We start from the raw sequence: 55,500 nt of genomic DNA, 5'->3' as shown, positions 1-55,500 counted from the left end.
CCTGGCCCGGACTCGACGAGAACCGCTCGTCGAGATGGCCGTGCCGGATGATCTCCCGGCGGACACGGGTGAGTTCGCCGTCGAAGTGGAGCGAGCGGTCGAGCATCTCGTTGAAGACCGTGTGCAGCTCGGCCGTCACGCCGCTGCCGGTCACCGCGACCTTGGTGAAGTCCCCGTCCCGCGCGGCGCGCATCGCGGCGAGCAGGACGCGCAGTTCGGAGGCCGTGTCCGGGGGCAGCTCAGAGGGCCGGTCCGGGGGCACGTCAGGGACGGTTTCCACGGCCGCTGCCGTGATCACGTCCGGTGGGGGTATCGGGGCCGGAATCCGACCGAATCCGAGCGCGGGCATAGCACTGTTCTCACTCATAACGGCCCACTTCAGTAACTCGGTGCTTATGGGCATGGCCAGTCTGTCACTCTGTCCGTGTCGCCTGAGGCGTATTCGACCGAACTGCTCAGGAGCCGAAACGTGGGGTCCATTCCGATGCAACGGGAGACCACTCTCCGTGCGTCCACCCAGCCGGAGCACCGTCCCGGCCCGCCCGCGGTGGTGCGTACGACGCTGCCCGGAAGTCCGATGGCGCCCGCCGCCGCACGCCGGTTCGTGCGCGCCGCGCTCGCCGACTGGACCGACCTCGCGGTTCCCGCGGCGGCGGGCATCACCGACCGCCTCGCGGACGACTCCGTGCTCCTGGTCAGCGAACTCGTCACCAACGCCGTGGTGCACGCGGGCACCACCGTCGAGCTGCTGTGCCGGCTCGACGAGGCGGGCCTCGGCGAGAGCGCCGACGCGCTCGTCATCGAGGTCTCCGACCACCACCCCGCCCGCGCGGTCCGCAGCGAACCCGTCCCGCAGTCGCCGGGCACCCCCGAGTACGGCCGCGGATTACAACTGGTCGCCACCCTCTCCGAGTCCTGGGGCATCACCTACCGCACCGGCACCAAGACCGTTTGGGCCCGACTGCCCGTCGAGGGCGTCCAGGCCGTCCAGGAGATCGAGTCGTACGCCGGTGAACAGGCGCTCCAGCGCGGGCTGAGAGCCGCCGAGATCCTCGCGCCGCTGCCGAAGCGGATCACCCACGACACGGAGTGGGTCAACCGCGGGGCGCTCACCTTCCTCGCCGAGGCCTCCGACCTGCTCGCCGGGCAGTTCGACGAGGAGCTGGTGGCGGCGCTCGCCGGGCAGCTCCTGGTGCCGCGCCTCGCCGACTGGTGCGCGGTCTGGCTCGACGACGAGGTGGAGGCCGCGGGGCGCGGCACGGGCTCCTCGGTCGCCGGGACCCGGCTCGCCCGCGTCTGGCACACCAGCGAGCAGCGCATAGAGGAACTGCGCCGCACCCTGGAGAAGGACCCGCCCCGGCTGCCCGACTCCGCCGGTACCGGCGCGGTCCCCGTCCTGTGGCCCGGCGACGCGCTGCCCGGCGAGGAGGCGGGCACGGCCCTGGCGTACCGCCTCACGGCGGGCGGGGGCGGGCTCGGCACGCTGGTCATCGGACGGGCGGGTACCGTGCGCTTCGCCGACGAGGTCACCGGCCTCATCGAGGACTTCAGCCGCCGGGTCGCGCTGGCCGTCAGCGCGGCCCGGCGCTATCAGCGGCAGGCCACCATCAGCCAGGTCCTGCAGCGGGGCCTGCTGCCCGGCTCGGTGGCCGAGATTCCCGGCGTCCAGAGCGGTGTCGTCTACGAACCGCGGGACAAGGGCGGCCCCGGCGGCGACTTCTACGACGTGTTCCAGGCCGGCAAGGGCCGCTGGTGCTTCGCGCTCGGCGACGTCCAGGGCAAGGGCGTCGAGGCGGCCGTCGTGATCGGCCTGGCCAGACCCTGGCTGCGGCTCCTGGCCCGCGAGGGCTACCAGGTCGCGGAGGTCCTGGACCGCCTCAACCAGCTCCTCCTCGACGACGCGACGGAGGCGGCGGACGCGGCGGCGGCGGTCGTCGCGGTCGCGGGCGGCCAGGGAATGCCGCCCGACGGGGCCACGACCCGCTTCCTCTCCCTCCTCTACGGCGAGCTGGTCCCCGTCGAGGGCGGCGTCCGCTGCACGATCGCGAGCGCGGGCCATCCGCTGCCGCTGCTGCTCTCCCCGGACGGGGCCGTCAGCGCGGCGGCCACGCCCCAGCTGCTCCTCGGGGTCGTCGACGACGCGACGTACACGAGCGAGACGTTCGAACTCCGGACGGGCGACACTCTGCTCTGCGTCACGGACGGGGTGACCGAGCGCCGCTCGGGGCGCCTCATGTTCGACGACGAGGACGGCCTTGCGGCGGCGCTCGCGGGGTGCGCGGGCCTTGACGCGGGGCTGGTGGCGGAGCGGATCAAACGCCTTGTGCACGAGTTCTCGGAGCGGCCGCCGGACGATGATCTGGCGGTGTTGGTGTTGCAGGCGCGGTGATCTCGTCGAGGGGCCGAGGGGGCCGTGTGTGCGGGGCGGTTCTGGTCTGTGCGGCTGGGGGTTCGGGGGTTATCCCCCGGGGGGATGCAGTCTCGGAGCGGCCGCCGGACGATGATCTGGCGGTGCTGGTGTTGCAGGCGCGGTGATCTCGTCGAGGGGCCGAGGGGGCCGTGTGTGTGGGGCGGTTCTGGTCTGTGCGGCTGGGGGTTCGGGGGTTGTCCCCCGGGGGGATGCAGTCTCGGAGCGGCCGCCGGACGATGATCTGGCGGTGTTGGTGCTGCAGGCGCGGTAGCGGGGCCGGGGTTCGCTCCGGGTGCGGGACAATCGAAGGTATGCCTTCCGCACTGCCCGATGGTGAGCCCATGCCCGAGGACGGCGCGCTGCCCGCGTCCGCCCTGGACGGGGCGGCCTCGCGTCCCCTCGGCTTCTACCTGCACGTCCCGTACTGCGCCACGCGCTGCGGATACTGCGACTTCAACACGTACACGGCGACCGAGCTGCGCGGCTCGGGCGGCGTGCTGGCCTCCCGTGACAACTACGCGGACACCTTGATCGACGAGGTGCGGCTTGCCCGGAAGGTGCTGGGCGACGATCCGCGTCCGGTGCGGACCGTGTTCGTCGGGGGCGGTACGCCGACGCTGCTGGCGGCGTCCGATCTCGTCCGGATGCTGGCCGCCGTGCGGGACGAGTTCGGGCTCGCGGACGACGCGGAGATCACGACGGAGGCGAACCCGGAGTCGGTCGACCCGGCGTATCTGGCGGAACTGCGGGCCGGCGGCTTCAACCGGATCTCCTTCGGGATGCAGAGCGCCAAGCAGCACGTACTGAAGATCCTCGACCGTACGCATACACCGGGGCGGCCCGAGGCGTGCGTGGCGGAGGCGCGGGCGGCCGGGTTCGACCATGTGAACCTCGACCTCATCTACGGCACTCCGGGTGAGACGGACGACGACTGGCGGGCCTCGCTCGACGCGGCGATCGGCGCCGGGCCCGACCATGTCAGTGCGTACGCCCTGATCGTCGAGGAAGGCACGCAGCTGGCGCGGCGGATTCGGCGCGGGGAGGTGCCGATGACGGACGACGACGTGCACGCGGATCGGTACCTGATCGCCGACGAGGTGCTTGGGGGCGCGGGCTACTCCTGGTACGAGGTGTCCAACTGGGCCACCTCCGAGGCGGGGCGGTGTCTGCACAACGAGCTGTACTGGCGCGGGGCCGACTGGTGGGGGGCGGGGCCCGGTGCCCACAGCCATGTCGGCGGCGTGCGGTGGTGGAACGTGAAGCATCCGGGGGCGTATGCGGGGGCGCTGGCCGCCGGACGCTCGCCCGGGGCCGGCCGGGAGCGGCTGTCCTCCGAGGACCGCCGAGTGGAACGCATCCTGCTCGAGCTGCGGCTGCTCTCGGGCTGCCCGCTGTCCCTGCTGCGGCCTGCGGGGCGCGAGGCCGCGGGGCGAGCGCTGGCGGACGGCTTGCTGGAGCCGGCTCCGTTCGCGGAGGGACGGGCGGTTCTCACGCTGCGGGGGCGGTTGCTGGCGGATGGGGTTGTGCGGGATCTGGTGGACTGAGGGGGCTGAGGGGACTGGGGGGACTGAGGGGGGACTGAGGGGACTGAGGTTCGGGCGGTCTTCCCTTCCCCAACCCCGCCCCTTCCCGAACTTTCCGACTCCGTCGGGCTCGTGGCTCGCTCGATCACCGGCTCCGCCGAGTTCGTCCTCAAACGCCGGACGGGCTGAAGATGCCACCGCGGGGCGGGTGGGCAAGCGCCGGGTGTCGGGCGGGTGGGCGGGAAGGGTTTCGCCGCGGAGCGGCGGGGGTGCTTCAGGTGCCGGGGGCAGGTGGTGCCGTCACGAAGTCGATCAGTTCTTCCACGCGGCCCAGGAGTTCCGGTTCCAGGTCCCGGTAGCTGTGGACCGAGGACAGGATTCGCTGCCAGGCGGCGCCCGTGTTCGGCGGCCAGCCCAGTGCTTCGCAGACGCCCGTCTTCCAGTCCTGGCCCCGAGGTACGCGGGGCCAGGACGTGATGCCCACCGAAGCCGGCTTCACCGCCTCCCACACGTCGATGTACGGGTGGCCGACGACCAGCGCGTGCGCGCTGCTCACCGATGCCGCGATGCGGGACTCCTTGGAGCCGGGGACCAGATGGTCCACCAGGATGCCGAGCCGCGCGTCAGCGCCGGGGGCGAACTCCGCCACGATCGAGGGAAGGTCGTCGATGCCCTCCAGATACTCGACCACGACGCCCTCGATGCGCAGGTCGTCGCCCCACACCCGCTCGACCAGCTCCGCGTCGTGCCGGCCCTCCACATAGATGCGCCCCGCGCGGGCGACCCGGGCCCGCGCCCCCGGCACGGCCACGGACCCGGAGGCGGTACGGGCCGCAGGACGTACCGGAGCGGCGGCGGAAGGACGTACCAGAGTGACCGTTCGGCCCTCCAGGGAGAAGCCGCCCGGCGTCATCGGGAAGACGCGGTGCTTGCCGAAGCGGTCCTCCAGGGTCACCGTCAACCCCTCCGCCGTCTTCTCGCAGCGGATCACCGCCCCGCAGAACCCGGTGCTCAGCTCCTCCACCACGAGATCCGCCTCCGCGGCGACCTCCGGCACGGGCTTCGGCTTCTTCCACGGAGGGGTGAGATCGGGGGAGTACTGGCGCATTCGGATGACGATAGGAAGAGACCGGTCCCCGCCGCCTACGACACGCCGAAGCGTGTCGCCAGCGAGTCGCGTTGCGCACGGACAAACTCCGCATTCACCACAGCTCCGTGCCCGGGGACGTACACCGCGTCCTCCCCGCCCAGGTCAAGCAGCCGGTCCAGCGCCGCCGGCCACCGGGACGGAACCGCGTCCGAGCCCGCCTGCGGTTCGCCCGACTCCTCGACCAGATCCCCGCAGAAGACGATCTCGGGCGAGGACTCCGTGCCCGGCACCAGCACCGCCAGATCGTGGCCCGTGTGGCCGGGCCCGACATTCGCGAGCAGCACCTGCACCCCGCCGCCCAGGTCCAGCGTCCACTCCCCGCACACCAGGTGATGCGGGTGGACCAGCAGATCGGCCGCCTCCGCCGCGGCATCCCGCGGGACCCCGTGCCGTACGGCGGAGTCGCGCAGCTCGTCACGGCCCTTCGCGAGGAGTGTGTCCAGGCCCACCGCTCCGTACAGCTCCACCCCCGCGAACGCCGCCGCCCCGAGCACATGGTCGAAGTGCGGATGCGTCAGGGCGAGATGGGTGACCCGGCGGTCACCGCCCAGGATCCGGCGCGCCTGCGTCCGCAGCTCGGCACCTTCCCGCAGCGTCGCCCCCGCCTCGATCATCAGCGCCGATTCGCCGCCGACGACCAGTCCCGCCGTACAGTCCCAGACCGGCAGGCGTCGCCGCCCGACATGCGGCGCGAGCCGCTCCCAACCCGCCTCGTCCCAAGCCAGCGCCACGTCCATGTTCCCGACGCTAGCCCTCGCGGGACCGCTTGGCAGCCGCTGCCCCGGACGTGTGCCGAAGCACGAGGTCCGGCCCTTGCCGGGGCCGTACCCGTCGGCCGTACACTGGGCGCGGCGAGAACTGGCACTCGCCTGAGGGGAGTGCCAGGCAGGGGCTCGGGGCAGACACGTGTCAGGGCGAAACGGTGGAGGTGTGCGCGGATGCTCAGTGAACGCAGGCTCGAAGTGCTGCGCGCCATCGTCCACGACTACGTGGGGACGGAGGAGCCCGTCGGCTCCAAGGCCCTCACCGAGCGGCACAGTCTGGGCGTCTCCCCGGCGACCGTCCGCAACGACATGGCCGCGCTGGAGGAGGAAGGGTTCATCGCCCAGCCTCATACGAGCGCGGGGCGCATCCCCACGGACAAGGGGTACCGCCTCTTCGTCGACAAGCTGGCCGGCGTCAAGCCGATGGCGGCCCCCGAGCGCCGGGCCATCCAGAACTTCCTCGACGGTGCCGTCGACCTCGATGACGTCGTCGCTCGTACGGTGCGACTGCTCGCGCAGCTGACCCGTCAGGTCGCCGTCGTGCAGTACCCGTCCCTGACCCGCTCGACGGTCCGGCACGTGGAGCTGCTCTCGCTGGCCCCGGCCCGTCTGATGCTCGTACTGATCACGGACACCGGCCGGGTCGAGCAGCGCATGATCGACTGTCCCGCCCCGTTCGGCGAGACCTCGCTCGCCGACCTGCGGGCGCGGCTCAACAGCCGGGTCGCGGGCCGCCGCTTCGCGGACGTCCCGCAGCTGGTCCAGGACCTGACGGACTCCTTCGACGCGGAGGACCGGGGCACGGTGGCCACGGTGCTCTCGACGCTCCTGGAAACCCTCGTCGAGGAGACCGAGGAGCGGCTGATGATCGGCGGGACGGCCAATCTCACCCGCTTCGGACATGACTTTCCCCTCACCATCCGGCCGGTCCTCGAGGCTCTTGAGGAGCAGGTCGTGCTCCTCAAGTTGCTTGGCGAGGCCACGGATTCGGGCATGACCGTACGGATCGGTCATGAGAACGCCCATGAGGGACTCAGCTCCACGTCCGTGGTCTCGGTCGGCTACGGTTCGGGCAGCGAGGCAGTAGCCAAACTCGGCGTGGTCGGACCGACCCGCATGGACTATCCGGGAACGATGGGAGCAGTACGCGCAGTGGCACGTTACGTCGGACAGATCCTGGCGGAGTCGTAAGTGGCCACGGACTACTACGCCGTACTCGGCGTGCGCCGCGACGCTTCCCAGGACGAGATCAAGAAGGCCTTCCGGAGGCTGGCCCGTGAGCTTCACCCGGACGTGAATCCGGATCCGAAGACTCAGGAGCGCTTCAAGGAGATCAACGCCGCGTACGAGGTGTTGTCGGACCCGCAGAAGAAGCAGGTCTACGACCTCGGCGGCGACCCCCTGTCCCAGGCGGGCGGCGGAGGCGCGGGTGGCTTCGGCCAGGGCGGCTTCGGCAACTTCTCGGACATCATGGACGCGTTCTTCGGTACGGCGTCGCAGCGCGGACCGCGCTCGCGCACCCGCCGTGGCCAGGACGCCATGATCCGTCTGGAGATCGACCTCGACGAGGCCGCCTTCGGGACCACCAAGGACATTCAGGTCGACACCGCTGTGGTGTGTACGACCTGTAGCGGGGAAGGTGCCGCGCCCGGTACCTCCGCCCAGACGTGTGACATGTGCCGCGGTCGCGGTGAGGTGTCCCAGGTCACGCGGTCCTTCCTCGGCCAGGTCATGACCTCGCGGCCCTGCCCGCAGTGTCAGGGCTTCGGGACCGTGGTGCCCACGCCGTGCCCCGAGTGCGCCGGTGACGGCCGCATCCGGTCGCGGCGGACGCTGACCGTGAAGATCCCCGCCGGTGTCGACAACGGCACGCGGATCCAGCTCGCGGGCGAGGGCGAGGTCGGCCCCGGCGGCGGTCCCGCCGGTGACCTGTACGTGGAGATCCACGAGCTGCCGCACTCCGTCTTCCAGCGGCGCGGCGACGATCTGCACTGCACGGTGACGATCCCGATGACGGCGGCGGCGCTGGGCACGAAGGTGCCGCTGGAGACCCTTGACGGCCTGGAGGAGATCGACATCCGGCCCGGTACGCAGTCGGGGCAGTCCGTCCCGCTGCACGGGCGCGGCGTCACGCATCTGCGGGGCGGCGGTCGCGGTGATCTGATCGTCCACGTCGAGGTCCTCACACCGACCAAGCTCGATCCCGAGCAGGAGCGGGTGCTGCGGGAGCTGGCGCAGATGCGGGGCGAGGAGCGGCCCACCGGGCAGTTCCAGCCTGGGCAGCAGGGGCTGTTCTCGCGCCTTAAGGACGCGTTCAACGGGCGGTAGGAAGCCGGATAACGGGTGGGTGGGCGGGAAAGGCAGTTCCCGCCCACCGACCTAGCGGAAGGCGCGATTCGGCCCCCCGGCCGGCACATGGCACGATGCGCGTATGTCCTCCGCGCTGACCGATCTCTGCCACTATCCGATCGTGCAGGCCCCGATGGCCGGCGGTGCTTCCTGCCCGCAGCTCGCCGCCGCCGTCTCCGAGGCCGGAGGGCTCGGTTTTCTCGCCGCCGGGTACAAAACCGCCGACGGGATGTACCAGGAGATCAAACAGCTGCGGGGTCTGACCGGCCGCCCCTTCGGCGTGAACCTCTTCATGCCGCAGCCCGAGTACGCGGACGCCGCCGCCGTCGAGGTGTACCGCAACCAGCTCGCGGGCGAGGCCAGCTGGTACGAGACACAGCTCGGCGACCCGGACAGCGGCCGCGACGACGGCTTCGACGCGAAGCTCGCCATCCTGATCGACGACCCCGTACCGGTCGTCTCCTTCACCTTCGGCTGTCCCACCCGCGACGTCTTCGACGCCTTCGCGCGGGTCGGCACGCTGACCGTCGCCACCGTCACCACCCCCGAAGAGGCCCAGACCGCCCAGTGGTCCGGCGCCGACGCCGTCTGCGTGCAGGGCATCGAGGCGGGCGGCCACCAGGGCACGCACCGCGACAACCCCGAGACGGACGGCTCCGGGCTCGGCCTGCTCTCGCTGATCGCGCAGGTCCGCGAGACCGTGCAGATCCCCGTCGTCGCGGCCGGCGGCCTGATGCGCGGCGCGCAGATCGCCGCGGTGCTCGCGGCGGGCGCGGACGCGGCGCAGCTCGGCACGGCGTTCCTGGTCTGCCCCGAGTCGGGCGCGAACGTGCTGCACAAGCAGGCCATGACGAACCCGCTGTTCACCCGCACCGAGCTGACCCGCGCGTTCTCCGGGCGGCCCGCGCGGGGCCTGGTCAACCGCTTCATGCGCGAGCACGGTCCGTACGCCCCCGCCGCCTACCCCCAGGTCCACCACCTCACCAGCGGCCTGCGCAAGGCCGCGGCGAAGGCCGGTGACGCGCAGGGCATGGCGCTGTGGGCGGGGCAGGGCCACCGGATGGCGCGGGAGCTGCCCGCCGGTCAGCTGGTGGAGGTGCTCGCGGCCGAACTGACCGAGGCGAAGGCCGTGCTGGCGTCCGGCGGCCGGACCGACGGCGCGGCGGAGGGCCAGTCGTGACCGCCCCCGTCTTCGTCGTCGGGCACTTCGACGCGGGCGGCGACGGCCGCTACGTACTCGATGGTCCCGAAGGGCGGCACGCCGTCTCCGTGAAGCGGCTGAACCCCGGCGAGGAACTCGTCCTCACCGACGGCGCCGGACGCTGGGCGCCCTGCGTGGTCCTCGACACAGAGGGCAAGGACCGGCTGGTCGTGCGCATGGACGACGTACGCGAAGAGGCCCCCGAACAGCCCCGGATCACCGTCGTGCAGGCGCTGCCCAAGGGCGACCGGGGTGAACTCGCCGTCGAGACCATGACGGAGACCGGCGTCGACGCGATCGTGCCCTGGGCGGCGTCCCGTTGCATCACCCAGTGGAAGGGCGAGCGCGGGCTCAAGGCGCTCGGCAAATGGCGGGCCACGGCGCGTGAGGCGGGCAAGCAGTCCCGCAGGACCCGCTTCCCCGAAGTCGCGGACGCGGCGTCGACCAAGCAGGTCGCGGCGCTCCTCGCGGAGGCGGATCTGGCCGCCGTCCTGCACGAGGAGGGCAGCGCGCCACTGGCCACGGCGGAGCTTCCGGCCACCGGTCGCATCGTCCTGGTGGTCGGCCCCGAGGGCGGTGTATCGCCGGACGAACTCGCGGCCTTCGCCGCCGCGGGCGCCAAGCCGTACCGTCTGGGCCGCAGCGTGCTGCGCACGTCGACCGCGGGGACGGCGGCGACCGCACTGCTCCTGGGGCGCACCGGCCGCTGGTCCTGAACCCCGGCCCGCGCGGCCCCGGAGTGGACGCAAAGCGGTCTTCCGTCAGGCCGCGTCCGGTGGCACTCTGCCGCCTATGGGGGCATTGAGGCAGTTACGTGAGCGTGCGGTGGACGTGGGCGGGCGGCGTCGGCGGGTGATGCTCGCCGTCGGGGTCGCGGGGGCCGCCGTGTTCGGGGCCGCCGCCTGTGAACCCGTGGACGGGGGCATGAACACCGCGGCCGTCGCGATCACCACCGACGAGATGGCCACCAAGGAGCTGGAGCGGCAGAACCTCGACGTGCTGTGGATCAGCTGCACCGCCCGCTTCGAGGACCGGGTCACCCCGTCCAGCGGCGATCCGGACAACAATGTCGACGTCACCGTCGACTGCCAGGGCCAGGCCAAGAACGGCAAGGGGTCCGACGACACCGCCACCATCACCGTCAAGGGCACGGTGTGGGACGTCGTCGACGGGCGCTGCGTACGCGGCAACCTCACCGCCAAGGTCGACGGCGAGGAGTGGTTCCGGGTCGACGTGCTCGGCGACTGCGCCGGGGGCGACGACGGGAACGGGGACGGGGACGACGGGGGTAACGGTGGTCACGACGGGGGCAACGGCGGTCACGACGGGGACCAGCCGGCCCAGCCGCCCGCGCCCACCATCACCGTGACCGTCACCCCGGACCCGCCGCCCGCGACGCCGGACCCGACCTGCTCCTGCTTCAAGGGCAAGTGAACAGGGGCAAGTGATCCCGGCGGCAAGTGATCCCGGCGTCAAGTGATCCAAAACCCTGACCGGGTTCGCCGCGGCTGCTTAGGCTGGCCGTGTGACACTGACTGGGCACCCTGCGTATCTCCGGTTTCCGCATCTGCGCGGCGAGTTGGTCGCCTTCACCGCTGAGGACGACGTCTGGGTCGCGCCCTTCGACGGCGGCCGGGCATGGCGCGTCAGCGCCGACAACATGCCCGTGAACCACCCCCGCATCTCTCCGGACGGCACGACCGTCGCCTGGACCTCCACCCGTGACGGCGCCCCCGAGGTGCATGTCGCCCCGGTCGACGGCGGCTCCTCCAAACGCCTGACCTACTGGGGGAGTTCGCGTACGTCGGTGCGCGGCTGGACCCCGGACGGACACGTCCTCGCCGTCAGCACGCACGGCCAGGCCTCCCTGCGCCGCAGCTGGGCGCGGGCCGTGCCGCTGGACGGCGGGCCCGCCGACACCCTGCCGTACGGACTCGTGGGCGACGTCGCGCACGGCCCGCAGGACGGCCAAGTCCTGCTGCTCTCCGCCCCGATGGGCCGAGAGGCCGCCTGGTGGAAGCGGTACCGGGGCGGCACCGCGGGCAAGCTGTGGATCCGGCGCGGGGGCGAGAGCGACGAAGACCGCTTCGTACGCGTCCACGAAGAACTCGACGGGAACATCGAGTATCCGCTGTGGGTGGGCGAACGCATCGCCTTCCTCTCCGACCACGAAGGCGTCGGCGCCCTCTACTCCTCGCTGCCCGACGGGAGCGACCTGCGGCGGCACACCGGCGTGGACGGCTTCTACGCCCGGCACGCGGCGACCGACGGCACCCGTGTCGTCTACACCAGCGCCGGTCAACTCTGGCTCCTGGACGACCTGGTGGACGCCGAGCCGCGCCGCGTCGACATCCGCCTCGGCGGCCAGCGCACCGACCTCCAGCCCTACCCCGTCAGCGCGGCCCGCTGGTTCGGCTCCGCCGCACCCGACCACACCGGACGCGGCAGTGCCGTCTCCGTGCGCGGCGGCGTGCACTGGGTCACCCACCGCGAGGGCCCCGCCCGCGCACTCGCCGTCGAGCACGGCGTGCGCGCCCGGCTTCCGCGCACCTTCCGCGTCGACGGCGAGGAACACGTCGTGTGGGTGACGGACGCGGAGGGCGACGACGCGCTCCAGTTCGCGCCCGCCACCGGACTCGCGCCCGGCGCGACGCCGCGCCGGATCGCCGCCGGGCAGCTCGGCCGAGTGCTCTGGCTCGCCATGGCACCGGACGGCAGCAGGGCCGCCGTGGCCTCGCACGACGGGCGGGTGCTGCTCGTCGAGCGGGAGAGCGGCGAGGTGCGCGAGGTCGACCGGGGCGAGCACGGCGACGCCACCGGCCTGGTCTTCTCGCCGGACTCCGGCTGGCTCGCCTGGTCGCATCCGGGGCCCAGTCCGCTGCGCCAGCTGAAGCTGGCCAACACGGCCGATCTGTCGGTGTCCGAGGCCACCCCGCTGCGGTTCCGCGACTACGCGCCCGCGTTCACCCTGGACGGCAAGCACCTCGCCTTCCTGTCCGCGCGCGCCTTCGACCCCGTCTACGACGAGCACGTCTTCGACCTGGCCTTCGTCGGCGGCTCGCGCCCGCACCTCATCACCCTCGCGGCGACCACACCCTCCCCCTTCGGGCCGCAGCGCCACGGGCGTCCCTTCGAGGCGCCGGACAAGGACGAGACGCCGGACAGCGAGGGCGCGCCCGTCACCCGCATCGACCTCGACGGACTCGCCGACCGGATCGTGCCGTTCCCCGTCGAGGCCGCCCGCTACTCCACGCTGCGGGCCGCCAAGGACGGCGTCCTGTGGCTGCGGCACCCCGTGCGCGGCGTCCTCGGCGCCTCCCGCGCCACCCCGTCCGACCCCGACCCGCAGACCGAACTCGAACGCTACGACCTCGTCCAGCAGCGCATCGAGGAACTCGCCTCCGACGCCGACCACTTCGCCGTCAGCGGCGACGGCAAGCGGGTGCTGCTCTGGGTCGACGGCAAGCTGAAGGTCGTACCGAGCGACCGCCGTGCCTCCGGCGACGAGAACTCCGACTCGAACATCACCGTCGACCTCTCCCGCGTACGGCAGACCGTCGACCCCGCCGCCGAATGGCGCCAGATGTACGACGAGGCCGGGCGGCTGATGCGGGACAACTTCTGGCGGCCCGACCTCGGCGGCGTCGACTGGGGCGCGGTGCTCGACCGCTACCGCCCGGTCCTCGACCGCGTCGCCACCCACGACGACCTCGTCGACCTCCTGTGGGAAGTGGCCGGCGAGCTGGGCACGTCGCACGCGTACGTGATGGGAGGGGGCGGCGGCTGGGGGAGTTCCGCCGCGCGGCAGGGGCTGCTCGGCGCGGATGTCTCGCGGGGCGCGGACGGGGCGTGGCGGATCGACCGGATCCTGCCCTCGGAGACGTCCGATCCGGCCGCCCGTTCGCCGCTCGCCGCGCCGGGCGTCGCCGTCCGCGCGGGCGACGCGCTGCTCGCCGTCGCGGGGCGCCCCGTCGACCCGGTGACCGGGCCGGGCCCGCTCCTTGTCGGTACGGCGGGCAAGCCCGTCGAGCTGACGGTGTCGCCCGCGGGCGGCGGCGACCCCCGGCACGCGGTGGTGATCCCCGTCGACGACGAGGAGCCGCTGCGGTACCACGCCTGGGTCGTGGACCGTCGTGCGTACGTCCATGAGCGCTCGGGCGGGCGGCTCGGCTATCTCCATGTGCCGGACATGCAGGCCCCCGGCTGGGCGCAGATCCACCGGGACCTGCGGGTGGAGGTCGCGCGCGAGGGGCTCGTCGTCGACGTCCGGGAGAACCGGGGCGGTCATACGTCGCAGCTGGTCGTGGAGAAGCTCGCCCGGAAGATCGTGGGCTGGGACCTGCCGCGCGGGACCCGCCCGTACAGCTATCCGGCGGACGCGCCGCGCGGCCCCGTCGTCGCCGTCGCCAACGAGTTCTCCGGCTCGGACGGCGACATCGTGAACGCGGCGATCAAGGCCCTGGGGATCGGCCCCGTGGTGGGCACCCGTACCTGGGGCGGCGTCATCGGCATCGACAGCCGCTACCGCCTGGTGGACGGCACGCTGGTGACGCAGCCGAAGTACGCGTTCTGGCTGGAGGGATACGGCTGGGGCGTCGAGAACTACGGCGTGGACCCGGACGTGGAGGTGGTGACGACCCCGGAGGACTACGCGCAGGCCCGGGACCCCCAACTGGACGAGGCAATCCGCTTGGCCCTGGAGGCGCTGGAGAGCACCCCGCCGAAGAGCCCTCCGGAACTGCCGTCCCTCTGAGGGAGGGGCCGAGCGCGGGCGCGGCCCGGATAGCATGCGGGGACAGTTGAGACACAGTGGACCGGAGGCGCCCCATGGCGGGAGAACCGCAGGCAGACTGCCTGTTCTGCAAGATCGTCGCGGGTGAGGTGCCCGCGACCGTCGTCAGGGAGACGGAGACGACCGTAGCCTTCCGGGACATCAACCCGCAGGCTCCCACGCACATCCTGGTCATCCCCAAGGTGCACTACCCGGACGCCGCCTCCCTCGCCGCGGCGGAGCCCGCCGTCGCCGCCGACATCCTCCGCGAGGCCGGCGAGGTCGCCGCAGAGGAGAAGGCGGAGAGCTACCGCACCGTCTTCAACACCGGCTCCGGAGCGGGCCAGACCGTCTTCCACGCGCACGCCCACGTCCTCGGCGGACGCGGCCTGCAGTGGCCTCCGGGATAACCCGCCTTGTCCGTACGCGAATTGGTGGTCCTCGGCACCGCGAGCCAGGTCCCCACCCGGCACCGCAACCACAACGGGTACGTCCTGCTCTGGGACGGTCAGGGGATCCTCTTCGACCCCGGCGAGGGCACGCAGCGGCAGATGCTGCGTGCCGGGGTCGCCGCGCACGACCTGCACCGCATCTGCGTCACGCATTTCCACGGGGACCACTCGCTGGGCCTGCCCGGCGTCATCCAGCGGATCAATCTCGACCGGGTCCCGCATGACGTGACCGTGCACTTCCCCGGTTCGGGCCAGCGCTTCTTCGACCGGCTGCGGTACGCCACCGCCTACCGCGAGACCGTCCCGATCGTCGAGGCACCCGTGACGGAGGACGGGCCGCTCGGCTCGGGCCCCTCGTACGCGCTCGACACCGCCCGGCTCTCGCACCCCGTCGAGTCCTTCGGCTACCGGGTCACCGAACCCGACGGCCGGCGCATGCTCCCGGAGCGGCTCGCCGCGCACGGCATCACCGGGCCCGACGTGGGGCGCATCCAGCGGGACGGCGCCCTTGGGGACGTCACGCTCGACGACGTCAGCGCCGTGCGGCGCGGGCAGCGGTTCGCCTTCGTGATGGACACCCGGCTGTGCGACGGCGTCTACGCGCTCGCGGACGGCTGCGACATGCTCGTCATCGAGTCCACCTTCATGAACGAGGACGAACAACTCGCCGTCGACCACGGCCACTTGACCGCCGGTCAGGCCGCCCGCGTTGCCGTCGAGTCCGGTGTCCGGCATCTCGTGCTGACCCATTTCAGCCAGCGCTACCCCGACCCCGGGGTCTTCGAGCAACAGGCAAGGGACGCGGGATTCGACGGTGAACTCACCGTCGCGCACGACCTGTTGCGCGTACCACTGCCCAAGCGAACCGCCTGAACCAGCCGCCTGTACCAACGGCCTGAACCGCCTGAACCGCCTGTACCGCCTGTACCGCCCGAACCGCCTGACGAACCACCTGAGTGAGCCGCAGCCATGCCCCTTCCCAAAGCCGAACTCCACCTGCACATCGAGGGCACGCTCGAACCCGAGCTGGCCTTCGCGCTCGCCGCGCGGAACGGCGTCACCCTGCCGTACGCGGACACCGAAGAGCTGCGCAAGGCCTACCTCTTCGACGACCTGCAGTCCTTCCTCGACCTGTACTACGGCCTGATGGCCGTCCTGCGCACCGAGGCGGACTTCGAGGAACTCGCCGACGCCTACCTGGCGCGCGCCGCCGAGCAGGGCGTACGGCACGCCGAGATCTTCTTCGACCCGCAGGCGCACATGGCGCGCGGCGTGGATATCGGGACCGTGATCGAGGGGCTCGGGCGCGCCCTGGACCGCAGCGAGGAGCGGCACGGCATCTCGACGCGGCTCATCATGTGCTTCCTGCGCGACCAGTCCGCCGCCTCCGCACTGGAGACGCTGGGGGCCGCGAAGCCCTACCTGGACCGGATCGTCGGCATCGGGCTCGACTCCGCAGAGGTCGGCCACCCGCCCGCCAAGTTCCGCGAGGTGTACGAGGCGGCGGCCGCGCTCGGCCTGCGCCGGGTCGCGCACGCGGGCGAGGAGGGGCCGCCCGCGTACATCACCGAGGCCCTCGACGTGCTCGGCGTCGAGCGGATCGACCACGGTCTGCGCTGCATGGAGGACCCGGAGCTCGTCGAGCGGCTCGTGCGGGAGCGGGTGCCGCTGACCCTCTGCCCGCTCTCCAACGTCCGGCTGCGCGCCATCGACGTACTTGAGGAGCATCCGCTCGCGCGGATGATGGACGCGGGCCTGCTGTGCACGGTCAACTCCGACGACCCGGCGTACTTCGGCGGCTATGTCGGCGACACCTTCCACGCCGTGCACGAGGCGCTGGGCCTCGACCAGGAGCGGCTGCGGGAGCTGGCGCGGAACTCCTTCGAGGCGTCGTTCCTCGACGGCGGCGAGGCGGAGGAGGCGCTGCGGGCGCGGTATCTCGCCGAGGTCGCGGAATATTCGTTCGACTGACGGTGCGGGCGGGATTACTGTCCCCTCCATGGACTCCTTCATTCAGCTCTACGGCTGACACGCCGCTCACCGGCCCGGGCGCCCCGCGAATACGCGGCTGCGCCGGGCTGGCGTGTCTTCCTCGCCCGTAGCAGCTTCAGCACGTGCATCTCGCACATCACGCACATCTCGTGCATCACGTGCATCACGTGCATCACACGAAGGAATCCCACTCATGAATCGTCGACTGTCCCGTCGCCCTGCCCATGTCGCCATGGTCGGTGTCCCGATGGTCAGCCATGTGCTGCCCAGCCTGGAGATCATCCGCGAGCTGGTGGCACGCGGGCACCGCGTGACATACGCGAACGACCCGGCGACCCGCGAGCTGATCGAGCCGACCGGCGCCGAACTCGTCCCGGTCACCTCGACGTTGCCCTTCAAGGACAACATCTGGCCCGAGGACCCGATCGCCGCGAGCGGTCTCTTCCTGGACGACGCGATGGCGGTGCTGCCGCGGTTGCGCGCGTTCTACGACGCCGATCCCGCCGATCTGTATCTGTACGACATCGGGGCGTACGTCGGCCGTGCGCTGGCCGAGGGGCAGGGGCGGCCGACGCTCCAGCTCTCACCGACCTATGTGGCCTGGGAGGGGTACGACAAGGAGGTCGGGGCCCAGCTCGCCCAGCTGCCGGGCGCCGACGCGCTGGAGGCGCGGTTCGCCCGGTGGCTCGCGGGCTGTGGGGCCACGACGCTGGACGTGGGGGCGTTCTCGGGGGTGCCTGAGCGTGCGGTGGCGATGATTCCGCGCGCCATGCAGTTGTTCGCCGACCGGGTGGACGCTCGGCGGGTCGACTTCGTCGGGCCCTGCTTCGGCGACCGCTCCGGGCAGGGGAGCTGGGCGCGGCCCGCGGGGGCGGAGAAGGTGCTGCTGGTCTCGCTGGGGTCCGCGTACACGCAGCAGCCGGAGTTCTACCGGCAGTGTGTGGCGGCGTTCGGTGGGCTCGTGGGATGGCATGTGGTGCTGCAGATCGGCAAGCACGTGGATCCCTCGGAGCTGGGGGACGTGCCCTCGAACGTGGAAGTCCGGTCGTGGGTCCCGCAGTTGGCCATCCTTGAGCAGGCCGACGCGTTCGTGACGCACGCGGGGATGGGGAGCAGCAGTGAGGGCCTGTTCTGCGGGGTGCCGATGATCGCCGTCCCCCAGGGCGCCGAGCAGCCGACCAACGCGGATCGGCTCGTGGAGCTGGGGGTGGCCCGGCGGATCGACACGGCTGAGGCGACCGCGGATTCCCTGCGGGAGGCCCTGCTGGAGCTGGTGGGATCCCCTGAGGTGGCCCGGCGGTGTGCGGCGCTGAAGGCGGAGGTACGGGCCGAGGGCGGCACGGCCCGGGCCGCGGACCTGATCGAGGCGGAGCTGGTGCCGGCCGTGTGACGGCGGTGAATCGAGGCGGCCGATAGTTTCGTCCGTTACGTTGCCTGCATGGTCGGTCCTCATACTCCCCGCGTCGACCCGCTGAAGGCAGAACGCCGGGCCGGTGATCCGCCGTGCGACGTCTACCTCACCGGCACGGTCTTTCTCGACATCATCTTCACGGGGCTCGATTCCGCGCCCGTGCGCGGGACCGAGTCCTGGGCGCGGGGGATGGGGTCCAGCCCGGGCGGCGTGGCCAATATGGCGACCGCGCTGGCCCGGCTCGGGCTGCGGACGGCGCTCGCGGCGGCGTTCGGGGACGACCACTACGGAGAGTACTGCTGGGACGCACTGGAGCAGGGCGAGGGCATCGACCTCACGGCGTCGCGCACCGTGCCCGGCTGGCACTCCCCGGTGACCGTCTCCATGGCGTACGAGGGCGAGCGGACCATGATCAGCCATGGCCACGAGTCGCCGCTGGACGTCGCGTCCCCGGAGGGCGGCGCCCCCGCCTGCCCGCCACGCGCGCGTGCCGCCATCGCCTCCCTGACACCCGGCACGCGCGCGCCGTGGATCGCCGAGGCCGCCCGCACCGGTACGCGGATCTTCGCCGACGTGGGATGGGACGACACCGGCCGCTGGGACCTCGCGGCACTCCCCGACCTGGCGCACTGCGAGGCGTTCCTGCCGAACGCCGAGGAGGCCATGCGGTACACCCGGACCAGCTGTCCGAGGGCCGCCGCCCGCGCGCTCACCGAACATGTGCCGCTCGCCGTGGTGACGCTGGGTGCCGAAGGGGCGTACGCCGTGGACGGGCGGACCGGCGAGACCGCCGACGTCCCGGCGATCGAGGTCGAGGCGCTCGATCCCACGGGCGCGGGGGACGTCTTCGTCGCCGGCTTCGTGACCGGCACCCTCGCGGAGTGGCCGCTGGCCGACCGCCTCGCCTTCGCCGGGCTCACCGCGGCGCTCTCCGTGCAGGAGTTCGGCGGCTCCCTCTCCGCGCCCGGCTGGGCCGAGGTCGCCGCCTGGTGGCGGACCGTGCGGGAGGTCGACGAGCAGGACCCGGTGGCCCTGCGCCGCTACGGCTTCCTGGAGGGCCTGATCCCGGAGGTCACCCGCCCGTGGCCGCTGCGGCGCGCGGTGCCGACGATCGGCTTCCGGCCGGCATAGGGTCCGCCGTTCCCTCGGCGCACGGACGCCGAGGGGAACGGACGCCGTGGGGAACGGCGGTGAGCCGTCAGGCCTCTGCCCGCGCCCGGACCGCCCCGTCGGGCCCCGCCAGGAAGACCGGGGTGCCGGCGCCTCCGAGGTCCCGTACGGCGGCAAGGTCTTCGGGAGAGAGCTCCGCCGCCGAGGACACGACCGCCGCCGCCTCCAACGACTCCGCCCCGGACGCCACCGCCATCGCCACGGCCGTGCGCAGCGCGGAGAGCTTCAGGGAGTCCAGGTCGACCGTCCCCGCGACGTACGTACGCCCCGTCTCGTCCCGCACGGCGGCGCCCTCCGGCACCCCGTTGCGCGCCCGCGCCGAACGAGCGAGCGTAACGATCTTCTGGTCCTCGGCGCCAAGCGCAGCACTCTCGGTCATACGCCGAGCATACGGAGCACAGCGCCCTACCCGGCGACCGGGTACATCGACCCCCGCCGCCCCTCGGGCGACGCGAGCCACTCCAGCTTCGCCGCCGTGTCCGCCTCGTCCAGCGGCGTGTGCAGCACGATCGTGAGATCCGGCCGGGCCGGCACCCGCAGTGCCGTCGACTCCACGTGCAACGCCCCGACCAGCGGATGCGTCAGCTCCTTGCGGACCTGCCCGGCGGGCAGCACGTCCCGCCGCTCCCACAGCTCGGTGAACTCCTCGCCCGCCGCGTCCCGCAGTTGGGCGAGGACCTCCTGGAACCCCTCGTCCTCCGGATACTCCGAGCACGAGGCGCGGAACTGCGCCACGACCCGCGCCGCGTTCTCCCGCCAACGCACGTTCCGCGAGCGGTAGATGGGATCGGTGAAGAAGTCCACGATGCAGTTCTGGGTGATCTCGGGACGCATCCCGAGGACCATCCCGGCCGCGTCGTTGTACATCACGCAGTTGTAGTAGCGGTCCATGATGTGCGCCGGATACGGCATCCAGGTGTCGATGAGCCGCTGCATGCCGTGGCACATGGCCTCGTCGGCCTTGTCGACCTCCGGCGCGGGCGGATTGAGCCCGGCGAGCACGTACAGATGGCGCCGCTCGGCGCTCGACAGCTTCAGGACGCGTGCGACGGAGTCGAGGACCTGCGGCGACACCGAGATGTCGCGGCCCTGCTCCAGCCACTGGTACCAGGAAGCGCCGACCCCGGCCAGGACGGCGACCTCCTCGCGCCGCAGGCCCGGCGTCCGCCGCCGCCCGCCGCCGTCCGGAAGTCCCGCCTCCGCGGGGCTGACCCGCGCCCGCCGGCTCATCAGGAACTCCCGCAGCTCACCGAGCCGCCGCGCCTTGGACGCGTCCTGCGACCGCACCGCCGCCGCCTCGCCCGTCCCCGCCATCTGCAGCTCCCCCTCTGCCTGGTGTTACCGCCACCAGCATAAGTTCCCGCTCCCCACGGCTATTCCGGACGCCACAAGCTCATGGACATGGCGATCGACACCTCCGCTTCCCCGTCCACCACCTCCGCCCCTGCGTCCACCACCTCCGCCCCTGCGTCCACCGGTCCTGCCGCGGCCCCGCAGCCGAAGGCCCCCCGCCTCTCCACCCGCGACAAGCTCGTCCTCTTCGTGCTCTGCGCCGCCCAGTTCATGGTCGCGCTCGACTTCTCCGTACTGAACGTGGCGCTGCCCGTCCTCGGCGCCGACCTCGGCATGAGCCAGTCCGCGCTGCAGTGGGCCGTCACCGCGTTCGCCCTGCCGTCCGGCGGATTCCTGCTGCTCTTCGGCCGCACCGGCGACCTGTTCGGGCGGCGCAAGCTCTTCCTCGGCGGGCTCGCCCTGTTCGGCCTCGCCTCGCTGCTCGCGACGTTCGCCTGGGACCCGGCGTCGTTCCTCGCCGGACGCGCACTGCAAGGCGTGGCGGCGGCGGCGATCGTGCCGACCGGCATGTCCCTGCTGACCACGACCTTCCCCGAGGGCCCGCAGCGCGACCGTGCGCTCGGCATCTCCGGCACGCTGCTCTCGCTCGGCTTCACCGTCGGCATGGTCCTCGGCGGCGTACTGACCGACACGCTCGGCTGGCGCTCCACGATGGGCCTGCTGACCCTCTTCGCGCTGATCGTGCTGCCGCTCGCCCCCGGCCTGCTGCCCGAGTCCCGCACCCCGGACCGGCCGCGCCTCGACGTGCCCGGCGCGGTCACCGTCACCGGCGGTCTGCTCGCCCTGATCTACGCGCTCTCCACGGCTGCCGAGCGCGGCTTCGGCGGCACGGACGTCATCGTCACGCTGATCGCGGGCGTGCTGCTGCTCGCCGCCTTCGGGTACGTCGAGTCGCGCGCCGCGTCGCCGCTGGTCTCGCTGCCCATGCTGCGGCGGCGCACGGTGGCGTGGGGCAACCTCGGCGGTCTCGTCACCTTCTCGATGATGTCGACCGTCGTCTTCGTCCTCACCCTCTACCTCCAGGAGGTCCTGGAGCTCTCCGCCTTCCGGACGGGTCTCGTCTTCGGCGTGCAGGGTGTGCTCTCGATCGTCGCCGGGATGTACGCGCCCAAGGTCATCGGCCGCTTCGGGGCGCGCCGCACCCTGATCGGCTCGCTGCTCGGCCAGGGCCTGTTCGTCGCGACGCTCCTCGGCATCGGCGAGGCCGGTTGGTCGGTGTGGCTGGCCACGGCGGGCGTCTCCATCGCGAGCATGTTCCACCTGGGCGCGATCATCTCGTACGGCGTGACCGTGACGTCCGGCGTCCCGGACGAGGAGCAGGGCCTGGCCACCGGCCTGGTCACCTCCACCCAGCAGGTGGGCATCACCATCGGCATCCCGCTGCTCGGGGTCCTCGCGACGACGGGCACGGACCTGCTGGCCGGGACGCGGACGGTGCTCCTGATCGACACGGCGGTGGTGCTGATCGCGGCGGCGCTTGTGGCGGTGGGCCTGCGCCCCGCGCGTCGCGGCTAGGGGCGGTCGAGGCGGAGCCGCTGCGCCCGCGGGAGGCCGGCGACGACCAGGTCGTACGAGTCCTCGATGAGCTCCCGGACCTGCTGGTCGGGGAGCTCTCCGTCGACCGTCACCGTGTTCCAGTGCCGCTTGTTCATGTGCCAGCCCGGCACGATCTCGGGGTGCGCGGCCCGGAGTTGGAGCGCGATCTCCGGGTCGCACTTCAGGTTCACCTTCAGGGGCCGCGCGTCCAGGTGGCAGAGCGCGAACATCTTGCCCGCCACCTTGAAGACCGAGGACTCCGGATTGAACGGAAAGTCCTCCACCGCGTCGTTGAACGACAGACAGAACGCGCGCAGCTCCTGCGGAGTCACCCCGAAGTCCCCTTCCTCTCGTCCCTATCGGCCTGGGCCGTGACCGGCTCCACGAGCACCGTCACGATCTTGTTCCGCCGGCCCGCCGCGGACTCCGCCGTGAGCCGCAGCTCCCGCCCGTCCGGCAGCGGCACGATCGCCGACGCGTCGGCGATCGGCACCCGGCCGAGCGCCTTGGCGAGCAGCCCGCCGACCGTCTCGACGTCCTCGTCGTCGAACGCGTCGAGCCCGAAGAGCTCGCCGAGGTCGCCGATGTCGAGCCGCGCGGTGACGCGGAAGCAGCCGTCCGCGAGCTCCTCCACCGGCGGGAGTTCCCGGTCGTACTCGTCGGTGATCTCGCCGACGATCTCCTCCAGGATGTCCTCGATGGTGACGATGCCGGCCGTGCCGCCGTACTCGTCGATGACGACGGCCACGTGATTGCGCTCCTGCTGCATCTCGCGCAGCAGATCGCCCGCGTTCTTCGTGTCCGGCACGAACGTCGCCGGGCGCATGGCCGTCGACACCAGTTCGTTCTCCGCGTCGCGGTTGATGTGCGTCTTGCGGGCCAGGTCCTTCAGGTAGACGATCCCGACGACGTCGTCCTCGCTCTCGCCCGTCACCGGGATCCGCGAGAAGCCGGACCGCAGCGCGAGCGTCAGCGCCTGCCGGATGGTCTTGAAGCGCTCGATGGCGATCAAGTCGGTCCGGGGGACCATCACTTCGCGTACGAGGGTGTCGCCGAGCTCGAAGACGGAGTGCACCATCCGGCGCTCCTCGTCCTCGATGAGGGACTCCTTCTCCGCGAGGTCGACCATCGCGCGCAGCTCGGCCTCGGAGGCGAACGGGCCGCGCCTGAAGCCCTTTCCGGGCGTGAGCGCGTTGCCGATGAGGATCAGGAGCGGCGGGATCGGGCCCATGATCCGGGCCAGCGGCAGCAGCACATAGGCCGCCGCGGTCGCCGTGTTGAGCGGGTGCTGGCGGCCGATGGTGCGCGGCGACACCCCCACCGCGACGTACGAGACGAGGACCATCACGCCGATGGCGACGGCCAGCGCCTCCCAGGTCTGCTCGAACTCCTTCAGACAGGCGTACGTCACCAGGGCCGCCGCCGCCATCTCGCACGCCACGCGCACCAGGAGCGCCACGTTGAGATAGCGGGTCGGGTCGGCGGCGACCTGCGCGAGCTTCGCGCTGCCGCGCCGCCCGGAGCGGACCGCCTCCTCCGCCCGGAAGCTGGAGGTGCGGGCGATGCCCGCCTCGGCGCAGGCGGCGAGCCAGGCCACGACGACCAGGGCGACGGCGCCCGCGATCAGTTGAAGACTCATGACGGCGTCGGCGGCCCTACGAGACGGTGGGCGCGGGCGAGGGGCCCGTCAGACCGTGCTCGGCGCGCCAGCCGTCGACGATGGCCGCCTGGAGACCGAACATCTCCGCCTTCTCGTCCGGCTCCTCGTGGTCGTACCCGAGCAGGTGGAGCACGCCATGGACGGTGAGCAGCTGCAGCTCCTCGTCCATGGTGTGCTCCGTCTCCGCTTCCTTGCCCTGCTTGGTGGCGACCTCGGGGCAGAGCACGATGTCGCCGAGGAGGCCCTGCGGGGGCTCCTCGTCGTCCTTGGCGGGCGGCCGCAGCTCGTCCATCGGGAAGGACATGACGTCCGTCGGGCCCGGCAGGTCCATCCACTGGATGTGCAGCTGCTCCATGGCGTCGGCGTCCACGACGATCACCGAGAGCTCGGAGAGCGGGTGGATGCGCATCCGCGCGAGTGCGTAGCGGGCGATGTCGAGGATCGCCTGCTCATCGACCTCGGTCCCGGATTCGTTGTTGACGTCGATCGACATGGTGCGGTGCTTCTACTTTCCTCTGCGGCCCTTGTGGGTGCCGTTCTCGGTGCCGTTCTCGCTGTCGTACTTCTCGTACGCGTCGACGATACGGCCGACCAGCTTGTGCCGTACGACATCGTGCGAGGTGAGCCGCGAGAAGTGCACGTCCGCGACATCGGTGAGGATGTCCTGGACCTGCCGCAGACCGGACTTCGTGCCGTTCGGCAGGTCGACCTGGGTCACGTCACCGGTGACGACGATCTTCGAGTCGAAGCCGAGGCGGGTGAGGAACATCTTCATCTGCTCGGCGCTGGTGTTCTGCGCCTCGTCGAGGATGATGAACGCGTCGTTGAGGGTGCGGCCGCGCATGTACGCCAGCGGGGCGACCTCGATGGTCCCGGCGGCCATCAGGCGCGGGATCGAGTCCGGGTCCAGCATGTCGTGCAGCGCGTCGTAGAGCGGGCGCAGGTACGGGTCGATCTTCTCGTAGAGCGTGCCCGGCAGGAAGCCGAGGCGCTCGCCGGCCTCGACCGCGGGGCGGGTGAGGATGATGCGGTTGACCTGCTTGGACTGCAGGGCCTGCACGGCCTTGGCCATCGCGAGGTAGGTCTTGCCGGTGCCCGCGGGGCCGATGCCGAAGACGATGGTGTGCTTGTCGATGGCGTCGACATAGCGCTTCTGGTTGAGGGTCTTGGGGCGGATCGTGCGGCCCCGGGACGAGAGGATGTTCTGCGTGAGGACCTCGGCCGGGGTCTCCTGGCCGTCGCCCTCTCCTGCCTCGTCCGCCCTGAGCATGGCGATCGAGCGTTCCACTGCGTCCTCCGTCATCGGCTGACCGGTGCGGAGCACCAGCATCATCTCGTCGAACAGGCGCTGGATGAGGGCCACTTCACGGGCGTCACCGACGGCGCTGATCTCATTTCCCCGGACATGGATGTCGGCCGCCGGGAAGGCCTTCTCGATCACGCGCAGCAGGGCGTCTCCGGAGCCGAGCACCGTGACCATCGGATGGTTGGCCGGGACGGTGAAATGGGCTCGGGCCTGGCCCTGGGCAGGGGTACGAGCTGTGGGTGTCTGAGTCATGGGCCGGCTCTAAGGCCTGCTCATCCTCCTCATGCGGGGCTTGGTGGCCGCTCGACAGCCTTGCACTGCCAAGAGTACGACGCACCACTGTCACCGCCGTAGGACTTTTTCGCTCCAGTGGCGGGCGGCGGCCCGGTCACCACGGGCCGGTGCTCCGATCGGCCCCCCGACGGTGACGCTGCGTGCTGCGGCCCTCCGGCGATCAGGGAGAATGGGCGCCATGAGCGTTCGTACCCAGTCATCCGAGCCGTCCGAGGCGCCCGCCCACCGGGCCGGTTTCGCCTGCTTCGTCGGCCGCCCCAACGCGGGCAAGTCCACCCTCACGAACGCTCTGGTCGGCAAGAAGGTGGCGATCACCGCCGACCAGCCGCAGACCACGCGGCACACCGTGCGCGGCATCGTGCACCGCGACGACGCGCAGCTGATCCTGGTGGACACCCCCGGCCTGCACAAGCCGCGCACACTGCTCGGCGAGCGGCTCAACGACGTCGTGCGGACCACCTGGGCCGAGGTCGACGTCATCGGCTTCTGCCTGCCCGCGAACGAGAAGCTCGGCCCCGGTGACCGGTTCATCGCCAAGGAACTCGCGTCCATCAAGAAGACGCCGAAGATCGCGATCGTCACCAAGACGGACCTCGTCGACAGCAAGGCGCTCGCCGAGCAGCTCATCGCCATCGACCAGCTCGGCAAGGACCTCGGCTTCCAGTGGGCCGAGATCATCCCGGTCTCGGCGGTCGGCGACAAGCAGGTGGATCTGCTGGCCGACCTCATCGTGCCGCTGCTCCCCGAGGGCCCCGCGCTCTACCCCGAGGGCGACCTCACCGACGAGCCCGAGCAGGTCATGGTCGCGGAGCTGATCCGCGAGGCCGCCCTTGAGGGCGTACGGGACGAGCTGCCGCACTCCATCGCCGTGGTCGTGGAGGAGATGCTGCCGCGCGAGGACCGCCCGGCGGACAAGCCGCTCCTGGACATCCACGCCTTCGTCTACATCGAGCGCCCCAGCCAGAAGGGCATCATCATCGGCCCCAAGGGCAAGCGGCTGAAGGACGTCGGCATCAAGTCCCGCAAGCAGATTGAAGCGCTGCTGGGTACGCCGGTCTTTCTTGACCTGCACGTGAAGGTGGCGAAGGACTGGCAGAGGGACCCGCGTCAGCTGCGGAAGCTGGGGTTCTGAGGCTCTATTTCGGCTGCGGGCGGGTGGGGGCTTGTCGCGCAGTTCCCCGCGCCCCTTACGGGGCCTACTCCACGCCCCTGATCCGCCGCACCAGCACCGCCCCCGCCAACCCCACCACCGCCGCCGTCAGGTACAGCACCCGGTAGCCGCCCAGATGCGTCACGATCGGGGCCGCGATGGCGGGGGCCGCCACCTGCGGCAGGGAGTTGGCGATGTTGATGACGCCCAGGTCCTTGCCGCGGTCCAGGGCCTTCGGCAGTACGTCCGTCATCAGGGCGAAGTCGACCGACGTGAAGACGCCGAAGCCGATGCCCAGCACCGCCGCCGCGACGATCGCGCCCGGCCACGTCTGCCACACCGCCAAGAGGCTCGTCGCCACGGCCATCAGCACGCCCGACCAGGTCACGAAGGGTTTGCGGCGGCCTACCCGGTCGGACCAGGCGCCGCCCACCACGACCGTGGCGAGCATCGTCACGCCGTTCACGGCCGTCAGGATCAGCACTCCCTCGTCCGGGTCCGCGTACTCCAGGCGGTCGCGGAGGAAGTAGAGGAGATAGAGCAGCACGATCGAGTTGCTCACGTTGATCAGGAAGCGGGTCAGCCACGCCCAGCCCAGGTCCGGGTAGCGGCGCGGGCTCAGCCAGAACCCGGCCAGGAAGGTGCGCCAGTGCCACGGCGGCCGGTCGGCGGCGTCCAGGCGCAGATCCCGATGGCGTACGACATAGGGGAGCACGCCCGCCACCGTGAACACCGCACACGCCGCGTACCCCGCGACCGTCCCGCCCGCCACCGTCGCGAGCGCCGTCCCGACGACCACCCCGAGCAGCTGCGCCGCGCCCAGCCAGCCGCCCACGGAGCCCCGTTGAAGCCGCGGCACCCGGTCCGGGACCGCGGCCGTCACCGCGGCGAAGGCGGCGTTCAGGGTGAGCTGGACCAGGCACCAGCCCGCCGCCATCCACCACACCGAGCCCGCGGCGGAGAGCAGCAGGAGCGAGGCCGCGCCGCCCGCCGTGCCCGCCACGATCCACGGCGTGCGCCGCCCCCAGCGGGACGTCGTGCGGTCCGAGAGCGCGCCGAAGAGCGGGTTCGCGGCGAGGGACACCACCGCGCCGACGCCCGTCACCCAGGCGAGCACCGTCTCCTTCGACGTGCCCGCCGGCGCCAGGTCCTCCGCCTGCATGGCGAGCAGGATCTGCAGCGGCCCGTACCAGCCCACCCAGATCGCCCCGTTGGCCACCGAAAGGGACGTCGTCCAGCCCGTGGCGACCCGCTCCGTCGGCTCCCGCAGCGCGGTGGCGGTCATCCGCGCTGCGCCCGCAGGGTCTCGCGCAGCCAGCCGTACGACGCCTTCGGGGTGCGTACGAGAGTGTCGTAATCCACGTGGACGAGGCCGAAGCGCTGCCGGTAGCCCTCCGCCCACTCGAAGTTGTCCATCAGCGACCAGACGAAGTAGCCGCGTACGTCGACGCCCGCCGCCAACGCCCGGTGCAGCGCCCGCAGATGGCCGTCCAGGTAGGCGATCCGCTCCTGGTCGTCCAGACCCTCGTACGAGCAGCCGTTCTCCGTGATGACGAGCGGCGGCAGCCGGTCGCCGTACCGGTCGCGGAAGCCGGTGAGCAGCTCCGTGAGCGCGTCGGGGACGACGGGCCAGCCGAAGTCCGTCACCAGATGTCCCGCGATCTCCCTTGGAGAGAAGGGGAGTTCGGGCGGCAGCGTGAGACCGGAGAACTCCGTCGATGCCGCATCGGGCAGCGGCGCGCCCACCTTCGTCGGCTGGTAGAAGTTGATCCCGTACCAGTCGACCGGCTCGGCGATGACCTTCAGGTCCGCCGCGATGTCGTCGCCCGGCATCAACTCCCCGACACCTTCCGGGTATCGGCCGAGCAGCAGCGGGTCCGAGAAGAGCCGGTTGAGGAGTACGTCGTAGAAGTCCGCCGCCGCCGTGTCCTCGGCGGAGTCCGACGCGGGCCAGGTCGGGCCGTGCGAGTTGGCGATGCCGATGTCCGTGACGCCGGCCGCGCGCAGCGCCCGTACCGCGAGGCCGTGCGCGAGGAGCTGGTGGTGGGCCACCGGCAGCGCGTCGAACATCAGCTGCTCGCCGGGTGCGTGCTGGCCGAGCGCGTGGCCGAGCAGGGTGTGCTCGGCGGGCTCGTTGAGGGTGATCCACTTCTTGGCGCGGTCGCCGATGCGGTCCGCGACCACGGCCGCGTACTCGGCGAACCGCTCGGCGGTATCGCGCTTCAGCCAGCCGCCCGCCTCCTGGACGGCCAGCGGGGTGTCCCAGTGGAAGAGGGTGGGGACGGGGCGGATGCCCGCCGCGCACAGTTCGTCGACCAGACGGTCGTAGAAGTCGAGGCCCGCCGCGTTCGGCTCGCCCGTGCCCGACCGCAGCACGCGCGGCCACGACACCGAGAAGCGGTAGGCGTCCACGCCCAGCTCCCGGATGAGCGCCACGTCCTCGCGGTAGCGGTGGTAGTGGTCGCAGGCGACGGCCGCCGTCGTGCCGTCCTTCACCCGGCCCGGCACCGCGGTGAACGCGTCCCACACCGAGGGGCCGCGTTCGTCGACGGCGCCCTCGATCTGGTGGGCCGATGTGGACACCCCCCACAGGAAGTCGCGGGGGAACTGGGGTATCGGTTCACGCGCATCGCTCGCTGCCATGGGCGCGATCTTCCGTACCGCCCAGTAAGGAAGTCAATGGGCGTACCCCAGAAAAGATGAACACTTCTCAAGTTTTACGAAGGGGTGCTACGAGCCCTCCTTCAGGACCCGCGAGATCAGCCTGCGCTGCGGGTCGGTCAGCCGGGGGTCCGAGCAGTACACGGTGTGCCCGTCGACGGTCAGCTGGTAGTTGAACCCGTCCGGCACCCCTATCGGCGGCGTGCTGCGCCCCTCGGCCACGGCCTCTTCGGCCAGGGCGTGCCACTCGTGGGCATCGGGCAGTCCCGAGGTGTCGATCTCGGCGTGCCGCTCGATGCCCGCGAATCCTCCCGTGCGCTTCACCTGGATACGCATGGGTCCTGTCTACTCCACCGGACGTGCGGCCGGAAGCAGGCCGTCAGTCGGTGGCCGGTACCTTCACCGTCGACCACGCGTCGATGACGGCCTTCAGCTCGTCCCCGTCGCCGTACTTCGCGCGCGCGGCGGCGACCGTCAGCTTCGCGAAGTCGGTGAACGACGCGTCCTGCGCCAGCTCGCCGCCGGTCAGGACGGCGTACCAGATCTGTCCGGCCCGCTCCCACGAGTGACCGCCGAGGGCATCGGCGACCAGGTAGAACGCGCGGTTGGGGATGCCGGAGTTGATGTGCACGCCGCCGTTGTCGCGGCCCGTGCGGACGTAGTGGTCCATGTCGGCGGGCTGCGGGTCCTTGCCGAGCACGTCGTCGTCGTACGCCGTGCCGGGCTCCTTCATGGAGCGCAGCGCCTTGCCGGTGACGCGCGGGGCGAGCAGCCCGGCGCCGATCAGCCAGTCGGCGTCCGCCGCGGTCTGGCCGAGCGTGTACTGCTTGATCATCGAGCCGAAGACGTCGGCCATCGACTCGTTGAGGGCGCCCGGCTGGCCGAAGTACGTGAGGTTCGCCGTGTACTGCACGACGCCGTGCGTCAGCTCGTGGCCGATGACGTCCACCGGAATGGTGAAGTCGAGGAAGATCTCGTTGTCGCCGTCTCCGAACACCATCTGCTCGCCGTTCCAGAAGGCGTTCCCGTAGTTCTCGCCGTAGTGGACCGTCGCGTTCAGCGGGAGCGCGCTGCCGTCGATGGAGTTGCGCTCGTACGACTTCAGGAACAGCTCGAAGGTCGCGCCGAGCCCCGCGTAGGCCCGGTTGACGGTCGCGTCCCTGCCGGGCTTCTCGCCCTCGCCACGGACCTTGCGGCCCGGCAGCTCGGTCTTGTGCCGGGCGTCGTAGATCGTCCGGTGCGGTTTGCCTTCGGCCGCTTCCTTGGGCGGCGTGACGGCGGGGGCGCCGATGACCGTGGTCAGCCGGCGGTGGGTGCGCTCGATGGCGTCCCGCTCCAGGGTGCGGCGGGCGGGTCCGGCGAGCGAGGCGTCGTCACTCTGGGCGAGAGTGTCGAGCACGTGGGGCGGAATGATGGTGCAGAAGACAGGCTCGAAGCCTGGGATGGCGGTCATGGCGGCAATGTGGCACTGAGCTATGCCGCTGTCACTACCTGCAACCATGATTAGTGAAATAGAGGGATTGATCACCTCTAACCCGTTACCTGACCGCAATCCCGCATACTGATACGGGCCCGCGCATCCAGCGCGGCTCGGCTAGGCTGCGGAGCATCATGCGTTACGGGCTGCTTCTCCTTAGCTGCCGCGGCGAGGGCCTGTAGTCGAGGCCGACCCCCTCCCCGCGGAGTTCGGTGTTGCGCTAAGACCGTCGGCCGTCCTTCCGGACACTCCCGAGGAGCCCCGCATCATGCCGAACTTCCAGCGCCCCACATCCATGCCGGTCCACAAGTACGGCCAGTACGAGCAGGTCGACATCCCCGACCGCAGCTGGCCGCAGAACCGGATCACCGTCGCCCCTCGCTGGCTCTCCACTGACCTGCGCGACGGCAACCAGGCACTGATCGACCCGATGTCCCCGGCGCGCAAGCGCGAGATGTTCGACCTGCTGGTCCGTATGGGCTACAAGGAGATCGAGGTCGGCTTCCCCTCGTCCGGGCAGACGGACTTCGACTTCGTGCGCTCGATCATCGAAGAGGGCGCGATCCCGGACGACGTGACGATCTCCGTCCTGACGCAGGCCCGCGAAGAGCTGATCGCCCGCACCGTCGAGTCCCTGGTCGGCGCCAAGCGCGCCACCGTCCACCTGTACAACGCGACCGCGCCGGTCTGGCGCGAGGTCGTCTTCCGTGGCTCGAAGGACGCGGTCAAGCAGATCGCCGTCGACGGCACCCGGCTGGTCATGGAGTACGCGGAGAAGCTGCTGGGCCCCGAGACGGTCTTCGGCTACCAGTACAGCCCCGAGATCTTCACGGACACCGAGCTGGACTTCGCCCTGGAGGTCTGCGAGGCCGTCTGCGACGTATGGCAGCCGGGCCCGGACCGCGAGATCATCCTCAACCTGCCCGCCACGGTGGAGCGTTCGACGCCCTCCACGCACGCGGACCGCTTCGAGTGGATGTCCCGCAACCTGTCGCGCCGTGAGTACGTCTGCCTGTCCGTGCACCCGCACAACGACCGCGGCACCGCCGTCGCCGCCGCCGAGCTGGCCATCATGGCCGGAGCCGACCGCATCGAGGGCTGCCTGTTCGGCCAGGGCGAGCGCACCGGCAACGTCGACCTGGTCACCCTGGGCATGAACCTGTTCTCGCAGGGCGTCGACCCGCAGATCGACTTCTCCGACATCGACGAGATCCGCCGCACCGCCGAGTACTGCAACCAGATGGAGGTCCACCCGCGCCACCCCTACGCGGGCGACCTCGTCTACACCGCCTTCTCCGGCTCCCACCAGGACGCCATCAAGAAGGGCTTCGAGGCGATGGCGGTCCGTGCCGAGGAGCAGGGCAAGACCGTCGACGACATCGAGTGGGCCGTGCCCTACCTGCCCATCGACCCCAAGGACGTCGGCCGCTCCTACGAGGCCGTGATCCGGGTCAACTCGCAGTCCGGCAAGGGCGGTATCGCCTACGTCCTGCAGAACGACCACAAGCTGGACCTGCCGCGCCGCATGCAGGTCGAGTTCTCCAAGATCATCCAGACGAAGACCGACGCCGAGGGCGGCGAGGTCACGCCCGCCGCGATCTGGAGCATCTTCCAGGACGAGTACCTGCCCAACCCGCAGAACCCGTGGGGCCGCATCCAGGTCAAGAACGGCCAGACGACCACCGACAAGGACGGCACGGACACCCTCACCGTCGAGGCGACGGTCGACGGCGCCGACACCGTCCTGACCGGCACCGGCAACGGCCCGATCTCGGCCTTCTTCCAGGCGCTGCAGGGCATCGGCATCGACGTACGCCTGCTGGACTACCAGGAGCACACGATGAGCGAGGGGGCGTCCGCCGTCGCCGCCTCGTACATCGAGGTCGCCATCGGGGACAAGGTCCTGTGGGGCATCGGCATCGACGCGAACACGACGCGTGCGTCGCTGAAGGCTGCGGTCTCCGCCGTGAATCGCGCGGCGCGTTAGCCGCACCCCTGCTCTTCGGCTGCGGCTTCGCCGTGGCTGGTCGCGCAGTTCCCCGCGCCCCTTCGGGACGCTCCCCTCGCCGGACGGGCTCAAAATGTGAGCCCGTCCGGCGGCGTCTACCGGCCATCTCTCGCACAGGGTGCTGACGCCACATCAACAATGTGGCTAACATCACGCCCAACGCGGCAATGTTGCCGGGGCGTTACGGAGGTGCGTGGTGCTGCCAGATCGGGGACGAAACGGCCGGGAATCCCGCATCTTCGCCACGCCCGTGTCGCGCGCGCGGGTGCTGCGCAGGCGCGTGATCGGCGTGCACACGGCCTGGACCACCGTCGGGGACGGCGAGTTCTTCTGCCCCGGCTGCGGCGGTGACCGCAACTTCCAGCGACGCACGGGCCGGCGCCGCTTCGTCTTCCTCGGCGTCCCCGTACTGCCCCGCGGCACCACGGGCCCCATCGTCGAATGCGCCGCCTGCCAGGACCACTTCGGTACGGACGTTCTCGGCCATCCCACGACGACCCGGCTCTCCGCGATGGTGCGCGACGCCGTGCACACCGTCGTCCTCGCCGTGCTCTCGGCCGGCGGTACCTCCTCGCGTACGACGCTCGACGCGGCCGTCTCCGTCCTGCGCGGCGCCGGATACGACGACGCCTGCGAGGAACAGCTCGTCGCGCTCGTCGAGGCGCTCGCCGCCGACACAGGGCGCGCGACGGTGCCGGACTGCGGGCCCGGACTCGCCATCGAACTGCACGAGGCGCTCGGCCCGCTGGCCCCGCACCTCGCCCCCGCCGGACGCGAGTCGCTGCTGCTCCAGGGCGCGCGGATCGCCCTCGCGGACGGGCCGTACACACCGGCCGAGCGCGAGGTCCTCTCGACCGCGGGCGGGGCGCTGACGATCGGCGCGGACGAGGTGACGCGACTCCTGGTGGCGGCGCGGACCACGCTGTCGTAGTCATCGCCCGGAGTACTCCGCCGGGAGTAATCCCGCCGCCGTGCCTCCCGGCGCGGTACGCCCCAACTCGCCCTCCGGCCCGACGGATCGGCCGACGCGCTCCGGAAGGGTTGGCACTGAACCTGCCAACCTGCCGGAAGGAGGCCCGTCATGCGGGCCGAACAGACCACCGCACGACGGCGACGAGCCGTGCCCTGGGTGTTCCTGGGGCTGTGGATCGCCGTTCTCGCCATCGCCGGGCCCTTCGCGTCGAAGCTCGCGGACGTCCAGCAGGACCGCGTCACCGACTACCTCCCCGCGAGCGCCGACTCGACCCAAGTCGCCGAACTGGAAGCCCAGTTGCCCGGCGGCCAGGCCACCGAGCTGGTGCTCGTCTACCACCGCGACGGCGGCCTCACCGCCGCCGACCGCAAGACGGCGGCGGCCCAGGTCGCGGACGTCGACCGGGCCCACGAGCTGACCGCGGAGCCGCGCGCCGTACCGTCGAAGGACGGCACCACGCTGATGTACCCGGTGGCCAGCACCGAGCCCGGCCAGGACGAGGACGCCAGGGACGCGCTCGTCGACGACGTACGTGAAAAGGCGCACGGCGTGGGCGGGTTGAGCGTCGACGTGGGCGGCGACGGGGCACTCAACACGGACGCCGGGAAGGTCTACAACTCCCTGGGCGGCCCGCTGCTCTACACCACGGCGGGCGTGGTGGCCCTGCTCCTCATCCTGATCTACCGCAGCCCGTTCCTGTGGCTGGTTCCGCTCGCCGTCGCGGGCATCGCGGACTACCTCGCGATGGCCGTCGCGTACGGACTCAACCAAGGCTTCGACACCTCCGTCAGCGGCCAGAGCTCGGGCGTGATGACGATCCTCGTGTTCGGCGCGGGCACGGACTACGCACTGCTGCTCGTCTCCCGCTACCGGGAGGAACTGCGGCGCATCGAGCGCCCCTACGACGCGATGATCGCCGCCCTGCGCGGCTGCGGGCCCGCGGTGCTCGCCTCGTCGGGGACGGTCGCGGCAGGGCTGCTGTGCCTGCTCGCGGCGGACCTCAACAGCAGCCGGGGCATGGGCCCGTTGGGGACGGTGGGCGTGCTCTGCGCCCTCGCCTCGATGCTGACGCTGCTCCCCGCGATCCTGGTCCTGCTCGGCCGGCGGGTGTTCTGGCCGCTGATACCCGCGTTCGGCAGTGCGCCCAAGCAGCGGCGGAGTCTCTTCTCCATGATGGGCAGCTCGGCCGGGCGCAGGCCGCTGACGGTCCTCGCGGGCGGTGCCGTGCTGCTCGGTGCGCTGGCGCTCGGGGCGCTGAACCTGCCGGGGGCGCTGAAGCAGGAGGACTCCTTCACCAAGACGCCCGACTCGGTCACCGCGATGGAGACGCTGGCGAAGGCGTACCCCGAGCAGGGCAGCCAGCCCATCGTCGTGATGACGCCGTCCGAAGGGGCGGGGGACGCGCTGGCCGACGTCCGGGACACGCGAGGTGTGGCGAGCGCCTCGACGGGACGCACCGCGAAGGGCTGGACGGAGATCTCCGTGATCGCCTCGTCCGCGCCGCAGTCGGCGGGGGAGACCGCGACGATCGAGTCCCTGCGGGACTCGCTTCCCGACGCGTACGTCGGCGGGCCGAGCGCCCAGCAGCTGGACCTGAAGGACACCAACTCCCGTGACCGGACCATCATCGTGCCGCTGGTCCTCGGGGCGGTGCTGCTGATCCTGGTGGCGCTGCTGCGGAGTCTTGTCGCGCCGTTGCTGCTGCTGGCGGCCGTGGTGGCGGTGTGGGGGGCCTCGCTGGGCATCGCGGGCCTGGTCTTCGAACCGCTCCTTGGCCTTGAGGGCACGGATCCGGGGCTCGGGCTGCTGTCGTTCGTCTTCCTGGTGGCCCTGGGCGTCGACTACGGCATCTTCCTGATGCACCGGATGCGGGAGGAGTCCCTGGCGGGGGCGGAGCCGGGCGCGGCGGCGCTGACCGCCCTGCGGACGACGGGTGGGGTGATCGCCTCCGCGGGACTTGTCCTCGCGGCGACGTTCGCCGTCCTGACGAGCATGCCGCTGGTGCAGTTGGTGGAGCTGGGCTTCGTGATCGCGGTGGGGGTCCTGCTGGACACGTTCCTGGTGCGGACGTACCTGGTGACGAGCGCGAGTGTCGCCCTCGGGCGGAAGGTCTGGTGGCCGGGGAAGCTGTCACGTCCCGCGCCGGCCGCGAGTCCGCTGCCGCAGGCCGAGCCGCGGGAAGTCTCCGTCCGATGACCCCGGACCACTGACCGTGGACCGTCCTTGGGGCGCCCCTCCCTCCCGGAGGGGCGCCCTCGTACAGGAAGATGAAGGCATGGGGGACCTACCGCAGGTTCGGGAGAGCTTGTCGGCGCGACGTGTCCTGGCCTTCGCGGGGGCCGTACCGGGCACCCGGCGTGCGCTGCGCGACGACGCGTTGTTCGCGGGGGCGCTCGCGGTGCTCGCCGTGGCGCTCGCGGTCCTCGTCGAGGACGGGCACCGGCCGGATGCGGTGGGGTGGGCGCTGCTGCTCGGCGCGCATGTGCCGCTCGCCTGGCGGCGGAGCCGGCCGCTGCTGGTGCTGGTGGCCGTGGTGGCCTGCATCTTTCCGTACCACGCCTTCGACTACACGCATCTGGCCGCCGTCCCGGTCGGCATGATCACCCTCTACACCGTCGCGGTGACCGGCCGCCCGCGTCGCGCCCTGCTCACCGGCGTCTGCGTCGTCGGGATGACACTGGGCGTCAACGCGGGCTTCTCGCCGCACCAGTTGGCCGAGGTGGTCAGGATCTCCGGCTGGCTCGTCGCGGTGCTGCTCCTCGGGGTGTACGTGCGGATCCACCGTCAGTACGTCACCTCCGTACTGGAACGTGCCGAGCGCGCCGAGCGTACGCGGGAGGAGGAGGCGCGGCGGCGCGTCGCCGAGGAGCGGCTGCGGGTCGCCCGTGACCTGCACGATCTGCTCGCCCACAGCATCACGCTGGTCGGCGTGCAGACCTCCGTCGCGGCGCACGTGCTCGCCGCCGATCCGGACCGCCTCGACCGGGCGGCGGTTGCCGGGGCGCTCGACGACATCGCCGACACCTGCCGCTCGGCGCGGGGTGAACTCCGGGCCACACTGGAGGTGTTGAGGTCAAGCGTCGAGGAGCAGCGGGGCCCGCTGCCGGGTCTGGACGGGCTGCCGGACCTCGCGGAGGCGGCGCGGACCTCCGGCGCTGAGGTCGACCTCGCCGTGCGGGAGGCGGCCGACGCGCCGCCGGCCGTCGGCGCCGCCGCGTACCGCATCGTCCAGGAGGCCCTCACCAACGCCGTCCGGCACGGCGGGCCCGGACTCACCATCCGGGTGGGGATACGCACGGAGGACGCCGCCCTCAAGGTGACGGTCACGGACGACGGGCGCGGCGTCCACGACCCGGACCACACCCCCGGTTTCGGCCTCGTCGGCATGCGGGAGCGGGCCCGCAGCGTCGGCGGCACCCTGGAGGCGGGGCCGCGGGACGAGGGCGGTTTCATGGTGTCCGCCGTACTGCCGCTGGTGCCTGTGGGAGGCCTTCGATGACGATCCGCGCGATCCGTGTGCTCCTTGCCGACGACCAGACGCTGGTACGCGCGGCGTTCGCGATGCTCGTCGAGTCGGCGCCGGACATGGAGGTGGTGGGGCAGGCGGGGACGGGGCGTGCGGCGGTGGACCTCGCCCGTTCCGAACGGGCCGATCTCATCGTGATGGACATCCGCATGCCGGATCTCGACGGCATCGAGGCGACGCGGCTGCTGGCGCGGGACGAGGATCTGGCGGGGGTGAAGGTGCTGATGCTGACGACGTACGACACCGATGAGCACGTCGTCGACGCGTTGCGGGCGGGGGCGTCGGGCTTCCTCGTCAAGGACACGAAGCCGGCGGAGCTGTTGGACGCGATACGGACGGTGGCGGCGGGGGAGTCGCTGCTGTCGCCGGGGCCGACGGCGCGGTTGATCGCGCGGGTGCTGCGGATGCCGGACGGGGCGGTGTCGACCGGGGCCGAGGGCCCCGAGGGTCTCTCCGACCGTGAGCGCCAGGTCCTGGCGTTGGTGGGCCGCGGCCTCAACAACACAGAGGTGGCCGAGGCGTTGGGCCTGAGCCCCCTGACGGCAAAGACTCACGTCAGCCGCATCATGGGAAAACTGGGGGCACGGGACCGGGCGCAACTGGTGATAGCGGCGTACGAGTCGGGGTTGGTGCGGCCGGGCGGGGGCGAGGGGTAGGTTCCGGCCCCCCCCCGGAGGGGGCGAGGGACAAGTCCCAGACCCCCGACCGTGGCCGCCGGCTACAGCAGCCCCGCCCCCGCCAAATGCTTCCCCACCCGTTCGACCTCCCCGGAGGACAGCGGGATCTGCGGCTCCGCCGTAGCCGCGCACGCGATCACGCCCCGTAGGTGCAGCGCCGCCTTGAAGGCGCCCAGGGCCGAGGAGGAGCCGCCCATACGAGCGGGGTCGCCGACGCCCACCATGCCGAAGAGGCCGCACAGGCGCTCCTGTTCGGCGCGGGCGCGGGTCCAGTCGGCGGAGCGGCAGTAGCGGTAGAGGCGGACATAGCCCTCGGGGTCCACGTTGCCGAGGCCCGGCACCACGCCGTCCGCCCCCATCGCCAGCGCCGCGTCCACCGTCGTCTCCGACCCCGTCAGCACGCTGAAGTCCGTCACGTCGGTGCGGGCCCGCGCCCCCAGGATCACCTCCCTGAAGCCCCCCTCGTCCCCGCTGGAGTCCTTCACCCCGGCCAGCACGCCCTCCGCCGCCAGCTCGAGCACCAGCTCCGCGGAGAGTTTGGAGTGGACGGCGACAGGGAGGTCGTACGCGAAGACAGGGACCGTCGCCCGCGCCGCGATCAGCCGGAAGTGGCGGGCGATCTCCGCCGGGTGGGTGCGGGTGTAGAAGGGGGCCGTCACCACCACCGCGTCCGCCCCGGCATCGCTCACCGCGCGGACGTGGTCAAGGACGCGCGGCGTCGCCGTGTCGATCACCCCGGCCAGGACGGGGAGTTGGCCGCCGACGTGGCCCGTCACCGTGTCGACCACCTTGCGGCGCTGGTGGTTCGTCAGATATGCCACCTCCGACGTCGAGCCGAGCACGAAGAGACCGTCGACGCCCCCGCCGACCAGATGGTCCACCAGCCGTACCAGGGAAGCCGTGTCCACCTCGCGGTCCGGTGTCAGCGGGGTGCAGACGGGCGGGATGACACCGGTCAGGGGGGTGGACATGGTCATGGAATCTCCCTGGGGCTCGAACTCGAGGTCGTGTCCGTGGCGGCGGACCGGACGACCAGCTCATGTGTGGACTGGCCGTCCCGTACAGGGTGGTGACAGCGGAAGCGGTGCCCGGAGCCCTCCGTCGAGGCGAACTCCGGCATGGCGGACGCGCACACCTCGTCCGCCTTCCAGCATCGCGTACGGAAGGGGCAGCCGCTCGGCGGCCGGGTGGCCGAAGGGACCGGGCCGACGAGCGGGATCGGGTCGATGGGGTCGAGCAGGCCGGGGGTCGCGGAGAAGAGCGCCCGCGTGTACGGGTGCCGGGCGCGGTCCAGGATCTCCTCGGCCGGGGACTCCTCCACGATCCGGCCCAGATACATGGTGATCACCCGGTCGCTCATCCGGCGCACCGTCTGGATGTCGTGCGAGACGAACACCAGGGCCAGGCCCAGGCGTTCCTTCAGGTCCAGGAGGAGGTTCAGGATCTGGGCGCGGACCGACACGTCCAGCGCGCTGGTCGGCTCGTCCGCCACCACCAGTTCCGGTTCGAGCGCCAACGCCCGCGCGATCGCGACCCGTTGGCGCTGCCCGCCCGAGAGCTGACCCGGCAGCCCGTCGGCCAGCACACGGGGAAGGCCGACCAGGGACATCAACTCCCGCACGCGTTCCTCGCGTTGGGATGAAGTGCCCTGCCTGTGTACGTCCAGCGGGTCCCGCAGGATCTGCCGCACCGTCAGCCTGCGGTTCAGCGCCGTCGACGGGTCCTGGAAGATCATCCCGGTGTTCCGGCCGATCGCCGCACGCCGCTCCGCCGGCTTCATCGTCCACAGGTCACGGCCCCGGAACGACACCGTCCCGGCGGTCGGCCGCTGCACGCCCACAAGCACCTTCGCCAGGGTCGACTTGCCGCACCCCGACTCGCCCACCACGCCCACGGTCTCGCCGGGGGCGATGGTCAGGTCGGCGCCGGTCAGGGCGTACACCCGATCGCGCGACAGCAGCCCGCCCGAGCGCGCCCGGTGCACGACGTGCGCATCCGAGAGACGGATCAAGCCGTCAGCGGATCGGGTCGTGGAATCAGCCATCACTTCAGCGCCTCGCTTCCCCTGGGCTCCGGCAGTCGCGGCGGCTGCACCGCCGGATGGTGACAGGCGATGGAATGCCGTGCCCCGCCCACGAGTTCGGGCGCCGTCGTGCGGCACACCTCGCTCGCGAGCGGGCACCGGTCGGCGAACCGGCACCCGGCGGGGAAATCGGCGGGCGACGGCACGACGCCCTTGATCTGGGTGAGGCGCTCGGCCGCCGACTCCAGGGAGAGCACCGAGCCGAGCAGCCCGCGCGTGTAGTGGTGGGACGGGGATTCGACCAGGTCCGCCGTCACGCCCGTCTCGACGATCTGTCCGCCGTACATCACGACCACCCGGTCGGTGACGTCGGCGACCAGCGCCAGGTCGTGCGAGACGAGGATCAGGGCGAACCCCAGCTCCTCGCGCAGCCGCAGCAGGAGCTGGATCACCTGGGCCTGTACCGTCACGTCGAGCGCCGTCGTCGGCTCGTCCGCCACGATCAGCTTCGGGTCGCGGGAGAGCGCCATCGCGATCAGTACGCGCTGGCGCTGGCCGCCCGACAGCTCGTGCGGGTAGCTGCGCAGGGTGCGCTCCGGGTCCAGGCCCACCAGTTCGAGGAGTTCCACCGCCGTGCGGCGGCCACCCCTGCGTACGACTTGCTTGAGCTGCGCCCGGACCGTCATCGCCGGGTTCAGGGACGACAGGGCGTCCTGGTAGATCATCGCCATGTCGTGGCCGAGCAGCCGCCTGCGCGAGCGCATCGGCATGCCGATCAACTGCTCGCCGTCGAAGGTGACATGGCCGCCGATACGGGCGCCCTTCGGCTCCAGACCCATCACCGCGAGCGCGGTCAGCGACTTCCCGCAGCCTGACTCGCCGACCAGGCCGAGGACTTCACCCGGCCGCACGTGGAAGCTGATGCCGTCGACGATGTCGACCCCGCCGTGCCGGGCGTCGAAGCCGATCGTCAGGTCCGAGACGGTGAGGACCGGTGTCCCTTCCGGCAGCGGGCGGGCGCGGGAGCGCAGCCGCTGGGCCGCCTCGGTCAGGCCCGGCAGCTCCAGGACCCTTCCGCTGCCCGGCTCGGGGGCCTCCAGGCGGTCCTCCTTGCGGGCCCCGCCCGGCACCTCGCGGGTCGCGGGCGCCGCCCAGGCGTCGGAGACACCCTCGGAGAGGACGTTCAGGGCGAGGACCGTGATCAGCATCAGCAGGCCCGGGAAGACCGTCGCCCACCAGCCGCCGAGCAGCACCATGTTCTTGCCGTCGGCGATGACGCTGCCCCAGGACGGGTCCGGCGGCCGTACGCCCGCGCCGATGAAGGACAGCGACGCCTCGAAGACGATCGCCTCGGCGACCTGCACCGTGCAGAACACCAGGATGGGCGCCGCGCAGTTGATCGCGACGTGCTTGATCAGGATGTGCGGGGTGCGGGCGCCGACGATGCGTTCGGCGACGACATAGTCCTCGCCGTACTGATCGAGGACGTTCGCCCGTACGACCCGTGCGATCGGCGGCGTGAACAGGAACGCGATGGCGCAGATCAGGACGAGGATGCCGCCGCCGAACACGGCCACCAGGACCGCCGCCAGCGCGATCCCCGGGAACGCCATCACGACGTCCAGGCACCGCATCAGCGTCTCGTCGACCGCCTTGCGCGAGGTCGCCGCGATCGCCCCGAGCACCGCGCCGACGATCAGCGCGAGCAGCGTCGCGCCGAGCCCGATCGCCAGCGACCAGCGCGCCCCGTACATCAGCCGGCTGAGGATGTCCCGGCCCAGGCTGTCCTGCCCCATCCAGTGCTCGCCCGAGGGGTGCCCGGTGCCGTCGGCCTGCGGCTGCTGGTCGAGCGGGTCGTGCGGGGCGATCAGCGGCGCGAAGAGCGCGACGAGGACGACGACGCCGATCACGCCCACCGCGACCCGGGAGAGGACCGGCAGCCTGCGCAGGGAGCGGATCCGGATGCCGGGCCGGGAGAGCCGCTCGGCCATGGCCCTGCGTGACGTGATCATCAGACGGTCCCCCTCAGGCGCGGATTGACGAGCAGATGGAGGATGTCGAGGACCAGGTTCACGACGACGAAGCCGACGGCGGTCGTGATGACGACGCCCTGCACGACGGCCGGGTCGCCGTTCTTCACCGCGTCGATCATCAGCTTCCCCATGCCGGGCAGCGAGAAGATCGTCTCGATGACGACCGCGCCGCCGAGCAGATAGCCGACGCGCAGGCCGAGCACGGTCAGCGGATTGATCAGCGCGTTGCGCAGGACGTTGCGGCCGACGACCACCACCGGCGGCAGACCGCTGCCGATCGCCGTCCGTACGTAGTCCTTGTCGAGTTCCTCGACGACGGCCGTACGGATGATGCGGGTGAGCCCGGCGGCCACGGGGAGCGAGAGCGCGAAGGCGGGCAGGGTCATTGATTTCAGCCAACCGCTGAAGGAATCGGCGGGGTTGACGTATCCGCCGGTCGGGAACCAGCCCAGGTCCACCGCCAGGTACTGGATCATCAGCAGCGCGAGCCAGAAGCCGGGCGCCGCCACACCGGTCAGCGACACGACGCGGATCAGCTGGTCCGGCAGCCGGTCGCGGTAGATCGCGGCGGTCACGCCGAGCAGCAGCGAGATGACGACGGCGATCCCCAGGCCCAGGAAGGTCAGCTGGACGGTGAGCGGCAGGGCGGTGGTGACCTGCTCCACCACCGGTGAGCGGGTGAGCACGCTGATGCCCATGTCGCCCTGGAGCAGATCGCCCACGAACGCGACATAGCGCACCGGCAGCGGATCGAGCAGCCCGTTCTCCTCGCGGAACTGGTGCAGCTGCTCCTGGGTGGGGTTGGCGCCCTGGAAGAACGCCGAGGCCGGATCGATGTCCGAGAACCGCATCACGAGGAAGACGAACAGGACGATGCCGAGCAGCAGCGGGACGAGCAGGAGGATGCGGCGGGCCAGGATTCTTAACGTCGCGGTCACGTTCGTACGACTCCCAACGGTCTGGCCGGAAGGGCTGGTTGGCTGACCGGGCAGATGCCTACTCGGCCCACTTGGCCTGGAGGAGGTTGATCCCCGGATACGGCTGGGCCTTGATGCCGGTGAGCTTCTTCGGGTCCCAGGCGGTCATCAGCTCGTTGTGGACGACCGGGTAGATCACCGCCTGTTCGGCGACGGTGTCGATGTAGTCCTGGACCATCGTCTTCTTCTTGCCCGTGTCGGGTTCGCGGGTCGCCTGGTCCATGTCCTTGAAGAGCTTCTTGGCGATGGGGTCGTCCGCCCAGCGGGCATACCCCATCCACAGGTTCTCGGGCCCGTAGTTGTAGTGCATGATCAGGTCGGCGTCGATCCCGAACTGGTTGGGGTTCGAGGCGGCGGCGACGATCTGGTAGTCCTTCTTCTGGTCCATCTTGGTGAAGACGGCGGTGGTCTCCTGCGGGTCGAGCGTCGTCTTGACGCCGATCGCGTCCCACGAGGCCTTGATGGTCGGCAGGCAGTCGACGATCCAACTGACGTTCACCGCCATGAGGTTGATCTCAAGGTCCTTGACGCCCGCCTCCGCGAGCAGCTTCTTCGCCTTCTTCGGGTCGTACGCGTAGACCGTCTTGGCGGGCCGGTAGGTGGGGTTGGACTCGTTGAGGAACGACGTCGAGGCCTTTCCGTGCCCCTTGAGGGCGACCTCGATCATCTTCTCGGTGTCGATGGCGTAGTGCAGGGCCTGCCGCACGCGGACGTCGTCGAAGGGCTTGTGCGCGGTGTTGAACATCAGGAACAGGTTGTTCATGCCCGCCCCGCCCTCGACGGTCAGCCCGCCCTTCTTGAGCTGCTCGATGTTGGCGTACGGGATGTTGTCCGAGATCTCCGCGTCCGCGCTGCCGCCGGAGATCTTCGCGACGCGGGGCGCGGCGTCCACGATGGTCAGCCAGTTCATCTTCTTGAAGGCGGCCTTGCGGGGCCCGTTGTAGTCGTCGTAGGCCTCGAAGGTGGTGTTGGACTTCGGGTGGTGCGAGGCCTGCTTGTAGGGGCCCGAGCCGATCGCCTTGCCCTTGGTCGCCTCGTCCCAGGCGCCGGGCTTGGAGAAGACGTGCTTCGGCATGATCTTGGCGAGCGAAAGCCGGGCGATCCCGTCAGGGAAGGGGAACTTGAGGGTCATCTCGACGCTGGTCGCGTCGACCTTCTTGACCTCCTTGAGCCAGCTCTCGAAGAAGCCCTTGGCGAGCGTCTGGGTCTTCGGGTCGAGGATCCGCTCGAACACGAACACGACGTCGTCGGCGGTGACGGGCTTCCCGTCGTGCCATTTGGCGCCGGGCCGCAGCGTGAACTTCCAGGTGGTCGCCTTGGGGTCGGCGGGGATCTCGGTGGCGAGCGCGGCGTAGGGCTCGCGGCTGATGGGGTCGGTGTTGAGCAGGCCTTCATAGATGTGTTCGTTGCCGGCCATCGCGAACGCGGACGCGGTCTGCGTCGGGTCCCAACTGCCGTCGTTGCCATACCCGATGACGGCGGTCAGCGTGGAATCGCCGCCCTTGCCGCCGCCCCCTCCGGCCTCATTGGTCGACTCGGGCCCCGACGAACAGGCGGAGAGCGTGGTGGTGATGGCGGCGGCCGCGCCGAGGGCACCGGTGTACTTGAGGAAGGAGCGGCGGTCGGGTGCGGAGCCGGTGGAGCCGATCCTCGCGAGGCTGGTCTTCAAGTCGCTCACTGTGTCTCCCTTGAGAGATCCCACGTCCTACGTCGTAGTGGCGTGGCGACCATAAGAGCGCTGCGGGGGCCGGTCAAGAGATCGCGCACGGATCCGAATCCGGCCCCCTCCCAACGATGTTGGTCCGGAGGTGGGACGTGGGATGTCATCCGTGCCTACGATGTGCCGCATGCCTCAGGAGCCAGTCCGTGAACGGCGCGTGGGCAGCCAAGTCCAGCGCTCAGTCATGCAGTTGATCCTCGACCGGAGACTTCGGCCGGGCGCCCTGCTGCCCACCGAAGCCGAGCTGATGGAAGCGCTCGGCGTCAGCAGGAACTCGGTGCGGGAGGCGCTGAAGGCACTCCAGGCCCTGGACATAGTGGAGATCAGACACGGCTACGGCACCTATGTCGGCCAGGCGTCCCTGACCCCCCTCGCGGACGGGCTGACCTTCCGTACGCTGGTCCAACTCGCCGACGACAGCCACGCGCTGGCGGAGATCCTGCAACTCCGCGAGGTCCTGGAGGAGGGACTCATCCGCCGCGTCGCGGTGCTCCTCACGGACCAGGAACTGTGCCGACTGGAGGCGCTGGTCGGGCAGATGGAGGCGGCGGCGGGGGAGGGGGCGGCGTTTCCCGAGCTCGACCGCGAGTTCCACGAGACCTTGTACCGCTCACTGGGCAACGAACTGGTGCCACAGCTCCTGAGCGCGTTCTGGAACGTCTTCCACCGGGTGGCGGGCGTCCGCGGCTGGTCGAGCGACCCGGCCCCGGACGTGACGGTGAGCCGGCACCGCGCCATCGTGACAGCACTGCGGGCACGCGACGTGGCCGGCGCGCAGCGGGCGATGGCGGACCACTTCCGGGGGATCGAGGCGCGGTCGGGGCAGGAGACGCGGGGGGTGGGCTGAGGCCGTGCCCGTCAGGGGGCGGTACGCAGTCGGCGTACGTAGCGGACTCCCGCCCTGCCGTCGAGCTCCAGCTCGCCGTCCCGCTCGAAGCCCGTGCGGGAGAGGACCGCCTGCGAGCCGGGGTTGTCCAGCGTCGTCTCCGCCCGCAGCGTCCGCAGGCCGTACGCGTCGGCCGCCAGCTGGCACATCTGGCGTACGGCACGGGTGGCGAGGCCGCGGCCCGCGGCGCTCTGAGCGATGCGGTAGCCAAGATCCGCCTCGCCGTCCGGCGTCACGTCGACCAGATTGACCCGGCCGAGGATCTCGCCGCCGTCGCCCACCAGCACATGGAAGTGGCAGACCCCGGTGGCCTGTTCGGCGAGGAGGGCGGCGTGGCGGCCGTCGAATTCACTGAAGTACGCGTCGCCCCGGTCCGGGACCGACCGGGCGAAGTACGCCCGGTTCTCCCGCTCGAAGGCGAGCAGGGCGGGGGCGTGGTCGGGGCGCAGGCGCTGGAGTTCGGGCATGGCCCACGCTAACCCCGCGCTCCCCGCTGCCGCACCGGGAAATACTGGCGCGGCGTGAGCCCCACGATCCGGTGGAACGCCGCCACGAACGAACTGGCCGACGCGTAGCCGACCCGCGCCGCCACCGCCTCGATCGTCATGCCGTCCGCGAGGAGCGGCATCGCGGCCTGCATGCGCAGCTGTTCGCGCCACTGCCCGAACGCGAGGCCCGTCTCTGCGGAGAAGAGCCGGGCGAGCGTGCGGGCGCTCGCGCCGACGGTGCGGCCCCATTCGGCCAGGGGACGGCCGTCGGAGGGGTCGGCGGCGAGAGCCTGCGCCACCTCCCTCGCCCGCGGGTCCCTCGGCTCGGTGACGGAGATGCTGGTGACGGGGACGGGGTGGAGCACGTCGAGCAGGACCCGTTCCGCCCGTGACCGCTCGCCCACGTCCAGATCGGTGCGGAGCAGGTGGTCGATCAGGGCCTGGAGCAGTGGGCCGGCCGTCAGGACCGTGGGCCGCGTCCAGGCGGCCACCGTCTCGGGGCAGTGCTCCGGCTCGATGTACGGGCAGCGCATCACCGTGTCGCCGGCCGCCTCCGTCGCGTGCGGGAGCCCTGCCGGGATCCACAGCGCCAGCGTCGGCGGCAGCAGCCAGGCGCCGGTGTCGGTCCTGATCCGCAGCAACCCCTGTGCGGACCAGGCCAGTTGATGCCACGGGTGGTAGTGCGTGGGGAACTTCAAGCCGCGCGGCATCGTGAAGTCCCCGACGAAGAGCGCGGTCGGAAGGGGAGCGGCGGCCGGGCGGTCGTGTCCGGTCTGCGACATGGGACGGCAGCCTAGCCCGTGGCGGACAGCGCGGGGCCGGCGCAAGCATCGTCGTATGCCGATGAACCGAGTACACCGCAAGCTGTGCAGCTCCGAGAAGTGGGCGCAGGCCGTGAAGGACCGGCTCCTGCCCTGGGCCCTCGACGACGTCGAACTGGGCGAGGACGTTCTTGAGATCGGCTCCGGATACGGCGCCAATCTCCGCGTACTCGTCGACCAGGTGCCCAGCCTCACCGCCGTGGAGATCGACGGCGACACGGCGGGGCTGCTGCGGCGGCAGTGGGGCGAGCGGGCCCGCATCCTGCACGCGGACGGCGCGGACCTGCCGCTGGAGGACGGCACGTTCGACTCCGTGGTCTGCTTCACGATGCTGCACCACGTGCCGACCGACGCCCAGCAGGACGGCATCTTCGCCGAGGCGTTCCGCGTGCTGCGGCCCGGCGGCGTCTTCGCGGGCAGCGACAGCCTGCCCAGCCTGCGCTTCAGGCTGCTGCACCTCCTGGACACGATGAACACCGTGGACCCGCAGACGCTACCGGCCCGCCTGGAGGCCGCCGGTTTCGTCGACCCCGTGGTCGACCTCCACGCGGAGGTCAGGGGCCTGCGCTTCCGGGCGTACAAACTGCCCTGACGTAGGGTGCGGGCGCATGGCGATATGGAAGAAGTGGAGCAAGCCGAAGGTCGAGTCCAAGTACCCGGCGGTCCTCACCATGCACCAGCTGTGGATGGTGTCGCTGGCCGCGCCGGTCAGCCGGGACAAGGACGCCTCGCGTACGACGCTGTACCCGTTCACCCGCGTCGACGACGGCAAGGCCAGGGCCTGGCTGGCCGAGCAGTGGGAGATCACGACGCCCGAGCAGCTGCTCGGCCGCCTGGGCGGCCTGGCCCGCACCGGCTACCGGACGATGGTCCAGCGGCGCCTGGGCGTGGCCCCGCTGGCATGGGACGTGGCCCTGTACGTCGACATCTCACGGCGTGGCTTCGCCTGCGGAATGCTGACGGAGGCGGACGCGTGGAACCTGCTCAAGAACATCGTCCCGGCGGTGGCGGGAACGTACGCGTCATGGCAGGAGTACGCGGACCACTACCTGCTGGGCCGGCAGGTCTGGCGGGACAACCTGGCGGCCCGCGTCGACGGCGAGGGCCTGCCGGCGCCGCAGGCGGTGTCGGACACGCACCTGCGGTCGCTCCTGGACCCGGCGAACCGCACAAGCCCCTGGAACCTGGCCCCCTGGGAAACAATCAGCAACCCGGACCGGCCGCGCGGCGCTCTCCGGGGCTAGGCGCGCCGCACCCCCGCCACAAACGCGGACCAGGCCTCCGGGCGGATGAGGAGGGCGGGGCCTTGGGGGTTCTTGCTGTCGCGGACGGGGATGATGCCGGGGATACCGTCGGCCACTTCGAGACAGCTGCCGCCTTCGCCGTTGCTGTACGTGCTCTTGCGCCAGCGGGCGGCGCCTGGGAAGGCATGGGCGATCTCGACGCAGTTGCCGCCTTCGCCGTTGCTGTAGCTGCTTTTGCGCCAGCGGGCGTTGCTCAGGTCGTACTCGTGCATCGTCTGTAGTCCTCAGCCGCCGATTCGACCAGGGCGAGGGACGCCTCCGGCGACAGTGCGGCGCCCCTGAGCAGATCGTATGCGCGCTGTGCGCGCATCACCACTGCCGGTTCGTCGACGAGGGTTCCCGAAAACGAGGTCTCTGTATAGGCGGTTGGCGGGGCGTCCTCGAAGTCCATGAGGGTCAGCATCCCGCCCATCGTGGCATGCGCCCCCGCGTCGTACGGAAGCACCATCACCAACGCCTGCCGCTCCCGCATCAGCCGCGCCACGTAGTCCAGTTGCTGCGCCATGGCGGCCGGACCGCCGACCGGGATGTACAGCGCGTTCTCGTGCAGCACAACCCAATACTCGGGCCTTGTAGCGTCCCTGAGGATGCCGGCCCGCTCCAGCCGGGCGGTGACGATGTCGTCCACGTACTCATCCATGACGAACGGGTTGGCCGCGATGGTCACCGCCCGTGCGTACGCGGCGGTCTGCAGCAGGCCGGGGATCAGCGTCGGCGCGAACTCGCAGATACGCGTGGCCAACGCCTCAAGCTCCACGACCGCCGCGAAATAATCCGCGTACCGCCTGTCATCGATCAGCTTGCGGCACATCCGCTCGAAAAAGCCATCGGATTGCAGGACCCCGTCGATCCTCTCCGCAACGTCCAACTGCGGCTTACGAATTGCCTGTTCGAATTGGCCGATGTATCCGCCGGAAACAAAAACAGCCGTCCCCAGCGCCGACTGCGTAAGTCCCGCGTCCTCCCGCCGCCGCTTCAACTCGGCCCCGAAGAACTCCCAAGCCGCCTGCCGCGACCCGTGGGAACCATTGGCCATGGCCAACCCCCAGTCCCTGCCCCGTAGTTGTAGGAGACAGACTCCTGCCGATTGTAGGTGGATTCAGTCACCGTAGGGATGCGAAGAGTGAGATCCGACGGTAAAGGGGAACCACCCGATGGCTGAGAACAAGGCACACGCCCAGGTATGTGTCGAAGAGGCGGAGGAGACCATGAAGGAATTGCGCGCCGCACTCGCGCGAGCGGGAATTACTTTGCCGTCACTGCGGATCGACCCGACATCCTTGGCCCGTGAAGCCCCCTGCCCGCTCATCGAATTGGGGGGAGTCCGCGTCGACACGGCGGCGCGCCTCACCGCCGCGCTGGGGGTGGCGCCATGAACGCGCTGCCGATCGGTGCGTACGCAGTGGACACCCGCACCGGAGAGGTGGGCAGAGTCATGGGCCACGAAGGCCCCTACGTCCAGCTGCGCCCCTTCGGCGGCGGAAGGGAGTGGGACTGCACGCCGGACGCGCTCCGGTCGGCCACCACCTCGGAGAGGCTCAGCGCCGCCACCGCGTATGCGAATGCCCGGAGCCGGGGCGAAGTCCCTTGAGGCTCAGCCGGCGATCGGATCCGGTTCGGGGCATATGTGGTGAACCGGACCCTGGAAAGTGGCCCCGGGCCGCCGCACCCGTGACGTACGCGAGAATGAACCCATGAGTCTGTTCCGTGATGACGGCATCGTGCTGCGCACCCAGAAGCTGGGTGAGGCCGATCGCATCATCACGCTCCTCACCCGCGGGCACGGGCGGGTGCGTGCCGTGGCCCGCGGGGTGCGGCGGACCAAGTCCAAGTTCGGGGCGCGGCTTGAGCCGTTTTCGCACGTCGACGTGCAGTTCTTCGCGCGCGGGAGCGAACTGATCGGGCGCGGGCTGCCGTTGTGCACGCAGAGTGAGACCATCGCTCCGTACGGTGGCGGGATCGTGACCGACTACGCGCGGTACACCGCCGGGACCGCCATGCTGGAGACCGCCGAGCGGTTCACGGATCATGAGGGTGAGCCCGCCGTGCAGCAGTATCTGCTGCTCGTGGGCGGGCTGCGGACCCTCGCCCGCGGTGAGCACGAGCCGCATCTCATCCTCGACGCCTTCCTGCTGCGGTCCCTCGCCGTGAACGGCTACGCGCCCAGCTTCACGGACTGTGCGAAATGCGGCATGCCGGGACCCAACCGCTTCTTCTCGGTCGCCGCCGGCGGCTCGATTTGCGTCGACTGCCGGGTGCCCGGCAGCGTCGTACCGTCGGCGGAGGCGCTCACGCTGCTCGGCGCGCTGCTCACCGGCGACTGGGAGACGGCGGACGCGTGCGAGGCGCGGCACGCCAGGGAGGGCAGCGGACTCGTTTCCGCCTACCTGCACTGGCACTTGGAGCGCGGACTGCGTTCACTGCGGTACGTAGAGAAGAACTGAAGCTAGCTAGGAGAGACCCCCATGGCAGTGTCACGACGCGGAATCCTCGGGCGGTCCCGCCGTGAGCGGGAGTACAAGGTCCCCGAGCCGCACCCTTCGGGCGCCAAGCCGCCGAAGATCCCCGGCGAGCTGGTGCCCGAGCACGTGGCGATCGTCATGGACGGCAACGGCCGGTGGGCCAAGGACCGCGGTCTGCCCCGCACCGAAGGCCACAAGGTCGGCGCCGAGCGCGTCCTCGACGTGCTGCAGGGCGGCATCGAGATGGGCGTCGGGGCGATCTCGCTCTACGCCTTCTCCACCGAGAACTGGAAGCGGTCCCCGGACGAGGTGAAGTTCCTGATGAACTTCAACCGCGACTTCATCCGCAAGACCCGCGACCAGCTCGACGAACTCGGCATCCGGGTGCGCTGGGTGGGCCGTATGCCCAAGCTGTGGAAGTCGGTCGCCAAGGAGCTGGAGATCTCCCAGGAGCAGACCAAGGGCAACGACAAGCTGACGCTGTACTTCTGCATGAACTACGGCGGGCGGGCCGAGATCGCCGACGCCGCGCAGGCGCTCGCCGAGGACGTGAAGGCCGGGCGGCTCGACCCGAAGAAGGTCAGCGAGAAGACCTTCGCCAAGTATCTGTACTACCCGGACATGCCGGACGTCGACCTGTTCCTGCGGCCCAGCGGCGAGCAGCGCACCTCCAACTACCTGCTGTGGCAGAGCGCGTACGCCGAGATGGTGTTCCAGGACGTGCTGTGGCCGGACTTCGACCGGCGCGACCTGTGGCGGGCGTGCCTCGAGTACGCCTCGCGCGACCGCCGCTTCGGCGGCGCGATCCCCAACGAGCAGCAGATCGCGGAGAGTTGATCGTGGGAACTTGATCGCGAGGACTTGATCGCGGTTCCCGGACCCTGAACGCGCTGTGGGCCCCGCACCGGATCCGGTGCGGGGCCCACAGCGCGTTCAGGTAGTTCAGGTCACTGCTTCTTTGCGGCAGCCTCCGCGCACTCCGCGCACGTACCGAAGATCTCGACCGTGTGCGCCACATTCACGTACCCGTGCTCGGCGGCGATCGTCTCGGCCCACTTCTCCACGGCCGGGCCCTCGACCTCGACCGCCTTGCCGCACACCCGGCAGACCAGGTGATGGTGGTGGTCGCCGGTGGAGCAGCGGCGGTAGACCGACTCGCCCTCGTCCGTGCGCAGCACATCGACCTCGCCCGCGTCCGCGAGCGACTGGAGCGTGCGGTAGACCGTCGTCAGGCCGACCGAATCGCCCTTGTGCTTCAGCATGTCGTGCAGGTCCTGCGCACTGCGGAACTCGTCCACCTCGCCCAGGGCCGCCGCCACCGCGGCGCGCTGCCTGGTGGACCGACCTCGTACCGGGGGTCCCGCAGCTGTTGTCACAGGTGCCTCCTCAACTGAAAACTCGCACGATCGCCCGCACATCTGTCGTATCCCGTGGGGCCATTGTGCCAGCTCGTCCTCAGACGGTGGCCTTGTCGGTCGAGCGCCGGGGGTCGGGGACCTCCGCCGTGCAGGTCGCGGCCTCGGCCCTGGCGAGCGCCCGGGCCCTGCGCCGGGCCAAAGGCGCCGCGAGCGCCGTCAGGACCACGAAGACGCCGATCGCCATCAGGACGATCGTCGCGCCGGGCGGCACGTCCTCGTAGTACGACGTGGCCGTACCGGACAGCGTCACGGCCGTACCGATGACCACCGACAGCACGAACGTCACCTTGAAGGACCGGGTGATCTGCTGCGCCGCCGCGACCGGCACCACCATCAGCGCGCTCACCAGGAGCAGCCCGACGACGCGCATCGCGACGGTGACGGTCACGGCTGCCGTGACCGCGATCAGCAGGTTCAGCGCCCGCACGGGAAGACCCGTGACCCGCGCGAACTCCTCGTCCTGACTCACCGCGAACAGCTGCTTGCGCAGGCCGACCGTGACCAGGACCACAAAGGCGGCCAGCAGGCAGATCGCCGTGACGTCCGAGTCCGAGACCGTCGACAGCGAGCCGAACAGGTACGACGACAGGTTCGCGTTGGAGCCGGTGTCCGAGAGGTTGATCAGCAGCACACCGCCCGCCATGCCGCCGTAGAACAGCATCGCGAGCGCGATGTCGCCGCGCGTCTTCCCGTACGCCCTGATCAGCTCCATCGTCACCGCGCCCGCGATGGAGACAAGCGTGGCCATCCAGACGGGGCTGGAGTTCAGCAGGAAGCCGAGGCCGACGCCCGTCATCGCGATGTGCCCGATGCCGTCGCCCATCAGCGCCTGCCGGCGCTGGACCAGATAGATGCCGATGGCGGGGGCCGTGATGCCGACGAGGACGGCGGCGATCAGCGCCCGCTGCATGAATGCGGTCTCAAGGATTTCCATGATCAGGTCAGCAGTCCCGTGCGGATCGGCTCGTGCTCGTCGGCCGAGTGCGGATGTACGTGGTCGTGGCCGGGCAGGGCGTGCTGGCCTACCGCCTTCGGCGGCGGGCCGTCGTGCGTCACACAGCCGTCGCGCAGCACCACCGCGCGGTCGATCAGCGGCTCCAGCGCGCCCAGCTCGTGCAGGACGAGCAGGACCGTCGTACCGGCCGCGACCTGCTCACGCAGCGTCTCGGCGAGGATCTCCTGGCTCGCCAGGTCGACGCCCGCCATCGGCTCGTCCATGATCAGCAGCTCGGGCTCGGAGGCCAGCGCGCGGGCGATCAGCACCCGCTGGTGCTGGCCGCCGGAGAGCGCGCTCACGGAGTCCCTGGCGCGGTCGGAGAGCCCGACGAGCTCGATCGCCCGGTCCACGGCCGCGCGGTCCGCCTTCGTCGTCCAACCGAGCTTCGACAGCTTCGTACGCGAAAGGCGGCCGGACGAGACGACCTCGCGGATCGTCGCCGGGACGCCGCTGGCGGCCGTCGTGCGCTGCGGGACATAGCCGATGCGTGCCCACTGCCGGAAGCGCTTCAGCGGCGTACCGAAGAGGCTTATCTCGCCGCTGGTGAGCGGGACCTGGCCGATGACCGAGCGGACGGCGGTGGACTTGCCCGAGCCGTTCGCGCCGAGCAGGGCGACGACCTCGCCGCGACGGACGGCGAGGTCGATGCCGCGCAGCACCGGGCGCGCGCCGAGGGTGGCCGCGGCCGCCCGCACGGATATGACGGGCGGGGTGTCCGCCGCGGACGTGGATTCCGTGGCTTCCATGGCTTCCATGGCGGGCGCCTCCAATGCTGCCGATGCCTGTCGTGTCACTTCGCGCCGAGCGCCTTCTGCAGCGCGGCGAGGTTGGACTCCATGACCTCGATGTAGTCATCGCCCTCGGACTTGTCCGTGATTCCCTCCAGGGGGTCCAGGACGTCCGTCTTCAGGTTCGCGTCGGTGGCGAGGGTCTTGGCGGTCTTGTCGCTGGCGAGCGTCTCGAAGAACACCGTGGACACGTCGTCCTCCTTGGCGATCTCCTGGAGCTCCTTGATGCGGGCGGGGCTCGGGTCCGACTCGGGGTCGATGCCGGCGATGCCCTCCTGGTCCAGGCCGTAGCGCTCGGCGAGGTAGCCGAAGGCGGAGTGCGTGGTGATGAAGGTCTTGGTCTTCGTGTCCTTCAGGCCGTCCTCGAACTTCGTGTTCAGCCCGTCGAGCTTCTTGACCAGGTCCTTGGTGTTCTTCTTGTACGCCGCCGCGTGGTCGGGGTCGGCCTTCTCCATCGCCTTGCCGACTCCCTCGGCGACCTCGGCGTACTTCACGGGGTCGAGCCAGACGTGCGGATCGGCACCGGCTTCGCCCTCGTGGCCTTCCTCTTCGTGGCCCTCTTCCTCGTGGCCCTCTTCTTCATGGCCGTGGCCGTGGTCGTGGCCGACGCCCGTGCCGTGCTTCTCCAGCTTGGTGAGGGTCGCGGCATCGACGGTGTTCTCCACGCCGGACTGGCCGATGGCGTCGTCGACGGCGGGCTGGATGCCCTTGAGGTAGAGGATCATGTCCGCTTCGCCGAGCGACGCGGTCTGCTTCGGGCTGAGCTCCAGGTCGTGCGGCTCGACGCCCGGCTTGGTCAGCGTGTCGACGGAGACGTGCTTGCCGCCGATCTCCTGGGCCAGGAACTGCATGGGGTAGAACGACGCCACCACGTTCAGCTTGCCGTCGCCGTCCTTGTCCGCCGCGTCGGAGGTGGAGCAGGCGGTGAGGGCCGTCAGGCCGAGGATGGTGGCGGAGGCGATGGCTGCGGCGGGTATCAGGCGGCGTACGTTCATGACACTCATTTTCAACAAATCTGGAAACGATTGTCAACTAGCCGCCTGCCGGGTACCCCGCGGAGTGTCCGGCCGGGCAGCTGACCGGAACCGATTTGATTAGGGGGCCCTGGCCGCCGGTAACCTGAACCATTCGCCCGCCCGTCTCCCGACCACCACCCCCCAACGAGGCGCTTCGCGCCGCCCCTTTCCAATTCCGTCGTCGTAATGAAGAGAGCACCGTGGCCGCCGACAAGATCGACAGCATCGTCAGCCTGAGCAAGCGCCGTGGCTTTGTTTACCCGTGCAGTGAGATCTACGGCGGCCAGCGTGCCGCCTGGGATTACGGGCCCCTCGGCGTAGAGCTGAAGGAGAACCTCAAGCGCCAGTGGTGGCGCTACATGGTCACCTCGCGCGAGGACGTCGTCGGCATCGACTCGTCGGTGATCCTGGCGAGCGAGGTCTGGCAGGCCTCCGGCCACGTCGCGACCTTCTCCGACCCGCTCACCGAATGCCTCTCCTGCCACAAGCGGCACCGCGCCGACCACCTGGAAGAGGCGTACGAGGCCAAGCACGGCCGCGTGCCGGAGAACGGCCTCGCCGACATCAACTGCCCCAACTGCGGCACGAAGGGCCAGTTCACCGAGCCCAAGCAGTTCTCGGGCATGCTCGCCACGCACCTCGGCCCCACGCAGGACAGCGGCTCCGTCGCCTACCTGCGCCCCGAGACCGCGCAGGGCATCTTCACCAACTTCGCCCAGGTCCAGCAGACTTCGCGCAAGAAGCCGCCGTTCG

54 protein-coding genes (2 of these 54 only partly in view) are annotated in these 55,500 nt (G+C 70.8%); 28 read left to right on the top strand and 26 right to left on the bottom strand.

What is annotated here, in order from left to right; all coding sequences use genetic code 11:
- On the bottom strand, positions 1 to 193 hold the beginning of the coding sequence (locus ACIBKX_RS04550; protein ID WP_363273448.1) for a HAMP domain-containing protein. The gene continues 3,944 nt to the left of window position 1, outside the view; 193 of the gene's 4,137 nt are visible here — the first part of the coding sequence; it begins with the start codon at positions 191 to 193; its stop codon lies off the left edge, out of view.
- A gap of 276 nt (positions 194 to 469) precedes the next feature.
- Between ACIBKX_RS04550 and ACIBKX_RS04545 the strand changes: the two genes are divergently transcribed.
- Positions 470 to 2,389: an ATP-binding SpoIIE family protein phosphatase gene (locus tag ACIBKX_RS04545; RefSeq protein ID WP_363273388.1), complete on the top strand. Its 1,920-nt coding sequence runs from the start codon at positions 470 to 472 to the stop codon at positions 2,387 to 2,389.
- Between the two features lie 332 nt (positions 2,390 to 2,721).
- A complete protein-coding gene (gene hemW / locus ACIBKX_RS04540; RefSeq protein ID WP_363273389.1) occupies positions 2,722 to 3,954 on the top strand; it encodes a radical SAM family heme chaperone HemW in 1,233 nt (410 codons plus the stop codon).
- A gap of 253 nt (positions 3,955 to 4,207) precedes the next feature.
- Here the strand turns inward: hemW and ACIBKX_RS04535 are convergent, their stop codons facing one another.
- Entirely contained in the window at positions 4,208 to 5,041 is an 834-nt protein-coding gene (locus ACIBKX_RS04535; RefSeq protein WP_363273390.1) for a DUF3097 domain-containing protein, read from the bottom strand.
- A gap of 35 nt (positions 5,042 to 5,076) precedes the next feature.
- Positions 5,077 to 5,820: an MBL fold metallo-hydrolase gene (locus ACIBKX_RS04530; RefSeq protein WP_399375635.1), complete on the bottom strand. Its 744-nt coding sequence runs from the start codon at positions 5,818 to 5,820 to the stop codon at positions 5,077 to 5,079.
- Between the two features lie 201 nt (positions 5,821 to 6,021).
- Between ACIBKX_RS04530 and hrcA the strand changes: the two genes are divergently transcribed.
- The 11 genes from hrcA (at position 6,022) to ACIBKX_RS04475 (ending at position 19,154) form a co-directional block, all read left to right on the top strand.
- Positions 6,022 to 7,038, top strand: a complete 1,017-nt coding sequence (gene hrcA / locus ACIBKX_RS04525; protein ID WP_363273391.1) for a heat-inducible transcriptional repressor HrcA — start codon at positions 6,022 to 6,024, stop codon at positions 7,036 to 7,038.
- Positions 7,039 to 8,175: a molecular chaperone DnaJ gene (gene dnaJ, locus ACIBKX_RS04520; RefSeq protein ID WP_363273392.1), complete on the top strand. Its 1,137-nt coding sequence runs from the start codon at positions 7,039 to 7,041 to the stop codon at positions 8,173 to 8,175.
- 103 nt (positions 8,176 to 8,278) lie between these two features.
- The gene (locus tag ACIBKX_RS04515; protein ID WP_363273394.1) at positions 8,279 to 9,376 is read left to right on the top strand and encodes a nitronate monooxygenase; all 1,098 of its coding nucleotides are present in this window, start codon (positions 8,279 to 8,281) and stop codon (positions 9,374 to 9,376) included.
- Entirely contained in the window at positions 9,373 to 10,113 is a 741-nt protein-coding gene (locus ACIBKX_RS04510) for a 16S rRNA (uracil(1498)-N(3))-methyltransferase (RefSeq protein WP_363273395.1), read from the top strand. Before ACIBKX_RS04515 ends, ACIBKX_RS04510 begins: the two co-directional genes overlap by 4 nt.
- Positions 10,114 to 10,189: 76 nt before the next feature.
- Entirely contained in the window at positions 10,190 to 10,831 is a 642-nt protein-coding gene (locus ACIBKX_RS04505) for a hypothetical protein (protein WP_363273396.1), read from the top strand.
- 91 nt (positions 10,832 to 10,922) lie between these two features.
- Positions 10,923 to 14,150: a S41 family peptidase gene (locus tag ACIBKX_RS04500; protein WP_399375634.1), complete on the top strand. Its 3,228-nt coding sequence runs from the start codon at positions 10,923 to 10,925 to the stop codon at positions 14,148 to 14,150.
- A gap of 74 nt (positions 14,151 to 14,224) precedes the next feature.
- Positions 14,225 to 14,578 carry a histidine triad nucleotide-binding protein gene (locus tag ACIBKX_RS04495; protein WP_363273397.1) on the top strand — a complete coding sequence of 118 codons (354 nt, stop codon included), beginning with the start codon at positions 14,225 to 14,227 and terminating at the stop codon, positions 14,576 to 14,578.
- Positions 14,579 to 14,584: 6 nt separating this feature from the next.
- Positions 14,585 to 15,493: a ribonuclease Z gene (locus ACIBKX_RS04490; protein ID WP_363273398.1), complete on the top strand. Its 909-nt coding sequence runs from the start codon at positions 14,585 to 14,587 to the stop codon at positions 15,491 to 15,493.
- Between the two features lie 96 nt (positions 15,494 to 15,589).
- Positions 15,590 to 16,591 (top strand): adenosine deaminase, encoded by a 1,002-nt coding sequence (locus ACIBKX_RS04485; protein WP_363273399.1) that lies wholly within the window; start codon positions 15,590 to 15,592, stop codon positions 16,589 to 16,591.
- Positions 16,592 to 16,805: 214 nt separating this feature from the next.
- Positions 16,806 to 18,002: a macrolide family glycosyltransferase gene (locus ACIBKX_RS04480; protein WP_363273400.1), complete on the top strand. Its 1,197-nt coding sequence runs from the start codon at positions 16,806 to 16,808 to the stop codon at positions 18,000 to 18,002.
- A 48-nt stretch (positions 18,003 to 18,050) separates the two neighbouring features.
- Positions 18,051 to 19,154 carry a PfkB family carbohydrate kinase gene (locus tag ACIBKX_RS04475; protein WP_363273401.1) on the top strand — a complete coding sequence of 368 codons (1,104 nt, stop codon included), beginning with the start codon at positions 18,051 to 18,053 and terminating at the stop codon, positions 19,152 to 19,154.
- A 67-nt stretch (positions 19,155 to 19,221) separates the two neighbouring features.
- Here ACIBKX_RS04475 and ACIBKX_RS04470 read toward each other — a convergent pair whose 3' ends face one another.
- Together ACIBKX_RS04470 and ACIBKX_RS04465 are read right to left on the bottom strand one after the other, a co-directional pair.
- Positions 19,222 to 19,572, bottom strand: coding sequence for a cytidine deaminase (locus ACIBKX_RS04470; protein ID WP_363273402.1), 351 nt, complete (start codon positions 19,570 to 19,572; stop codon positions 19,222 to 19,224).
- Positions 19,573 to 19,598: 26 nt separating this feature from the next.
- A complete protein-coding gene (locus ACIBKX_RS04465; RefSeq protein ID WP_399375633.1) occupies positions 19,599 to 20,507 on the bottom strand; it encodes a helix-turn-helix transcriptional regulator in 909 nt (302 codons plus the stop codon).
- 87 nt (positions 20,508 to 20,594) lie between these two features.
- On the opposite strand from ACIBKX_RS04465, the gene ACIBKX_RS04460 reads away from it, so the two are divergent.
- Positions 20,595 to 22,061 (top strand): MFS transporter, encoded by a 1,467-nt coding sequence (locus ACIBKX_RS04460; RefSeq protein ID WP_363273403.1) that lies wholly within the window; start codon positions 20,595 to 20,597, stop codon positions 22,059 to 22,061.
- Here the strand turns inward: ACIBKX_RS04460 and ACIBKX_RS04455 are convergent.
- From ACIBKX_RS04455 to ACIBKX_RS04440, 4 genes are read right to left on the bottom strand one after another with little or no spacing between them, the layout of a single operon-like run.
- Positions 22,058 to 22,414 carry an MmcQ/YjbR family DNA-binding protein gene (locus ACIBKX_RS04455; protein ID WP_363273404.1) on the bottom strand — a complete coding sequence of 119 codons (357 nt, stop codon included), beginning with the start codon at positions 22,412 to 22,414 and terminating at the stop codon, positions 22,058 to 22,060. The two genes, ACIBKX_RS04460 and ACIBKX_RS04455, sit on opposite strands and share 4 nt — an antisense overlap.
- Positions 22,411 to 23,721 carry a hemolysin family protein gene (locus tag ACIBKX_RS04450; RefSeq protein WP_363273406.1) on the bottom strand — a complete coding sequence of 437 codons (1,311 nt, stop codon included), beginning with the start codon at positions 23,719 to 23,721 and terminating at the stop codon, positions 22,411 to 22,413. The genes ACIBKX_RS04455 and ACIBKX_RS04450 overlap by 4 nt, the downstream gene beginning before the upstream one ends.
- A 16-nt stretch (positions 23,722 to 23,737) precedes the next feature.
- A complete protein-coding gene (gene ybeY / locus ACIBKX_RS04445; protein ID WP_363273407.1) occupies positions 23,738 to 24,235 on the bottom strand; it encodes an rRNA maturation RNase YbeY in 498 nt (165 codons plus the stop codon).
- 12 nt (positions 24,236 to 24,247) lie between these two features.
- Positions 24,248 to 25,300, bottom strand: a complete 1,053-nt coding sequence (locus ACIBKX_RS04440; protein ID WP_363273408.1) for a PhoH family protein — start codon at positions 25,298 to 25,300, stop codon at positions 24,248 to 24,250.
- A gap of 211 nt (positions 25,301 to 25,511) precedes the next feature.
- On the opposite strand from ACIBKX_RS04440, the gene era reads away from it, so the two are divergent.
- Positions 25,512 to 26,474 (top strand): GTPase Era, encoded by a 963-nt coding sequence (gene era, locus ACIBKX_RS04435; protein ID WP_363273409.1) that lies wholly within the window; start codon positions 25,512 to 25,514, stop codon positions 26,472 to 26,474.
- A 64-nt stretch (positions 26,475 to 26,538) separates the two neighbouring features.
- On the opposite strand, the gene ACIBKX_RS04430 is transcribed toward era, so the two are convergent.
- From ACIBKX_RS04430 to ACIBKX_RS04415, 4 genes are all read right to left on the bottom strand, one after another.
- Positions 26,539 to 27,777 carry an MFS transporter gene (locus tag ACIBKX_RS04430; RefSeq protein WP_363273411.1) on the bottom strand — a complete coding sequence of 413 codons (1,239 nt, stop codon included), beginning with the start codon at positions 27,775 to 27,777 and terminating at the stop codon, positions 26,539 to 26,541.
- A complete protein-coding gene (locus ACIBKX_RS04425; protein WP_363273413.1) occupies positions 27,774 to 29,135 on the bottom strand; it encodes a GH1 family beta-glucosidase in 1,362 nt (453 codons plus the stop codon). Before ACIBKX_RS04425 ends, ACIBKX_RS04430 begins: the two co-directional genes overlap by 4 nt.
- Before the next feature lie 87 nt (positions 29,136 to 29,222).
- Complete coding sequence (locus tag ACIBKX_RS04420; protein ID WP_363273415.1) at positions 29,223 to 29,489, bottom strand: protealysin inhibitor emfourin; 267 nt, start codon at positions 29,487 to 29,489, stop codon at positions 29,223 to 29,225.
- A gap of 43 nt (positions 29,490 to 29,532) precedes the next feature.
- A complete protein-coding gene (locus tag ACIBKX_RS04415; RefSeq protein WP_363273416.1) occupies positions 29,533 to 30,606 on the bottom strand; it encodes a M4 family metallopeptidase in 1,074 nt (357 codons plus the stop codon).
- A 292-nt stretch (positions 30,607 to 30,898) separates the two neighbouring features.
- On the opposite strand from ACIBKX_RS04415, the gene leuA reads away from it, so the two are divergent.
- The 5 genes from leuA (at position 30,899) to ACIBKX_RS04390 (ending at position 37,793) form a co-directional block, all read left to right on the top strand.
- The gene (leuA, locus tag ACIBKX_RS04410; protein WP_363273417.1) at positions 30,899 to 32,617 is read left to right on the top strand and encodes a 2-isopropylmalate synthase; all 1,719 of its coding nucleotides are present in this window, start codon (positions 30,899 to 30,901) and stop codon (positions 32,615 to 32,617) included.
- Between the two features lie 217 nt (positions 32,618 to 32,834).
- Positions 32,835 to 33,569, top strand: a complete 735-nt coding sequence (locus ACIBKX_RS04405; RefSeq protein WP_399375669.1) for a TerB family tellurite resistance protein — start codon at positions 32,835 to 32,837, stop codon at positions 33,567 to 33,569.
- 150 nt (positions 33,570 to 33,719) lie between these two features.
- The gene (locus ACIBKX_RS04400; RefSeq protein ID WP_363273418.1) at positions 33,720 to 35,807 is read left to right on the top strand and encodes an MMPL family transporter; all 2,088 of its coding nucleotides are present in this window, start codon (positions 33,720 to 33,722) and stop codon (positions 35,805 to 35,807) included.
- 79 nt (positions 35,808 to 35,886) lie between these two features.
- Positions 35,887 to 37,110 (top strand): sensor histidine kinase, encoded by a 1,224-nt coding sequence (locus tag ACIBKX_RS04395; RefSeq protein ID WP_399375632.1) that lies wholly within the window; start codon positions 35,887 to 35,889, stop codon positions 37,108 to 37,110.
- Entirely contained in the window at positions 37,107 to 37,793 is a 687-nt protein-coding gene (locus tag ACIBKX_RS04390; RefSeq protein WP_363273421.1) for a response regulator transcription factor, read from the top strand. Before ACIBKX_RS04395 ends, ACIBKX_RS04390 begins: the two co-directional genes overlap by 4 nt.
- Before the next feature lie 62 nt (positions 37,794 to 37,855).
- Here the strand turns inward: ACIBKX_RS04390 and ACIBKX_RS04385 are convergent, their stop codons facing one another.
- From ACIBKX_RS04385 to ACIBKX_RS04365, 5 genes are read right to left on the bottom strand one after another with little or no spacing between them, the layout of a single operon-like run.
- On the bottom strand, positions 37,856 to 38,791 hold the full coding sequence (locus ACIBKX_RS04385) for a dihydrodipicolinate synthase family protein (RefSeq protein WP_363273422.1): 936 nt from the start codon (positions 38,789 to 38,791) through the stop codon (positions 37,856 to 37,858).
- Positions 38,788 to 39,858 (bottom strand): ABC transporter ATP-binding protein, encoded by a 1,071-nt coding sequence (locus ACIBKX_RS04380; RefSeq protein ID WP_363273423.1) that lies wholly within the window; start codon positions 39,856 to 39,858, stop codon positions 38,788 to 38,790. The genes ACIBKX_RS04385 and ACIBKX_RS04380 overlap by 4 nt, the downstream gene beginning before the upstream one ends.
- Positions 39,858 to 41,849: a dipeptide/oligopeptide/nickel ABC transporter permease/ATP-binding protein gene (locus ACIBKX_RS04375; RefSeq protein WP_363273424.1), complete on the bottom strand. Its 1,992-nt coding sequence runs from the start codon at positions 41,847 to 41,849 to the stop codon at positions 39,858 to 39,860. Before ACIBKX_RS04375 ends, ACIBKX_RS04380 begins: the two co-directional genes overlap by 1 nt.
- Positions 41,849 to 42,808, bottom strand: coding sequence for an ABC transporter permease (locus tag ACIBKX_RS04370; RefSeq protein ID WP_363273425.1), 960 nt, complete (start codon positions 42,806 to 42,808; stop codon positions 41,849 to 41,851). The genes ACIBKX_RS04375 and ACIBKX_RS04370 overlap by 1 nt, the downstream gene beginning before the upstream one ends.
- Positions 42,809 to 42,866: 58 nt before the next feature.
- A complete protein-coding gene (locus ACIBKX_RS04365) occupies positions 42,867 to 44,525 on the bottom strand; it encodes an ABC transporter substrate-binding protein (RefSeq protein WP_363273427.1) in 1,659 nt (552 codons plus the stop codon).
- A 160-nt stretch (positions 44,526 to 44,685) separates the two neighbouring features.
- Here ACIBKX_RS04365 and ACIBKX_RS04360 point away from each other — a divergent pair, with 160 nt between their 5' ends.
- Positions 44,686 to 45,414, top strand: a complete 729-nt coding sequence (locus ACIBKX_RS04360; RefSeq protein ID WP_363273453.1) for a FadR/GntR family transcriptional regulator — start codon at positions 44,686 to 44,688, stop codon at positions 45,412 to 45,414.
- An 11-nt stretch (positions 45,415 to 45,425) separates the two neighbouring features.
- On the opposite strand, the gene ACIBKX_RS04355 is transcribed toward ACIBKX_RS04360, so the two are convergent.
- Positions 45,426 to 45,920 (bottom strand): GNAT family N-acetyltransferase, encoded by a 495-nt coding sequence (locus tag ACIBKX_RS04355; RefSeq protein ID WP_363273428.1) that lies wholly within the window; start codon positions 45,918 to 45,920, stop codon positions 45,426 to 45,428.
- 8 nt (positions 45,921 to 45,928) lie between these two features.
- A complete protein-coding gene (locus ACIBKX_RS04350; protein WP_363273429.1) occupies positions 45,929 to 46,723 on the bottom strand; it encodes a helix-turn-helix transcriptional regulator in 795 nt (264 codons plus the stop codon).
- A 55-nt stretch (positions 46,724 to 46,778) separates the two neighbouring features.
- On the opposite strand from ACIBKX_RS04350, the gene ACIBKX_RS04345 reads away from it, so the two are divergent.
- Together ACIBKX_RS04345 and ACIBKX_RS04340 are read left to right on the top strand one after the other, a co-directional pair.
- Positions 46,779 to 47,354, top strand: coding sequence for a class I SAM-dependent methyltransferase (locus tag ACIBKX_RS04345; protein WP_363273430.1), 576 nt, complete (start codon positions 46,779 to 46,781; stop codon positions 47,352 to 47,354).
- 16 nt (positions 47,355 to 47,370) lie between these two features.
- Positions 47,371 to 48,006: a DUF1266 domain-containing protein gene (locus tag ACIBKX_RS04340; RefSeq protein ID WP_363273432.1), complete on the top strand. Its 636-nt coding sequence runs from the start codon at positions 47,371 to 47,373 to the stop codon at positions 48,004 to 48,006.
- Here ACIBKX_RS04340 and ACIBKX_RS04335 read toward each other — a convergent pair.
- Positions 48,003 to 48,278, bottom strand: a complete 276-nt coding sequence (locus ACIBKX_RS04335) for a DUF397 domain-containing protein (protein ID WP_363273433.1) — start codon at positions 48,276 to 48,278, stop codon at positions 48,003 to 48,005. The genes ACIBKX_RS04340 and ACIBKX_RS04335 overlap by 4 nt on opposite strands.
- Positions 48,260 to 49,102: a helix-turn-helix transcriptional regulator gene (locus tag ACIBKX_RS04330; protein ID WP_363273434.1), complete on the bottom strand. Its 843-nt coding sequence runs from the start codon at positions 49,100 to 49,102 to the stop codon at positions 48,260 to 48,262. Before ACIBKX_RS04330 ends, ACIBKX_RS04335 begins: the two co-directional genes overlap by 19 nt.
- A 118-nt stretch (positions 49,103 to 49,220) precedes the next feature.
- On the opposite strand from ACIBKX_RS04330, the gene ACIBKX_RS04325 reads away from it, so the two are divergent.
- The 4 genes from ACIBKX_RS04325 to ACIBKX_RS04310 all read left to right on the top strand — a co-directional run bounded on the left by ACIBKX_RS04325 (position 49,221) and on the right by ACIBKX_RS04310 (position 51,365).
- Complete coding sequence (locus tag ACIBKX_RS04325) at positions 49,221 to 49,442, top strand: hypothetical protein (protein WP_363273435.1); 222 nt, start codon at positions 49,221 to 49,223, stop codon at positions 49,440 to 49,442.
- Positions 49,439 to 49,657: a hypothetical protein gene (locus tag ACIBKX_RS04320; protein ID WP_363273436.1), complete on the top strand. Its 219-nt coding sequence runs from the start codon at positions 49,439 to 49,441 to the stop codon at positions 49,655 to 49,657. Before ACIBKX_RS04325 ends, ACIBKX_RS04320 begins: the two co-directional genes overlap by 4 nt.
- Before the next feature lie 103 nt (positions 49,658 to 49,760).
- Positions 49,761 to 50,510: a DNA repair protein RecO gene (recO, locus tag ACIBKX_RS04315; protein ID WP_363273437.1), complete on the top strand. Its 750-nt coding sequence runs from the start codon at positions 49,761 to 49,763 to the stop codon at positions 50,508 to 50,510.
- Positions 50,511 to 50,537: 27 nt separating this feature from the next.
- Positions 50,538 to 51,365: an isoprenyl transferase gene (locus ACIBKX_RS04310; RefSeq protein ID WP_399375668.1), complete on the top strand. Its 828-nt coding sequence runs from the start codon at positions 50,538 to 50,540 to the stop codon at positions 51,363 to 51,365.
- Positions 51,366 to 51,475: 110 nt separating this feature from the next.
- On the opposite strand, the gene ACIBKX_RS04305 is transcribed toward ACIBKX_RS04310, so the two are convergent.
- The 4 genes from ACIBKX_RS04305 to ACIBKX_RS04290 are packed head-to-tail and all read right to left on the bottom strand — an operon-like array spanning position 51,476 to position 54,726.
- The gene (locus tag ACIBKX_RS04305; protein ID WP_363277567.1) at positions 51,476 to 51,946 is read right to left on the bottom strand and encodes a transcriptional repressor; all 471 of its coding nucleotides are present in this window, start codon (positions 51,944 to 51,946) and stop codon (positions 51,476 to 51,478) included.
- A gap of 37 nt (positions 51,947 to 51,983) precedes the next feature.
- Entirely contained in the window at positions 51,984 to 52,880 is an 897-nt protein-coding gene (locus ACIBKX_RS04300) for a metal ABC transporter permease (protein WP_363277568.1), read from the bottom strand.
- A 2-nt stretch (positions 52,881 to 52,882) separates the two neighbouring features.
- Complete coding sequence (locus tag ACIBKX_RS04295; protein WP_363277569.1) at positions 52,883 to 53,698, bottom strand: metal ABC transporter ATP-binding protein; 816 nt, start codon at positions 53,696 to 53,698, stop codon at positions 52,883 to 52,885.
- Positions 53,699 to 53,733: 35 nt separating this feature from the next.
- The gene (locus ACIBKX_RS04290) at positions 53,734 to 54,726 is read right to left on the bottom strand and encodes a metal ABC transporter substrate-binding protein (protein WP_363277570.1); all 993 of its coding nucleotides are present in this window, start codon (positions 54,724 to 54,726) and stop codon (positions 53,734 to 53,736) included.
- A gap of 221 nt (positions 54,727 to 54,947) precedes the next feature.
- Here ACIBKX_RS04290 and ACIBKX_RS04285 point away from each other — a divergent pair, with 221 nt between their 5' ends.
- A protein-coding gene (locus tag ACIBKX_RS04285) for a glycine--tRNA ligase (protein WP_363277571.1) crosses the window boundary here: on the top strand, positions 54,948 to 55,500 show its beginning. It continues 830 nt past the right edge of the window; 553 of the gene's 1,383 nt are visible here — the first part of the coding sequence; the start codon lies at positions 54,948 to 54,950; its stop codon lies beyond the right edge, outside the window.

It is taken from the genome of Streptomyces sp. NPDC050658 (assembly GCF_044457025.1).
Taxonomy (GTDB): domain Bacteria; phylum Actinomycetota; class Actinomycetes; order Streptomycetales; family Streptomycetaceae; genus Streptomyces.
This window is presented reverse-complemented; position numbering and strand designations above follow the sequence as displayed.

Bases quoted from the DNA above. Each gene is read 5' to 3' on its own strand.
- ACIBKX_RS04390 (WP_363273421.1), top strand. From the start codon at position 37,107: ATGACGATCCGCGCGATCCGTGTGCTCCTTGCCGACGACCAGACGCTG.
- ACIBKX_RS04345 (WP_363273430.1), top strand. From the start codon at position 46,779: ATGCCGATGAACCGAGTACACCGCAAGCTGTGCAGCTCCGAGAAGTGG.
- ACIBKX_RS04460 (WP_363273403.1), top strand. From the start codon at position 20,595: ATGGCGATCGACACCTCCGCTTCCCCGTCCACCACCTCCGCCCCTGCG.
- ACIBKX_RS04380 (WP_363273423.1), bottom strand. From the start codon at position 39,858: ATGGCTGATTCCACGACCCGATCCGCTGACGGCTTGATCCGTCTCTCG.
- ACIBKX_RS04340 (WP_363273432.1), top strand. From the start codon at position 47,371: ATGGCGATATGGAAGAAGTGGAGCAAGCCGAAGGTCGAGTCCAAGTAC.
- ACIBKX_RS04400 (WP_363273418.1), top strand. From the start codon at position 33,720: ATGCGGGCCGAACAGACCACCGCACGACGGCGACGAGCCGTGCCCTGG.
- ACIBKX_RS04470 (WP_363273402.1), bottom strand. From the start codon at position 19,572: ATGACCGAGAGTGCTGCGCTTGGCGCCGAGGACCAGAAGATCGTTACG.
- ACIBKX_RS04485 (WP_363273399.1), top strand. From the start codon at position 15,590: ATGCCCCTTCCCAAAGCCGAACTCCACCTGCACATCGAGGGCACGCTC.
- ACIBKX_RS04330 (WP_363273434.1), bottom strand. From the start codon at position 49,102: ATGGCCAATGGTTCCCACGGGTCGCGGCAGGCGGCTTGGGAGTTCTTC.
- ACIBKX_RS04320 (WP_363273436.1), top strand. From the start codon at position 49,439: ATGAACGCGCTGCCGATCGGTGCGTACGCAGTGGACACCCGCACCGGA.
- ACIBKX_RS04415 (WP_363273416.1), bottom strand. From the start codon at position 30,606: ATGACCGCCATCCCAGGCTTCGAGCCTGTCTTCTGCACCATCATTCCG.
- ACIBKX_RS04335 (WP_363273433.1), bottom strand. From the start codon at position 48,278: ATGCACGAGTACGACCTGAGCAACGCCCGCTGGCGCAAAAGCAGCTAC.
- ACIBKX_RS04430 (WP_363273411.1), bottom strand. From the start codon at position 27,777: ATGACCGCCACCGCGCTGCGGGAGCCGACGGAGCGGGTCGCCACGGGC.
- ACIBKX_RS04535 (WP_363273390.1), bottom strand. From the start codon at position 5,041: ATGCGCCAGTACTCCCCCGATCTCACCCCTCCGTGGAAGAAGCCGAAG.
- ACIBKX_RS04450 (WP_363273406.1), bottom strand. From the start codon at position 23,721: ATGAGTCTTCAACTGATCGCGGGCGCCGTCGCCCTGGTCGTCGTGGCC.
- ACIBKX_RS04355 (WP_363273428.1), bottom strand. From the start codon at position 45,920: ATGCCCGAACTCCAGCGCCTGCGCCCCGACCACGCCCCCGCCCTGCTC.
- leuA (WP_363273417.1), top strand. From the start codon at position 30,899: ATGCCGAACTTCCAGCGCCCCACATCCATGCCGGTCCACAAGTACGGC.
- hemW (WP_363273389.1), top strand. From the start codon at position 2,722: ATGCCTTCCGCACTGCCCGATGGTGAGCCCATGCCCGAGGACGGCGCG.
- ACIBKX_RS04530 (WP_399375635.1), bottom strand. From the start codon at position 5,820: ATGGACGTGGCGCTGGCTTGGGACGAGGCGGGTTGGGAGCGGCTCGCG.
- ACIBKX_RS04425 (WP_363273413.1), bottom strand. From the start codon at position 29,135: ATGGCAGCGAGCGATGCGCGTGAACCGATACCCCAGTTCCCCCGCGAC.
- ACIBKX_RS04475 (WP_363273401.1), top strand. From the start codon at position 18,051: ATGGTCGGTCCTCATACTCCCCGCGTCGACCCGCTGAAGGCAGAACGC.
- ACIBKX_RS04495 (WP_363273397.1), top strand. From the start codon at position 14,225: ATGGCGGGAGAACCGCAGGCAGACTGCCTGTTCTGCAAGATCGTCGCG.
- ACIBKX_RS04440 (WP_363273408.1), bottom strand. From the start codon at position 25,300: ATGACTCAGACACCCACAGCTCGTACCCCTGCCCAGGGCCAGGCCCGA.
- ybeY (WP_363273407.1), bottom strand. From the start codon at position 24,235: ATGTCGATCGACGTCAACAACGAATCCGGGACCGAGGTCGATGAGCAG.
- ACIBKX_RS04505 (WP_363273396.1), top strand. From the start codon at position 10,190: ATGGGGGCATTGAGGCAGTTACGTGAGCGTGCGGTGGACGTGGGCGGG.
- ACIBKX_RS04325 (WP_363273435.1), top strand. From the start codon at position 49,221: ATGGCTGAGAACAAGGCACACGCCCAGGTATGTGTCGAAGAGGCGGAG.
- ACIBKX_RS04305 (WP_363277567.1), bottom strand. From the start codon at position 51,946: ATGTGCGGGCGATCGTGCGAGTTTTCAGTTGAGGAGGCACCTGTGACA.
- ACIBKX_RS04465 (WP_399375633.1), bottom strand. From the start codon at position 20,507: ATGGCGGGGACGGGCGAGGCGGCGGCGGTGCGGTCGCAGGACGCGTCC.
- ACIBKX_RS04385 (WP_363273422.1), bottom strand. From the start codon at position 38,791: ATGACCATGTCCACCCCCCTGACCGGTGTCATCCCGCCCGTCTGCACC.
- era (WP_363273409.1), top strand. From the start codon at position 25,512: ATGGGCGCCATGAGCGTTCGTACCCAGTCATCCGAGCCGTCCGAGGCG.
- ACIBKX_RS04300 (WP_363277568.1), bottom strand. From the start codon at position 52,880: ATGGAAATCCTTGAGACCGCATTCATGCAGCGGGCGCTGATCGCCGCC.
- recO (WP_363273437.1), top strand. From the start codon at position 49,761: ATGAGTCTGTTCCGTGATGACGGCATCGTGCTGCGCACCCAGAAGCTG.
- ACIBKX_RS04420 (WP_363273415.1), bottom strand. From the start codon at position 29,489: ATGCGTATCCAGGTGAAGCGCACGGGAGGATTCGCGGGCATCGAGCGG.
- ACIBKX_RS04515 (WP_363273394.1), top strand. From the start codon at position 8,279: ATGTCCTCCGCGCTGACCGATCTCTGCCACTATCCGATCGTGCAGGCC.
- ACIBKX_RS04395 (WP_399375632.1), top strand. From the start codon at position 35,887: ATGGGGGACCTACCGCAGGTTCGGGAGAGCTTGTCGGCGCGACGTGTC.
- ACIBKX_RS04375 (WP_363273424.1), bottom strand. From the start codon at position 41,849: ATGATCACGTCACGCAGGGCCATGGCCGAGCGGCTCTCCCGGCCCGGC.
- ACIBKX_RS04295 (WP_363277569.1), bottom strand. From the start codon at position 53,698: ATGGAAGCCATGGAAGCCACGGAATCCACGTCCGCGGCGGACACCCCG.
- ACIBKX_RS04350 (WP_363273429.1), bottom strand. From the start codon at position 46,723: ATGTCGCAGACCGGACACGACCGCCCGGCCGCCGCTCCCCTTCCGACC.
- ACIBKX_RS04360 (WP_363273453.1), top strand. From the start codon at position 44,686: ATGTGCCGCATGCCTCAGGAGCCAGTCCGTGAACGGCGCGTGGGCAGC.
- hrcA (WP_363273391.1), top strand. From the start codon at position 6,022: ATGCTCAGTGAACGCAGGCTCGAAGTGCTGCGCGCCATCGTCCACGAC.
- ACIBKX_RS04290 (WP_363277570.1), bottom strand. From the start codon at position 54,726: ATGAACGTACGCCGCCTGATACCCGCCGCAGCCATCGCCTCCGCCACC.
- ACIBKX_RS04480 (WP_363273400.1), top strand. From the start codon at position 16,806: ATGAATCGTCGACTGTCCCGTCGCCCTGCCCATGTCGCCATGGTCGGT.